Consider the following 49,218-nt stretch of genomic DNA (forward strand, 5'->3'; position numbering starts at 1 on the left):
TACGGATATTGAAACAGCAAATAAGACAAAACAGTTGAAAGTGGTTGTGGATACATCTCAGCCGATCTCAATACAACCGAAGAATCAGACAGACCTTGATGTATTGATAAAACTGGATTTGATAGACAGTGAAGACATGGAAGAAGTGTCAGAATTTCTTGATAAACTGTTGGCACAGGAGAAATATGAGGGACGGAGAGAATCAAACGTTAAATATGTCGTTGAGTAGAAAATGCTTCTCAGCCGACCACTTGCCCAGTCGACCCGCCGCCCTGTTAGGAACCGTCGCACTGGGCATCCTTGCGGAACGTTAGTTTGCGAAAATACGAACAAAAGAATATAAGGAGAGGGAATAGCCGATACTACTTCAAAAGCAGTAATAGAGTGCTATTCCTTTTTATTATATTCAATGGTTACAGTTCGGAACGGCTTGCTATTATTGTGCAAGTAATAAGTTGGATAATAGAGGTTGATTTCCAAGGTGGTAGGTGTACCGTTAATTTTGTTATGTTCGTTTTCAATGTCTTTGATTACTCCATCAATTCCCCAACATTTGTAAACAATTACAGTCAATTCAGTATTTCTGGTATCTGCACTGCTAAAGGACATGCTGTTAGTAATATGGTAGTCCGGCAGTCTGAGATAATTGTAGAGAATGGTCAGTAAACAGAGTATTGTGATTGGTGCTATGATTTTCTTTTTCATGTACATACCTCTTTCGTGTTATTTGTACAGGGATGACTATATAGTACCTCACTATATAGTGAATTACTACATAAAGATTTAATAAATATACTTTATGTAGAGGTGCAGAACATGAACTATGGACATTTAGAATTAAGGATAGAAGAACTGTTACAAGAAAAAGGTATCAGTAAGAATACGATTTGTAAGGAACTTGACATACCGAGGTCAAATTTCAATAGATATTGCAGAAATGAATTTCAAAGACTGGATGCAAATTTAATCTGTAAACTATGCAACTATTTTGAATGTGAAATTGGTGAGTTAATTCGATATGTAAAAGAATAAAGTGATAATGGGTATGCGGAAATAAAAAATATTCGCATACCTTTTTAATTGAATATTTTATAAAATGGAATTATACTGTGTATAACATGAAACAGACAAATCGGTGTTTGAAAGGATGATGATATGATGGATAAATTAAAAAAGAACATGGTTTTCTACCTACTGTTGCTGATAGATTTTTATATCGTTCCTTGGTTTATAAAAAACACAGGAAGTGCAATGATTGTTATGTTAGTAATTATTCCTCTAATATGTTTAATAACCTCTGTTTTTTATGGGATTAGGAATGGTTTTAACTTCTGGTATATTTTGATTGTAGCAATAATGTTTGCGCCATCTATATTTATATTTTATAACTCAAGTGCATGGGTTTATGTAGTTGGATATGCTGTTATTGCATTATTGGGAAATTTAATAGCATTGCCATTAGGAAAAAGATAACTTCCTGTTTGTATGCAACAAACGTTTGAACACTTTTTGAACACCGCAACCGTGATGAAGTCTTCAAAGCCCCTTTCTACCAGTATTTGAGATTAAGTAAAACGGTTCGATTCCGGTCTGCGGCAGTGTTTGAAAAGCAGGAGAAACGTTGAATTTACAGCATTTCTCCTGCTTTTTGTTTAACCGGGATTCTGTTAAATACGCAATTTGCCGGCGTAGAGGCAGAAAAGTAGATACAGAAAGGAATGGAGGCATAAAAATGGGAGCATATCAACTGAAAAATGAAGAACTTACACTGACTGTTATTTCAGCAGGTGCAGAAATGAAATCGCTAAAAGACAATAAGACAGAGCAGGAATATCTGTGGCAGGCAGATCCAAAGTTCTGGGGAAGAACATCACCGGTTCTTTTCCCAATCGTAGGAAATTATGTGCAGAAGCAGTCGGTATACGAAGGAAAAACATATACGCTGTCACAGCATGGTTTTGCAAGAGACATGGAATTTGATCTGGAGAGCCAGACAGAAGAAGAGATTTGGTTTGTACTGAAAGATACAGAAAGTACTTTGGAAAAATATCCATTTCATTTTATTCTGAAAGTAGGATACAGACTCTCCGGACGTCAGGTGGAAGTAATGTGGAAAGTAGAAAATCCAAATGATAAGAAGATGTATTTTTCGATCGGAGGGCATCCGGCATTTAACTGTCCTTTGAAAGAAGGAGAAAAGCAGGAGGATTGTCAGTTGGTATTTGATACAGAAGGACCGCTCACGAGCAGCATCCTGAATGAAGAAGGTGCACTTTGTCCACGGACAAAAATCTTAAATCTTTTCGGAAAATGTCTGAAGCTTGAGGAACATTTATTTGATGAGGATGCACTTATTATTGAAAATCATCAGGCACAGAGGATCGGTCTTGCGGATGCAGATGGAAAGGTTTATCTGGAAGTAGAATTTGATGCACCGCTTTTTGGAATCTGGTCTCCGGCAAAAAAACACGCACCTTTCGTATGCATTGAGCCATGGTATGGAAGAAGTGACAGAGAAGATTTTGACCATATTCTGGAAAACAGGGAGTGGGGGAATGAACTGAAACCGGGCGATATTTTTGAAAAGGATTATAAGATTCTGGTAAAATAGCGCAGAGGGTTGCGTTTCATGGCTCAGACTGATACAATGAAAAAAATACATGGAATATTAAAGGAAGAGGAGAACGTAAGATGAACTTTTTGGAAGAACGTATTGTCAAAGATGGAATCGTGAAAGAGGGAAATGTTCTTAAGGTGGACAGTTTTCTGAATCATCAGATGGATATTGAATTATTTGACCAGATCGGAGCGGAATTCAAGAAGAGATTTGCAGATAAGAATATCAACAAGATCCTGACAATCGAAGCTTCTGGTATTGGGATTGCCTGTATTGTAGCCAAGCATTTTCATGTGCCGGTTGTATTTGCAAAAAAGACACAGAGCATCAATCTGGAAGGGGAGATGTATGTAGCAGAAGTCGAATCATTTACCCACAAATGCAAGAACCAGGTAATTGTAGCAAAGAAATTTCTTTCAGAGGAAGATCATGTGCTCATTATTGATGATTTCCTTGCGAATGGATGTGCGCTGCAGGGGCTGATTCAGCTGGTTACAGAGGCAGGTGCAACGGTAGAGGGAATTGGAATTGTGATCGAAAAAGGATTCCAGTCCGGCGGAAGAATCATCCGCAACCTTGGATATCCGCTGGAATCACTTGCGATTGTAGAAGCTATGGACAGTGAGACGGGTGAGATCACTTTCAGAGAGCAGTAAAAAGTGCAAAAAGACGCATATGCCTGAACAAAAATTTTGTCGGGAATATGCGTCTTTTGCGTATATGATGAACTAAGTGCAGATTTGTATTTTCACAGGGATCTGCACTTTTTGATATACAAAAAGAGAGTGATATTTGTTTTAGCTGGCCCACGAGCGGCTATAGAAAAACATGGAAAGTGAAGAGTCAAAGATAACAATATATCCAATCACGCTGAGCAGGTTTAGTCGTTTTGCTCCATCCATTCATTTAAAAGCCTGCAATAGCGGTCGGTATCTTCAACGAAGCATGCATGACGGCAGTCATCAAAAAGTTCCCAGCGTGAATTCGGGATACTGTCATACATGGTCTTTGCAACCAGTGGAGTGCACAGATCGTTGGTTCCGTTGATGATAAGTGCCGGTTCTTTGATATTTTTCAGTTTGTCACGGTACTCATAGTTGCTGAGATTTCCGATTGGCGTGTATTCATTTGGTCCCCACGCGGTGATATAAGAGTCTGTTCCAATTTTTTTTGGACGGCGCAGGCATTCAGGATCGGTGTCTTTTGGTACGCCGGCGGCATGAAGAAGCATAAAGCGTTCATTGGCTGCGAGATATGCCGGATCGTCAAAATTGCCGGTTGCTTCAGCTTTGGCAATGGCGTCCTGATCTTCCTGGGACATGAATTTGATCATCCGGTGTTGTTCATGGGCCCACAATTTGGAAGATGGGTGGGTGCTGGAAAGAATAACGGATTTGATCCCTTCTGGTTTGTGATCGCATAAGTATTCGATTGAGAGCATTCCGCCCCAGGACTGTCCGAGAAGATGAAGTTCATTAAGTCCGAGATATTTTCTGAGTTCGATCAGTTCATTCATCCATGTTTTAGAACACCAGAGTTCTGAATGTCCTTCTACATAAGAATTACCGCAGCCGAGCTGGTCGTAGGAAATAATTGCACGACCTTCATCAGCAAGCCGGTCAAGTACTTCAAAGTAGTTATGTGTAGAACCAGGTCCTCCGTGAAGCAGAATGAGTGGTTTTTTATTGCCGGAGCATTCGCCTGCAATACGGTAGTAGGTTTTGTATCCAAGATAAGGCATGTAGCCTTCTGTAATTTTCATATTTAATCCCTCCTATCAGTATACTGAGTCTCTTCATTATAACATTAGAATGAAGTAAGGGAAAGAAAAAGTGGAAAAATATAAAAATAAAAAAAACAAAAAAATTGTTGACAAACAGTTGAATGATGAATATAATAATAAGAGTCACGCGGGTGTAGTTCAATGGTAGAGCACCAGCCTTCCAAGCTGGATACGTGGGTTCGATTCCCATCACCCGCTTTTGTTATGTTTTAAATCAGGAGCCCGGTCGCCAAAGTGGTGACCGGGCTCCTGATTTATAGAGAAAAATTTAGTCATTTTTGACTGGTACGTTAAAATGTCGGCTCGATTATAAGGGTGAACATTTCGGTCACCCCTTGCGTCCTGCTGCCAGCAGACAAGGAAGCTGTTGTATCATATTATTTCTGAGACCTAAAATGAATTTTGGACAAATTTTGGACAAATCTTGATTTTTCATTCCCACCATGCTATACTAACACCCGTTACAAAACCCCTAAAAACAAGGTCTTACAAGGGTTTCGCCGATTCCCGGCGTAAGGTCATATACTTACAGTATATGCCTTCCGCGGCATTCGTCAGATGTCCATGCAAGCATGGCCGCCAGACTCATTGTTGCGCGAAAATGAATCGAGTGTTCGTGACCTTCCACTCGTAAAACAAAACTAGAGGAGAGAATTTCATATGAAGAACAAGAATGTAGCATTTATGACTCAGGCAGCGATGATCGCTGCAATCTACGTGGTGCTTACTTATGTATTTGCACCATTTTCATTCGGAGAAGTACAGATACGTATTGCAGAAGCACTTACGATCCTTCCGGTATTTACACCGGCAGCGATTCCTGGACTTTTTGTTGGATGTATTGTTGGAAACATTCTCGGAGGAGCAATCCTGCCGGATATCATTTTCGGAAGCATTGCAACTTTGATCGGAGCATTTTTTACTTATCAGCTTCGTAACAAAAACCGTTTCCTTGCACCGTTACCACCGATTATTGCTAACACAGTAATCGTTCCGTTTGTACTTCGTTACGGATATGGAGTAGCACTTCCGATTCCGTTTATGATGTTGACAGTTGGTGTCGGAGAAGTTGTCGGATGTGGTGTGCTTGGATTAGTCCTTTATACTGCATTGAATCGTTATAAAAATGTAATTTTTAAAACAGCATAAGAAGATGTAAAAAGCGGACAGACTGAAAAGCTATTCAGCCTGTCCGTTTTTTATACTATTGTTGTGTATACAATCGTAGAATTTTACAAATTTAAGTGGAGATATATTTATGGAAAAGTGGATATGAATCTTCTATAATATAAAAAGAGAAACTGTAACCAGATGAAAGTTTGATAGTAAGTGAAAAAGGGAGAAATATGAAATATACAGTTGTTGTTGCTGATGATGAGGAGGAAATCCGCAGAAGTCTTGTTCGCAGGGTAAAGTGGGAAGAGATTGGTTTTGAAGTGGTCGGGGAAGCTGAAAATGGTGCAGACGCGCTGGAACTGGTTGAAAAGCTGGAACCAGATCTGCTCCTTACCGATATCAAGATGCCATTTTTATCGGGGATTGAGCTGGCACGGGCGGTCAGGGAAGTTCGCCCGATGGTACAGATCGCATTTTTAAGTGGATTTGATGATTTTACCTATGCGCAGCAGGCAATTCAATATAATATTGTAAGTTATATGCTGAAGCCGATTTCAGCAAAAGAGATCGAGGCGGAATTGATAAAGATTAAAAAAGCCATGGATCAGCGAGTGGAAGAATTTACAAAAGAAAGAAAAGAGAAGCTGGACATCCGCAAGACGCAATTCCTTATTCCGCTTTTGCTCGACAGCTTTCAGAATGAACGGGTGTCCGAAGAGGCACTTCTTGAGCGGGCAGAGGAATGTGAGCTGATCCGTAATCCAAAGCCGGATAATATGCAGTACGTGGTGCTTGTAACCGGAATCCGTGATGCAAATGGAAAGGATCAGACAAGCTATAGCAGTGTAAATGCAGTTGATATGATCTTGAAAAAATATGTTCATTATGTAAGCTGCCATCTGGAAGGAAGAGTGGTATCGCTGATCGCGACGACTCCGGGAGGTATGGGTAAGTATTTACATATTATTGTAGAAGAAATTGTTCAGAGTGTGGAGCGTATTATGGGATATTGCTGTCAGGTCGGGGTAAGCAGGAGTGTGAATACTCTTGGAAAATGCAGAGAGAGCTATCTGGAGGCAATGAATGCGCTCAGTTATTCCAGAAAGGATAAAAGCAGTGTCTATTTCATTTCCGATGCAGAGCACGGATCGGGATTGGAACAGGGAGAAATACAGGAAATTACAGCAACGATGGAGAATTTTTTACGTGGTGGAATGGCAGAGGATCTGGAGATTTATCTGGATGATCTGGAAAAGAAACTGCGAAATGGAGGCAAGAATACACTGGTACTTAGTACGATACTTTTGACCGAGATCGGGGCGGCAGTATATAAGGTTATTTATATGGCAATCGGGGAATGTGGTGTAGAAGTTCTTCAGAAAAAATATTCCATGCAGCAGATGCGTGAAATGGAACGTATGGCAGAGAATTTTCAGATCATAAAAAGGCTGTGTATGGAGGCTAAAAAAATGCTTATGGATCAGAGAAAGAAGAGCAGCGAGGTGATCTGCGAGCAGGCAGTGCAGATCATACAGGACCGCTATGCCCAACAGGATCTGTCTGTTATGATCATCAGTGAAGAGATCGGGGTGTCGCCGAATTATCTCAGCAGTCTGATAAAAAAGACGACAGGCAGTTCAATGGTTGAGATCCTGACGAAAAAACGAATTGAAAAGGCAATGGAGCTTCTGCAGTGTACCGGTATGAAGATCGGTGAGATTACAGAGCTGTGTGGTTATAAGGATCAGTATTATTTCAGCCACTGCTTCAAAAAGCTGACTGGAGTATCACCGAACAAATACAGGAGGGAACATGAACAGGCGTAAAAAAGAAGCAGATCAGCACAAGGGATGGAATATATCTATTTCCGGTGTGTTTATTGCAATGGTAATGGGAATCGTCCTGATTTCGGTAGTGGCTGCAACGCTTATTTTTGTTCAGATTTACCGGAATGCAATGGAGCAAAGTGCAGTGACAAGCAGTTCCCAGAGCTGTGAACAGGTACAGAATACGGTTGAGAATTATACACAGGATATGCGGATCATACTGGAAGGGATCGTGGCGAGAATGCGTCATGAGAATAATCATTCTGAGGAATATATCCAGAATCTGGTAAATATCCGTTCCGATGTAGTAGCGGTAACAATCTGTGGTGAAGATGGGGAGCTTCTGCGTTACTGGAACAGGGGGCAGAAGCTGAAAGAGAATTATCGCATTGTTCAGAGTATCGAAATGGAAGATGACGATGGCAGGCTGCGTATAACCAAACCATATGTGGAATCTTTGTTTGAGGGATATTATCCATGGGTTGTAACCGTTTACCAGAAGATTCAGAAAGAAGACGGAACCAGTATACAGGTAAATATTGACATCCGTTTTTCTGACATTGCCAATTATGTTGATGATGTAGGGATCGGGCAGCACGGCTATGCCTATATTGCGGACAAAAAAGGCAATCTGATCTATCATCCACAGCAGCAGCTCATTTATTCCGGGTTAAAAGAAGAGAAGGGAATGGATTTAAAAGAAGGGACACATATTCAGGAACAGGCGATCTATACTGTGAAAAATCTGGAGAACTGTGACTGGAAAATTGTAGGTGTCTGCTATGTAGATGAAATGATTACGGAGAAGGTAAGCAGTGCGGTATCCAGACTTCTGATCGTCCTGTGTCTGGTTATGGGAGCAGTCTTTCTTCTCGGATGGGCATTTTCAGAACTGTTCTCAGCACCGGTAAGGCAGCTTGCTGATGACATGCACCGGTTTGAAAAAAATGCTGAAAATTTTGTATTTGAGCCGATGGCGGGAACTACAGAGATCACGACTTTATCCAACTCGTTTGAACACATGGTTGTGAAGATCCAGAAGCTGATGGAGCAGGTCAGACAGGAAGAAATCACACTGCGGAAAACAGAGCTGAAAGCGCTTCAGGCGCAGATCAATCCACATTTCCTGTATAATACACTGGATGCGATTGCATGGATGTGTGAAGACGGGAAAAATGAAGATGCAGAAGAGATGGTTACGGCACTTGCAAGGCTGTTCCGTATCAGTATCAGTAAAGGGCATGAGCTGATTCCGATCGAAAAAGAAGTGGAACATGCAAAGAGTTATCTGAAGATTGAAAATTATCGGTATAAGAACAAATTTACCTATTCATTTGAGGTGGAAGAGTCGTGTCTTTCGTATCTTTGTAACAAAATTACTTTGCAGCCAATTATCGAGAATGCAATTTATCATGGTGTAAAGCAGATGATCGATGAGGGTGAGATCTGGATTCGTATTTTTGAGGACGGAGAAGATATTATTTTCCAGGTGGAGGATAACGGAATCGGTATGACGGAAGAACAGTGCCGGGAGATTCTGCGCAAAGAGCCGGGAGACCGTACCGGAATCGGAATCAAGAATGTAAATGACCGGATCAAGATTTATTTTGGAAGCAATTATGGACTGAATATCACAAGTGAGCTGGATGAAGGAACCTGTGTGACGATCCGTATGCCGAAGGTCAGGGAGGAAGAATATGAGAAAAAGTAGAAGAAAACCATTTATTGCAATTGATGCAGGTGTGATCCTACTTGCAATTCTGTTTTTTGTCCTGACGGGTGACGGACTTGGGGAAGGAAAAGAAGGCAGTACAAATAGCGTCATCGAGAAGAAAAAAGTAGTGTTTCTGACAAAATCCATGGATTCTTCTTTCTGGCAGTCTGCATATGCGGGAGCCGGTGCGGCAAGTGCGGAATATAATCTGGATCTGGTGTGCGAAGGACCGGATGGAGACGGTGAGGAAGATTATGAGGCGCAGAATGAAATGATAGACCGGGCAATCCGGGAACAGGTAGATGCACTTCTGTTCTCTGCCATTGATTTTGAAAAGAATGCGGAAGCAATCGACCGTGCGGCAAAGGCAGGAATCAGAATTGTGGTTGTGGACAGTCCGGTAAACAGTGAGGCTGTGGAATGCTATATTGGTACAGACAATTATGAAGCCGGATGTATGGCAGGAGAAGAAGTGCTTGGTAATCCGGCGGAAAATCTAAATATCGGAATCGTAAATTTTGATAAGAGTACGGAGAACGGGCAGCTTCGTGAAAAGGGATTCCGGGATACGGTTCTTAATGATGACCGGGCAAATATTACGGCGTCCATCAATGTGAAGTCTACGATCACCGACGCAAGAGAGGGCACCGAGAGGATGTTGCTTGACAATCCGCAGATCAATGTGATCGTGACATTTAATGAATGGACAACACTTGGAGTCGGGGATGCGGTAGAAGCACTTGGCGCCGGAGAGCGGACGCAGGTTGTTGCGTTTGACAGTAACGTAAAATCCATTGGAATGCTGGAAAAAGGAAATGTAGATGCGCTGATCGTCCAGAACCCATATGCGATGGGATACCTGGGGATTGAGCAGATCAATACACTACTGAATGGTCAGAAGCCGGAAAAGAAAGAGACGGCAACCAGCAGTATTCTGGTGACAAGAGAAAATATGTATGATGATAAGAGCCAGAAGGCGCTGTTTTCATTTGAAGAAAAGTAACGGGTGGAATGTTTGTAGCTGCTCGGAAGTATAGAAGCTGTAGTCTGAAAAATATTTGGGCTACAGCTTTTTAAAGAATTGGGCATTTGAAACATTTATGGACGAAATTAAGTAAAAATTTATATAAACGTTGAAATTCACAAACTCCTCGTAGTTTTTCACATGGGTGTTTTATTCCCTTCTTGTTATACTCGTATCATCAAGTAAACGTTATACAAGGAGGAACGAAATTATGAAAAGAAGAATTGTAGCAGCGATGCTCGCAGGTGTGATGGCACTTGGAATGCTTGCAGGATGCGGGGGCTCCGGTAAGAGTGACAGTGATGGTGGAAGCAGTGATAAGAAATCATCAGACGCTAATATCGCAGTATTCTACTATACCTATTCTGATACTTATATCGCATCTGTCCGTACAGCACTCGATGCAAAACTTGACGAGATGGGTGTTGAATATCAGGACTATGATGGAAACAGCAACCAGACAACACAGAACGAACAGATTGATACAGCGATCCAGACAGGTGCTACAGCACTGATCGTCAACATCGTTACATCTGGTTCTGTAGATGCTTCTTCTCAGATCGTTGAAAAAGCAGAAGCAGCAGGAATCCCGGTTATTTTCTTTAACCGTGCGATCGAAGATGACAAGACAGAAGGCGATGTACTTGGAAGCTATGACAAGTGTGCATTTGTAGGAACAGACGCTCCGGAAGCAGGACATATGCAGGGCGAAATGATCGGTAACTATGTAGTAGAACATTTTGATGAAATGGATCTCAACGGAGATGGAAAGATCTCTTACGCAATGTTCATGGGACAGCTCGGAAATGCAGAAGCTATTTATCGTACACAGTTTGCTGTAGAAGATGCAGATAAGATCATCACAGACGCCGGCAAACCGGCACTGGAATACTTTGACGCTTCTAACAGTGACAAATATCAGGTTGACCAGGATGGTAACTGGAGTGCAACAGCAGCTAATAACTATATGACAACCAACCTTTCCCAGTACAACGAAGGAAGCAATAACATGATCGAACTTGTTATCTGCAACAATGACGGTATGGCAGAGGGTGCAGTCTCAGCTCTGAATGATAAGGGATACAACCTTGGAACAGGCAAAGACTGCAAGATGATCCCGGTATTTGGTGTTGATGCTACAGACGCAGCAAAACAGCTGATCGCTGATGGCAAGATGACAGCAACTGTTAAACAGGATGCAGATGGTATGGCAGCTTGTATCGCAGACCTTGCTAAGAATGCAGCAGGTGGAAAAGATCTGATGGATGGAACAGATTCTTACAATATTTCCGAAAAAGTAAGCAACAAGATCTTCATTCCTTACCAGGAATACTCAGGAAAATAAAAATGTAAAAAATAAAGGTGGCGGCCAGGTGGTTGGCCAGCCACCTTTTCTAAAGTTGTGACGCAGCCGGATGGAACTGCATAGCGGCAGGTTCGAAAGGTATGCGAGATTAGAAGATGAGAGACAGGAGGACAGCTATGAAACAGGATGTTTTACTGCAGATGACGGATATCTGTAAAGAATTTCCGGGCGTAAAAGCATTAGATCATGTGTCCCTGACAGTTAAAGCAGGCACTGTCCATGCACTGATGGGTGAAAATGGAGCCGGAAAGTCAACACTGATGAAATGCCTTTTCGGAATTTATGACAAAGACAGTGGCAAGATTGAGCTGGAGGGAAAAGAGATTAATTTCAAGAATTCGAAAGAAGCTCTTGAAAATGGAGTTGCAATGGTTCACCAGGAACTGAACCAGGCGCTCAAAAGAAACGTCATGGATAATCTCTGGCTCGGACGTTACCCGAAAGTGGGCGGCGTCATGGTAAATGAGAAAAAAATCTATGACGACACAAAAAAAGTATTTGAAGAATTGAAAATTGATGTAGATCCGAAAAGGATCATGAGTACGATGCCGGTATCACAGAGACAGATGGTAGAGATTGCAAAAGCAGTATCTGTGAATGCAAAAGTCATCGTATTTGATGAGCCGACTTCTTCCCTTACAGAGCAGGAAGTAGAGCATCTGTTTGATATCATTGAGATGCTGAAAAAGAGAGGATGCGGAATCATTTACATTTCACATAAAATGGCAGAGATCAAACGGATTTCAGATGAAATCACGATCATGCGTGACGGAACCTGGGTAGCAACAGAGAAAGCAGATGATCTGGAGATGGATGATATCATCCGCCTGATGGTTGGACGTGAGCTTACCAATCAGTTCCCGCCAAAGACAAATAAACCGGGCGATGTAGCGCTTGAAGTGGAACACCTTTCCGGAATGTATTCGATCCTGAATGATGTTTCCTTCAAAGCAAGAAAAGGAGAAATTCTTGGAATTGCCGGACTTGACGGAAGTGGGCGTACAGAAACTCTGGAGACAATTTTTGGAATTGCAACCAGGAAATCAGGAACGATAAAACTTGACGGAAAACAAGTCAGCAATAAGAATGCACAGGATTCGATCAAGAACGGATTTGCACTTCTGACAGAAGAGAGAAGAGCAACCGGTATCTTCGGCATCCTGAACATTCGTGAAAATACCGTTATCTCCAGCTTAAAGAGACACAAAAAAGGATTTTATCTGAGTGAAAAATCCATGAAAGAAGATACGCAGAAATATATTGATGCGCTGCGGACAAAGACACCGTCGCAGGAGACAAAGATCCGTGCACTTTCCGGTGGAAACCAGCAGAAGGTTATCCTTGGAAGATGGCTTCTTACCGATCCGGAAGTACTGCTTCTGGATGAGCCGACAAGAGGAATCGATGTCGGTGCAAAGTATGAGATTTATCAGCTCATCATCGATCTTGCGAACCGCGGCAAAGTAGTTATCGTAGTTTCTTCAGAAATGCCGGAGCTTCTCGGAATCTGTGACCGTATCATGGTTATGTCCGGTGGAAGACTTGCCGGAGAGATTAACGCTGAAGAGGCGACACAGGAACTGATCATGACTTACGCAGCAAAGTATGTGTAATTTTCAAACAAAAAGAAGGAGGCTTCCCAGATGAAAGCATTTGCAAATATAAAATCACGCTATGCAGAATACAAAGCACTGGATTCCGCAGACAAGGTAAAAGCGTGGAAAGAAGGACTTATCAATAATGCGATTTATCTTCTGATCATTATCGCAGTTATTTACACTTACACACAGAACAGCAGATTCCTGAGCGTGGCATCTATTGTTAACATTATCTCGCTGTCTGCAGCGAACATTCCGATCGCGTGTGGTATTGCAGGAACGATCGTACTTACCGGTACAGACCTTTCAGCCGGACGTGTTGTAGGTCTTACAGCGTGTATTTCTGCATCACTTTTGCAGTCAGTAACTTATGCAACCAAAATTTTCCCGGATCTTCCGGTTCTTCCGATACCACTGGTTATTCTGATCGTAATCGTAGTCGGAGGTATTGTTGGATGGGTAAATGGATTCTTCGTAGCGAAATTCCACTTACATCCATTCATTGTAACACTGGCAACACAGCTGATTGTATACGGAATTCTTCTGATGTACATTATGCTGAACGGTAACAACGGACAGCCACTTTCCGGACTGGACAAATCCTTTAAGAATTTTGTAACAGGAAGTTTCTTAAAGATCCGTGGCGTTCCGATACCGAACTATGTATGGTACGCTTGTGTCGTAGTTGTATTCATGTGGTTCATGTGGAATAAGACAACATTTGGAAAGAATATGTTCGCAGTTGGTTCCAACCCGGAAGCTGCCAATGTATCTGGTGTAAATGTTATGAGAACAACCATTCTGGTACATACACTTGCAGGATGCATGTATGGTATCACTGGATTCATTGAATCTGCACGTATCGGTTCCAACCAGGCAAATACAGGTCTGAACTACGAGTGTGATGCGATTGCTGCCTGTGTAATCGGTGGTGTATCTTTTGTAGGTGGTACCGGTAAGATCAGCGGCGTTGTTTTAGGGGTGTTCATTCTGAGAATCATCTTCGTTGCACTGCAGTTCCTGGCAGTAAGTCAGAATATGCAGTATGTGATCAAAGGTCTGATTATTCTGATCGCATGTGCAATTGATATGAGAAAATATCTGGTAAGAAAATAAAAAGAAAAGGCTGGGAAATGTTATGGACGAGAATAAGATGCCGGAGAATGACGGATGGAAGAAAAATGCAAGACTGGCGATTTATGCAATGGCCGGGTTTTATCTGCTGACACTGGCATACCAGATGTTCAGGGCGATTTCCACAAGTCATGGTAATGAACAGCTTGTTATGATCGTGGCGACGATTCTGTTTCTGATCGTAGGTGTTGGACTGATCGGGTTTGGAACTATAAATGTCTACAAAAATATGAAAAAGAATCAGAGTACAGATAAAGATCGTAATGAGGAATAGCTCATAACGAGGACGAGACCTCAAAACAAAAAGACAGGAGAGTAATAGCACCCCCCTGTCTTTTTGTGTCTATAAAGAGGAATAAAAACATTGGAGGAAAAGATGAAAACAAGAAAAAGGTATGTCCGTGCCGGGGCTGCCTGCCTTGCGGCATTGCTCACGGTACAGGGAATGACATTGCCTGTGGAGGCAGGTGAAGAGGTGAAAGTAAGATCCAATTCACAGACACAGATGAGTTCAGATCCGGAAGCGGTTTACGTAAGCAATTACGGGAAATCGACGGATCAGAGAACGATCAATTTTGACAGTAACTGGAAATTCAATCTGGGAGATGTGGAAAATGCGCAGACAGCAAATTTCGACGACTCGAAATGGCGCCAGGTTTCGCTTCCGCATGACTACAGCATTGAACAGGATTATTCAAAATCTATGGAAGCAGAAAGTGGATATCTTCCAGGGGGAACAGGATGGTACCGGAAAAGTTTTACCATAGATAAAGCTGCGGAAGGAAAAGAGATCCGTGTTGATTTTAGCGGTGTTTATATGAATGCATCTGTATGGGTAAATGGAGAAAAGCTTGGAACACATCCATACGGATATACACCATTTTCATTTGACATAACAGACTATGTGAAATATGGTGAGGAAAATACAATTGCAGTAAAGGTGGAGAACAAGACGCCTTCAAGCAGATGGTATTCCGGAAGTGGTATTTACAGAAGTGTAAATCTGACCATGACAGAAAAGGTTCATGTGGATCTTGAGGGGACGCAGATTACGACTGAGAACCTGAAAGCAGAACAGGGTGGAACTGTCAATATGGATGTCCGCACACAGGTTGTGAATGATTCTGAAGATGAACAGGCTGTAACCTTGACGCACACGGTATTTCCAAAAGGCGCAGATGAAAGTGCAGCAATCGGAACAGTGACAACCGAAGCTAAAACTGTTGCATCCGGAGAAAGTGATGAAATCGAAATAACACTTGAGGCACAAAGTCCGGCGCTCTGGAGTGTGGACAGTCCGACACTTTATACTGTAAGAACAGAAGTAAAGCTTGGAGAAAATACAGTAGATGTTTACGATACAGAATATGGTTTCCGGTATTTTGATTTTGATAACAATACAGGATTTTCGCTGAACGGACAGAATACAAAACTAAAAGGTGTATGTATGCATCATGATCAGGGAGCACTTGGTGCAAAGGCAAATGCCCGCGCAATTGCAAGACAGATTGAGATCCTGAAGCAGATGGGGTGTAACACGATTCGAGTGACACATAACCCTGCAGCTGATGAGCTGATCCAAGCATGCAATGAGCAGGGGATGTTGGTGATCGATGAAGCTTTCGATACCTGGCTTTATGCAAAAAATGGAAACAGTAATGACTATGCAAAATGGTTCAATCAGAAAATCGACGGGGACAATCAGATTTTAGGTGCAGGGGACGGTATGACCTGGGCACAGTTTGACCTGACAGCAATGGTGAAGAGAGGATACAATGCACCATCAATCATTATGTGGTCTCTTGGAAATGAGGTTATGGAAGGAATCAGCGGTGGCGTTTCCAATTATCCGGCAACTGCCCAGAAACTGGTGAACTGGGTAAAAGAGCTGGATGCAACAAGACCGATGACAACCGGAGATAACAAGCTGAAAGCCAACTGGAGTGAAGCAGAAAGTATTGGCAATACATTAAATGCAGCAGGCGGAACCGTTGGATTTAACTATTGCGCAGGCTGGCAGTATGACAACTGGCATAAATTGCATCCAGAATGGCTGATGTACGGTTCTGAGACTGCTTCTGCGATCAACAGCCGTGGAATCTATAATCGGATCAACGGTGGAAGCCAGACTTCCGACAAGCAGCTTACATCCTATGATAATTCTGCTGTAGGCTGGGGCAGTGTAGCAAGTGATGCATGGTATACAACGATTACAAGAGATTACCTTGCAGGAGAATATGTCTGGACCGGATTTGATTATATCGGTGAGCCGACACCTTGGAATGGAACCGGAGCAGGATCAGTAGGAAGCTGGCCGGCACCGAAGAGCTCTTACTTTGGTATCGTGGATACCGCAGGCTTTGCGAAAGACAGCTATTACTTCTATCAGAGCCAGTGGAATGATCAGGTGCACACCTTACATGTACTTCCGGCATGGAATGAAAATGTAGTCTATAAAGACAACAGTGGAAAGGTTCCGGTAGTTGTATATTCGGATGCAGCATCGGTCGAGTTGTTCTTTACGCCGGCAGGTGGAGAAAGACAGTCTCTTGGAAAGAAAGCATTTACACAGAAAACAACAGCTGCAGGTTATACCTATCAGATTTACGAGGGAGAAGATAAGAACGGAACCGAGCATAAGAATCTTTATCTTACCTGGAAGGTTCCGTATGCGGATGGAACACTGGAGGCCGTTGCATATGACGCAGATGGAAATATCATTGAAAATACAGACGGACGTTCCAGCGTGACAACGACTGGCGAAGCTGCAAAATTGCAGATGTCAGCAGACAGAACCGAGATTGCTGCGGATGGAAAAGATTTATCTTATGTGACAGTTGATGTGACAGACCAGAATGGAAATATTGTTCCGGATGCAGAAAACCGCGTTACATTTAACGTAGAAGGTGATGGAGTTCTGGTTGGTGTAGATAACGGAAGCTCTCCGGATCACGATTCTTATCTTGCAGATAACAGAAAAGCATTCAGTGGAAAAGTTCTGGCAATCGTGCAGTCTACGAAAACTGGTGGTTCATTTACTGTGACAGCTACGGCAGATGGACTGGAAAGTGCAGCAGCAACCGTCACAACTTATTCTGTATCAGATGGCACACCAGAAGAAAAAGAGATCGACAGTTTCTGGATGTCAAAGACCTATTATGTCAAGACTGGAAATATCCCGGTACTTCCGACAACGATTGAAACTCGTTATACTGATGGAAGCAAAGAAAGCAAAGCAGTGACATGGGATGCGATCGGAGAGGAGATGGTACAGCAGTCAGGAAACTTTAATGTGCAGGGGCAGATTGAAGGACATCAGGTAACAGTCAATGTAAATGTTATTGATGAAGTTGGAGGACTTCTGAATTACTCAACCTCAACACCAGTTGGAACTGTACCGATTCTTCCAGAATCCAGGCCGGCGGTTCTTACAGACGGAACCATTCTGACCGCTTCATTTGGAGTAAACTGGGATGACATATCGGCTGGTCAGTTTGCAGAAGAAGGAACTGTTACGGTAAATGGGACAGCAGATGTACTCGGTGATGAAATTCCGGTAAGTGCAACAATCCGTGTACAGACAGAGCAGATCACAGTTGGAAGCAGCGTGTCCGGAAAGGTAATGAATCTGACACAGAGCATTCCGGAAGGCGAACAGTCAGATACACTTTCTGCAATTGTGGACGGATCAACAACAATCAGTGATAACACAAGTGGAGGAGCAAACCCGACTGCATGGAGCAACTGGCAGAGTTCCCAGAATGGTAATAGTAAAGCAGAGATCACATTTGAGTATGCAACCCAGCAGAGACTTGGACAGATTGTGATGCATTTTGCAAAGGACAGCGGAAGTATGCGTTATCCGGATGCAGGAACAACAGAGATTCTGGTTTCAGAGGATGGAACCAACTGGAACAAGCTTGCAGTAACGGAGACGATCGGGGAAGAAAGTGGACGGGTAAAACCATATACGTATGATTTCACACCGACGACAGCGACTTTTATCAAATTCAAGCTTACGAACGCAAGTGCATCGACAGGAACCGGATGGAAACCTTGTACTGCACTTACTGAGATCGAGTTGAAGGTGGCACAGGGAAGCTTCGTATCGAATACGACAGCGAAGCTGGAAGAAGTCATTGTAAATGGCAATCCGGTACCGGAAAGTGCACTGGCACAGGGAAGCTATTCTACACCTGCTATTTTTGCAGAGGTAGAGGCAAAAGCAGCCGATAATGCGTCGGTGACTATTCTTCCGACTTTCAACAATATCAAGAAGATCATTGTTGAGTCAGAGGATCACAATACAAGAAATGTATTTGAAATCCGTCTTGGAGAAGAGACAGAAGAGACACCAGAATCCGGTGACAGAGATTATCCGATTAGAAGGCTCACTGCATTTGCAGAAAGTGAGTATAATGGCAGTGGAACAGAAGGACCGGCAGAGTACGTTCTGGATGAAGATGAAGGAACGCACTGGCATACAAACTGGAGTACAAATGATGCACAGGATGTAGAAAAACGCTGGATCGGACTGGAACTGGAAGAACCGGCAGTTCTGGATGCATTTCGCTATTATCCGCGTGGTGGCAATATGAATGGATTTGTAAGTGAGTATAAAGTACAGTACAAACTGAATCAGAAAGATGAATGGACCGATATTGCAGGCGGTACCTGGGACAGGACGCTTGAATGGAAAATAGCAGAATTTGATGAACCGGTAGAAGCAAAATATGTGAGACTGGTGGGAATCCATACCTATGCGAAATCTGAAAATGATGCACACATGGCAGTTGCAGAGCTTCGTGTCCGTGAGGCGGACAAGCGTGTAGATATTTCGGCAGAAGACAGCCAGATCACAGTGTCAGTTCCAGAACAAACAGAGGTTGCGAAAGCAGATGAACAGAATCCGGTATATCCACAGGTAGAAGTCAAGAGAACGGTAAACGGCGCAGAAGAGACTCTGAGATACGGAGTGGATTATCTACTGTCCTATGAAAATAATACAGCTTTTGGAACAGGTAAGGTAATTGTTACCGGAATTGTAAATTACCGCGGAGTTGTAGAGCGTACATTTGAAATTGTAAAGAAAGCTCCGGAGTTAAGTGCTGTGTATATCCAGAGTCAGCCCGGAAAGACTGTTTACAAATCAGGAGAAACCTTCGATCCGACCGGTCTTTCGCTGAAATTGGTATACGATGATGATTCAGAGGAAGAACTGGTATATAGCGAAGAAACCGCAGGACTGTTTGGTTTTGAACCAGGTCTGGATACTGCACTTACAGAAGAAGTAAAAGAAATTACTGTGGCTTATGGCGGAAAATCAGCAGTTGTGTTTATCGGAGTAGAATCGTCGGAAAAACCAGGACCTGAAAAGCCGGATCCGGAGAATCCGACACCGGGAAACCCAAATCCAGAGAAACCAAACCCAGAAGATCCAAAACCAGGAAATGGATCCGGCAGTGAGAACAATGGTGGAACAGGAAGTGGAAGCGGATCAAATTCCAATAACGGAAGCAGTGGTGGTAATAATACAGTAAATAACATCATAAATAATAACAACAATAACAACAGCAATTCTTCCAATAAGAATTCAGGAAAAGTGCAGACAGGAGACAGAAATAATCTGGTATTCCCATTAATCGGAATGACAGCAGCAATTCTGGCAATCGCCACTGTTTTAATAATCAGAAAAAAGAAACGTCTTTAAAAATATAGAAGACATTTAAAGGACTCCCGGCAAGGTAAAATTTGCCGGGAGTATTTATTTTCAAATCTCAAAAAATTCTTAAGAAAATCCCGCCCTATCTCTTAAAAAATCTCTGTTAATCTTGTATAGTATAGAGGAGGTGAAAAAGATGGCAAAAATATTAGTATGTGATGATGATAAAGACATTGTAGAAGCAATAGATATTTACCTGACGCAGGAAGGATACGAAGTCCTGAAGGCGTATGATGGCGACGAAGCGATCAAGGTATTGAAAAGAAATGAAGTTGATCTTCTGATCATGGATGTGATGATGCCGCGGCTGGACGGAATCCGGGCGACACTCAAGATCCGGGAAAACATGAGCCTCCCGATTATTATTTTATCCGCCAAATCAGAGGATGCGGACAAGATTTTAGGACTGAATATCGGTGCAGATGATTACATGACCAAACCGTTCAATCCGTTGGAGCTGGTAGCAAGGGTAAAATCCCAGCTCAGACGTTACACCCAGCTTGGAAGTACGGCGAGATCTGACAACCAGAGTGAGTTCCGGACCGGGGGACTTGTGATCAGGGATGATCTGAAAGAAGTGACTGTGGACGGCGAAAAAGTGAAGCTGACACCGATTGAATACAATATATTACTGTTACTCGTTAAAAATCAGGGAAAGGTGTTCTCTATCAATCAGATTTACGAAAATATCTGGAATGAAGACGCAATCGGAGCGGACAATACCGTTGCCGTACATATCCGCCATATCCGGGAGAAAATCGAAATCAATCCGAAAGAGCCACGTTACCTGAAGGTAGTATGGGGTGTCGGATATAAGGTAGAGAAGATCGGTTAGGAGGTCTTATGAATAACAAATGGTATCAAAGCGCACCATGTAAAGGAATCCTGATCGTACTGGAGCATATTTTAGCGGTGGTGATGATCACATGTCTGGTTTTTACATTCAGTTATCCGGGCGATAATCTGGCAGGAATCCTGTTTGAAAAGCCACATAAGAAGTATGAACAGTCAAAAGGGTTTACCGACAAGCTGATGAGTGCTGCAAATGATATTACGGCTGCGGAAGGATACGACAGCAATTTTGAAACAGAAGGAAAATATGATGAAAACAGAATTGTAGATCTGAAAGAATATGATTCAGATCGTAAGATTTCAAATGAAAATGTAAATGGGCTTGCATACCGTCTTGGTGATCTTGTGAATTACTGGGAAAACGATCAGGAGATGTACTACGCAGACGGGACCAAGATGGCAGATGGAGACAATGATGATGAGATCATCGTCTGCCAGAAGGATGACGGAACCTACCATTATTACTATGAAAAAGAATTTCGTCGAGAATTTAAAAACGGGAACCTTCAGTTTGGTAATATGGATGAGGCAAAAGATGAATATTCACTGGAAAGCACCGGAGAAGTGATCGATTCTCTGATCAATGACTGGATTGAGAGCTCCGCAAGTATTTACCGCAATATTCTGGACAGTGAAAATCGCCAGGTCTACACAAAGTGCTGGCGGTATGACGGAGAAAAAGTTTCCGAAAACTGTGCACCGGTGGGCGCGAAGAATCTTCTGGAAGTTGTGAACAAGGATTCCAGATGGAACGGCAAGTTAAGTGATGCGATGTCCATGCTTGGAAATACTGTGGACAGTGTACGGGATGAATTTTTGACGTGGCAGTATGTAACGGAAGAATATAAAGAAGATAATACCAATCTTGCATATATGATTGTAGATCTGGACAATAAAAAAGTTTATACCAACCGTCTTGCATATCAGAGATTTGATGAATGGGAAAAGAATCTGGAAAGTATGAAAAAGCTGGGAGTATATGCGGTTGCCACACCAAAGCTTACTGAGTACCAGAGTGATATTGGTATGGACGGATCACAGTGGAAATCACTGATCGGTGGCAATATGTGGATGGATAATTACGAATGCGTGTTCGCGGTAGATACTTCCTATCCAATCCAGGATGACTTTTATCAGGAGAGCAAGATTTATCAGGAGTATGCACCGCAGGTAAGATTTACTTTCTGGATTGCGATTGCAACCGGATTTGCAATGCTTGTAATTCTGGCATGGCTGACAATTGTTGCAGGCAGATCAAACCGGGAAGAAGGCATTGTGTTAAATCGGGTCGATAAAATGAAGACAGAAATCTTTATTCTTTTGTCGGTTGCAGTTATGGTGATATGTATTTACGGGGAAATCAGTTTAAGTTACAGTCTGCTGAACGGAGTCTGGTTTAGCGGAGATGGTTTCAATGGCACATCGGTACTGATTTTTGCAGGGATTGTTGCGGTAAGCGTTTGCATGATAGGACTTACTTTCTGGCTTGGAATGGTAAGAAGGATCAAGGCAAAGACCTTGTGGAAGAACAGTATTTTATGTCTGATCATCAAATACGTCCGGATTGGGATCCGGCATCTGGGGGAGGTCTGGAAAGCTGCGATTTTGTTTGGAGTACTGGTTGTAGTTCACTGGATCGCGATCGCCATGTGGGAGCCGGGAATCTGGCTGTTCGTAATGCTTGCGGCAGAGGCGGGGGCATTTTTCTGCCTGATGCGCAGAGCCATCGGAAGAGCGCGGATCATCAAAGGGGTAAAAGCAATCGCAGACGGTCAGGTTGATTATCAGATTCCGTTAAATGGACTCAAAGGCGGACAGCTTGAAGCAGCAGTCAGCATCAATAAGATCGGAGATGGACTGGACCGGGCGGTAGAAGAGAGCGTAAAAAATGAACGCCTCAAAACGGATCTGATCACAAATGTATCCCATGATATCAAAACGCCGCTTACATCAATCATTAATTATGTGGACCTTTTAAAGAGAGAGGATTTTGAGGATCCGAAGATCCGGAATTATCTTCAGGTTCTGGAAGAAAAAGCATATCGTCTGAAGACACTTACCGAGGATGTGGTAGAAGCTTCCAAGGTAAGCAGTGGCAATATCAGCCTGGAAATGATGAATCTGAATCTGGTTGAGCTGGTTAATCAGACCAGTGCAGAGTTTGAAGAAAAATTTGAGGCAAGGAATCTGAAAATGATCATGAATCTTCCGACCGAACCGGCAACAATCTACGCAGACGGCAGACGAATGTGGAGAGTTCTTGCAAATGTATTTAACAATGCGGCAAAATATGCAATGGAGGGAAGCCGGGTCTATGTGGATCTGGTTCAGACAGGTGAGGAAGTACAGCTTACGATCAAGAATGTATCAGAGCAGCCGCTAAATATTTCGGCAGATGAGCTGACAGAAAGATTTATCCGCGGAGATGTATCCAGAAGCACGGAAGGAAGCGGGCTTGGTCTTTCGATTGCACAGAATCTGACAAAGCTTCAAGGGGGAAAATTCGAGTTATATCTCGACGGAGATCTGTTCAAGGTACTGATCCGTTTCCCGGCTCCAAAAGAAACGGAAGATGTCTATCAGGAAGTCGAACAGTAACAGGTAAATATGGGGCGTAAGGGAAATTTCCCTTGCGCTCTATTTTATTTCGCTTTACAATAAAAACTGGATTCGTACATATAACCTAAAATGTAAGGGGAAATTAAAATGGAATCATTGAATAATATCTTAAAAAAGAGTTTAAATAAAGAATTTTTATCAGCAATAATCAGCAATCCACGTGAAAAAGGCGGAATTGTAAAGATTAAGATCCGCCCTGTGGAGCATAAAGACAATATTTTGTACCAGTGCGAAGAACACCGGAACAACCAGGTATTTCACCACAATCTGAATGAAGAAGAAGCAACAGGATATATTGAAAATGCCATGCAGGAATTCAAACAGATGCAGATGGAGACGAGAAAATTCCGCTATCAGGTTCTGGTCAGCAAAAAAGGAAAAATGACGATTCAGAGACGGCTTCAGACCGGGAAGTTCAAAGAGATTGATCTGTCACACAACCGGAAGAAGCATTATATCCTGGAGGAAGGAAAAGCAGTTCCATTTTTACAGGATCTGGGAGTTATGACAAAAGAAGGGGAAATCGTGCGGACAAAGTTTGATAAGTTCCGCCAGATCAACCGTTTCCTGGAGTTTATCGAGGATGTTCTTCCGGAGCTCCCGAAGGACAGGGAAGTAACGATTCTGGATTTTGGATGCGGTAAATCCTATCTGACATTTGCAATTTATTATTATTTGCATGAGTTAAAAGGTTATGATATCCGGATCATCGGACTGGATCTGAAGACGGATGTCATTTATGCATGCAACCAGCTTGCAAAAAAATATGGCTATAGAAAATTGAAGTTTATGGAAGGAAATATTGCAGATTATACCGGCTCTGATGAAGTGGATATGGTCGTGACGCTGCATGCCTGTGATACCGCTACCGATTTTGCACTTGCAAAAGCAGTTGGCTGGAAAGCGAAGGTCATTCTTTCGGTTCCGTGCTGTCAGCATGAAGTGAACCGTCAGATTGCAAATGAAACGCTTGCACCGCTGTTTTCTTACGGACTGATCAAAGAGCGAATGGCAGCTCTTGTCACGGATGCTATGCGTGCAGAATATCTCAAGAGGGATGGATATGACACACAGATCCTGGAGTTTATCGATATGGAGCATACACCGAAGAATATTTTGATACGGGCCATTTACACGGGAAATAAAGGGAAAAATGCAGAGGCAATCCGCACATGTGAAGAAATGCTTCACATCGATCCAATGCTGGGGAGATTATTGGATCAGCAGAATGAAGAGGGAGAAAAAGGAGTATAAATTTAGCAGATTAAGATAAAGGGGACTATAATTACAATGTTTAAAAAGATAGCAATAAAGACAGGAGTACTGACTACTGTATTTATTCTTGCAGTTATCGTATCCAGTTATGTGACGAACAGAGGCAACACTGATATGAGTGCAGATATGGGAGGTGCGACACTGCCAAGAATATCCTTTATGACAGAAGGATATGAAGTGAACTCACTGCCGGGATATAAAAGCGATATGACGCTTACTTCAATGCGTGATACACTGACACCCGTCACAAATAACCAGCTGGATATGAACATTGCAAAATATGATAACCAGATCCAGAAGGTTTACTGGCAGGTATATACACTGAATGGGAAAAAATGTATTCAGGAGGGAACCATTAAAGATGTTCAGGATACAGTAACTTTAAATTTCAAGAATATGAAGATCCTGAAAGAAGAGAGAATTTTGAAAGTAACCTTGTACCTGGATAATCAGAATATTTATTTTTATACCAGGATTAAGAATTCGGCAGATTGCAACTATAAGAAAAGCCTGGATTTCGCAAATGATTTCCACAATGCTGCACTCGAAAATCAGGGTGATAAGGTCGAAAGCTATTTGGAAACAGATTCCAGTGAGGACAGCTCCACCTATCAGGAGGTCACACTTGCATCGACACAGTCACAGGTGACATGGGGTTCGCTTGCACCGCAGGTATCGGGAAATGTATACTGGGAAATTAAGGAATGCAATGAGAATTACACATCACTTGTCCTCAAATACCAGGTAAAGTGCACCGGGGATACTGATTATGCTGATCGGCTTTACAGTGTAAAGGAATTCTTCCGGATCCGCACCGGGGAAGATGCACAACAGTATCTGCTTGATTATGATCGCACGATGAATCAGAGATTTGATGGTAAGACAACTGCGCTGAACCAGAAGGGTGTTCTTGTTGGGATTGCGCCGACGGACCTGGAGTATGAGACTAATACAGATGGAACCATTGTAGCATTTATAGAGGATAACCAGCTCTGGCATTATGATAAAAAAGAGGATGAAATGTCACTGGTATTCGGCTTCGCAGATGCGGAAAACATGGATGTGCGTACATTATGCGACCTGCATGATATCCGCCTGATTTCAGTAGATGAAAAAGGCAATACCACATTTACTGTAGTGGGTTATATGAATCGCGGTGTACATGAAGGGCAGGTAGGTGTAGCAGTCTATTATTTTGACGCAGAAAAAAATTCCGTTACGGAAAAAGCATTTGTCCCTAGCGAAGACGGATATTATCTGATGAAAGAGGATCTGGGTAAATTTGTATATTACAGCAATTCTGATGAAAATCTTTATGTAATGATAGATGGTACATTGTATCTTGTGAATCTGAAGGACAACACCAGAGAGGTGCTGGTGAAAGATCTGGAGGAAGGGCAGTATCAGGTTTCACCAGACGGACATCTGCTTGCTTACCAGAGTGAGGGCGGAAAGATCAATGAGTCGCAGAAAATTATCGTGCTGAATCTGAAGACGGGCAAATCCTTTGATATTACATCCGAAGGAGACGAATATGTCAAACCGATCGGATTTATCCGGAATGATTTTGCCTATGGCATGCTGCGTGGAAGCGATGCAGGAACCAATATATCCGGACAGAGTGTGTACCCGATGTATAAAGTGGATATCATCACGCAGAAACAGGAGATAGCCAAGACCTATGAGGTACAGGATTTTTACATTCTGGATGGCTATGTGGCAGACAATATGATGACACTTAATCGGGTGAACAGAAATGAGAATACCTATATTTCAACAACGGCAGATTATATTACCAACAATCAGGAGAAGGAAGAGAGCAATATCACAGTTGAGACCTACAATGATGATCTGCGGGGAACTCTGGTTCGTCTTACTTATGAAAATGGGATCAAAGACAGCAAAGCAAAAATTTTAAAACCAAAGCAGGTACTGTTTGATAAACCGATGGTTGTCAGCTTTGACAAACCGAAGGTAAAGAATCAGTATTATGTATATGCACTTGGCAGTCTGCAGGGGGTGTATGAAAAAGCATCTTATGCGATCCAGGAAGCGGAGAAGATAAAAGGTGTGGTCATTTCTTCATCACAGGAATATGTATGGGAGTCCGGAAATACGCCGGATATTTATGAAGTAAATAATATGGATGAGTTCCGGACAGGAGAAGGTGAAAGTACACTTGCAGCGTGCCTGAACCGGATCCTGAAGCTGGAAGGCGCAGAAGATATAAATGCATCAACAGAGCTGGAAAACGGAAAGTCGCCGGCAGAAATCCTGACAGAAGCAACCGGTGGAGAAGGTTTTGATCTGACAGGATGTACACCGGAAGAAATTCAATATACCATCAGTCACGAGACACCGGTCGTTGCCATGTTAAGTGCAGATCATGCAGTACTGGTAATCGGCTATACCAGTGAAAAATATGCTTATATTGATCCGGCTGACGGAGAACGTCATTCGGCTACGCCTGAAGAGATGGCGCAAATGGTAAGCGGCAGCGGAAATGTATTTTTTGGTTATGTAAAATAAATTTGGAGGACGCAAATGAGAGACGAGAAATATTTAGAACTTCTGGCAGAAAAATACCCAACTGAGCAGGCGGTCTGCCGAGAGATTATTAACCTTAAAGCAATCCTCAGCCTGCCAAAAGGGACAGAGCACTTTATGAGTGATCTGCATGGAGAATATGAGGCATTTTGCCATATATTAAATAACTGCTCCGGTGTGATTCGGGAAAAAGTAGATCTGTTGTTTGAAGATACTTTATCAGATCTGGATCGGGAAGAAATCTGTACGCTGATCTATTATCCAATTGAAAAGCTTGCAATGATAAAAAAGGAAGGAAAAAATAATGAAGAGTGGTATCGTGTGATCTTAGGAGAACTAATCGATATCGCAAGATTATTTTCATCCAAATACACCCGCTCAAAAGTAAGAAAAGCGATGCCGAAGGAATATGCCTATATTCTGGATGAACTGATCCATGTACAGAAGGATGAAGATGATAATCAGCTGGTGTATCACCGCAATATCCTGAATACGCTCCTTGAACTACAGAATGCAGATGAATTTATCGAGGTGCTTGCCGGATTGATTAAACGGCTGGCAGTCGATCATCTACATATTGTCGGAGATATTTTTGACAGAGGTCCTTGTGCAGACCGGATCATGGATCTCCTGATGACTTATCATTCCATCGATATTGAGTGGGGCAATCATGATATCCTGTGGATGGGGGCAGCGGCAGGAAGCAGAGCCTGCATCGCAACAGTTATCCGTAACAATCTGAAATATGATAATATGAAGATCATGGAGAATAGCTATGGGATCAGTCTGCGAAATCTGACCTTATTTGCAGAAAAGATATACCCGCAGATCGATCCGATGGAAGCGGCACTGAAAGCAATTTCTGTACTTCTTTTTAAACTGGAAGGCCAGGTGATCCTGCGTAATCCGGATTACAAGATGGAAGATAAATTGCTGCTTCATAAAGTGGATGTGAAACGTCAGGTTGTTGAAATTGGCGGAAAAGAATATAAGATCAAGAAGGAAGAATTTCCAACTGTAAGTTTTGCAGCTGAAAGTGTGGAAGAAGTCTATCAGCTGACCGAAGAGGAAGAAAATGTAATGGAAGGTCTTCAGATGGCTTTTGTGAACAGTATCCGCCTGCGACAGCATATAGATTTCCTGTATAAAAAAGGAAGTATGTACCGGATCTTCAACGATAATCTTCTGTATCACGGCTGTGTGCCGCTGGATGAGAGCGGAAACTTTGACGGCGTTGTATTTGGGAAGAGATGCTATCGAGGAAGAGAATATCTGGACTATGCAGAGCATGTTGCCAGAAGAGCCTGGTCGAAGGAGGCGAAAGAAAAAGACAGAGACTTTATGTGGTATCTGTGGTGCGGAAGAAAGTCTCCACTTTCCGGAAGAAATACGAAAACCTTTGAGCGTACTTATGTGCTGGATGAGTCGACATGGTATGAAGAATCAAATCCATATTATAAATTCTACGAAGAAGAAAAGGTCTGCAATATGATTCTGCATGAGTTTGGTCTTTATTCCGAGCGTGCTCATATCATTAATGGGCATACACCGGTCAGAACTTCAAAAGGAGAGCATCCGGTCCGTGCGAATGGAAAATTAATGGTCATTGATGGAGGTTTCTGCAAGAGCTACCATAAGACTACCGGAATTGCCGGGTATACACTGATCTTCAATTCCCATGGTATCCGGATCAAATCCCACCAGCCTTTCCTGAGTGTGTATGCGGCACTTACGGAAAATAAGGATATCGAGTCAAAATCAGAACTGGTCGAGACCGAAAAAGAACGTTTGATGGTGCGGGATACAGATAGCGGAAAGAAGATCAAGGAGGATATTGAGGCACTTAAAATGCTGCTCCGTGCATACCGTGAAGGGGAGTTGGAATAGAGTGAAAAAGATTTTTGCATGCGCTTTATGTGTTGTCATGACAGTTAGTTTATGCAGCTGTGCAGGATGCCGGAAAAAGGAAGAAACAAAAGCGAAAGAGAAAGAAACCATTGAATTATGGCATTACTGGGATATACCGGATAATCAGAGACATCTGGAAGAGCTGGTAGAGCAGTTTAATAAGATGCAGGAGGATATTAAGATAGAGGTATCTTATATTCCGGATGAAGATTTTAAAAAACAGCTTGCCCTGGCGATGTCGGAAGAAAAGATGCCGGATATTGCCGTAGTGGATTCCTCGGACTTTCAATTTCTACATCATATGAAAGCGTTTGCTGATCTTACAGATGCTATTCCGGAATTAAAGGAATATAACGAAAAAGCATTGGAACCATGTACGATAGATGGAAGAATTTATGGGCAGCCTTTTGGTGTGAACTGTACAGGGATGTTCTATAATAAAAAACTCCTGGAAGAAAATGGATGCGAAGTTCCGGAAAGCTGGGAAGAATTTCAAGAGACAGCGGCGAAGATCAGCAATGAAGATGTAAAAGGGTTTGCGATCACTGCTTTACAGACAGAAGAAAGTATGTATGAATTTCTGCCGATCTTATGGTCAATGGGAGGGGACGTGTATAGAATTGCAGAAGAAAACAGTAAAAAGGCATTTCTTCTGCTGGATCAGATGGAAAAAGAAGGAAGTCTGAGTCTGCAGAGCATTTCTCTTACCATGGGAGATCTGACAAATCAGTTTCTAAAAGGAAAAATTGGGATCATGTTCAATTCCTCTATGGCGATTGACAGTATCAGGGAAGGAAACCCGGATCTGGAATTCGGTGTTGCACCGATTCCGGGAGGAGAGACATCGGTTTCGGTAGCCGGAGGAGAAATTCTGGCAGTAGCGGAGAATGAAAAGAAAGAGTATGCAATCCGTTTTTTAAAGTTTCTGGCAGATAAAGACCGAATGAAAGAATATATTGATGCATTTGGTTTTCTTGCACCGCGTCAGGATATTATGGAACAACAATTTGCCGAAGATCCGGAAAAGAGAACATTTATAAAAATGTATAAGGCTGCCGGGATTCGTGAGATTTCTCCGGAATGGCCACGGATTTCCCTGACACTTTCCGATACTCTGAGACAGATACTGGTGGAGGAAGAGGATCCGCAGACAATATTGAATAAAAGTGCAGAAAAGATAGAGAAAATCGGAGCAGAGAAATGAAAAAGAAAAATCTGAGACAGATTCTGATTCCTGCATTTATTATTACGGCATGCATTCCAATCACTATTTTTACAGTGATATCGCAGGCACGTCTGAAAAAAAGCACCCTTGATAATATGAACAATCAGGCAGAGGCAGATCTTCAGAAGTCAAATCAGTGTCTGAATATGACATTGGATAAGTATGAGACGATCCTGTATGATATCACTACGGCTGAAGACTTTTTAAATCTTGCGGTTACCGCGAAAGAATCTGCTGATATTATGGAGACAGATGCCTATAATATGCGAAGTGAATTTTCACATATCTGTAACAGAAATCAGGGTGTGGACGGGATTCAGCTGGTATTGGCAGATAGAAAAAGAATCTTTTATGACAGGCTTTCTTCTTCTTCGGTGAACAGTTCCTGGATTGAAAAGGTTGCAGTTCCGGAGACAGAAGAGATGCTGTCTTATACGATGGATCAAGAGAATGAAAATCCGGAAAGGATGTTTCATATCAGCCGTAAGGTAGTAAATTACTGGGATATCAGTGAAGATCTGGGAGAAGTGATTCTGTCAGTCGATGCAGATGAACTGAGTTCCGTGCTGGATGTTGGAAAAGGATCGGAAATATATCTGATAGATGACGGAAGGATCGTCGGAGCGGAAAATGAAAAATTACTGGGCAGGACGGAAGATATTTTAGAGACGAAAAGGGTCAGTCAAAAATCCATTACAAATACCAGGAGCGGCTGGAAAATCGTATTGTGCCAGTCGCTGAGTGAATATCAGAGAGCAATCAGAGAACAGATCGTATTCTGGCTGCTGCTGGCAGTGGCAGTGCTGCTTGTTTTTGTATTTCTGATCTATAAAGTTACAGAACCGGTCATGGTATCGGTAAATGAGATTGTAGATGCGATGAAAAATCTGGAGAAAGATAATTTCAGGGAGAAGCTTGCAATCAAAGAAAATGACAGTATAGAAATACAGAAGATATCGGAAGGCTTCAATGATATGACTGAGCGGATCTATCATTTGATCGGTCAGGTGAAACAATCTGCATTGGAGCAGAAGAATGCAGAAATCTCAGCGTTGGAGGCACAGATCGATCCTCATTTTCTATATAATATCCTGGATACCATCAACTGGAAAGCCATTGAAAATGAGCAGTATGAAATCAGTGAGATGTTAGTGGCGCTTGCCGAAATCCTGCGTTATGCCATTAATGATGCAGGGGAACTGACAACGATCGAAGCGGAAAAGGTATGGCTGGAAAAGTATATTCTTCTGCAGCAGGAAAAATTAGGAGAAAAAATCGAGCTGATATTTAAAATACCGGAGGAATTGGAAACTTATAAAATTCATAAAATACTGCTTCAGCCTTTTGTGGAAAATGCGATCAAGTACAGTTTCCGCGGATGTAAGGGCGAACACCGGCTTACCATCGAAGCTGTGAAGGCAGAAGAACAATTACATCTGATCATTGTAAATAATGGGCAGTGTATTGAGAAAGTCAGATTAAAAGAACTCAATGAAGGAACGAAGATAAAGAATCATCTCGGAATTTCCAATGTGAGAAAGCGGTTGGAACTCTATTACGGAGAAGATACAGCAGTTTATTTTGAAAATATTCTTTCGGGTGGCGTGAAAGTACATTTATTTATTCCGATACAGGGAGGAAATGACGATGCGGATAGCAGTCATTGAAGACGAGAGACCGATTCGTGAGGGGCTTGTACATATTTTGAATAAAATCAGTCCGGAATACCAGGTGGTAGGAAGCGCGGAAAATGGGCGAGAAGGTTTAATTCTTCTTGAAGAACAGGATCCGGATCTGATCCTGCTTGATATCCAGATGCCGGATATGAACGGTCTGCAGATGTTAAAAGAAGCAAGAGAAAGAGGAAGTATGACTAAGGTTGTGATTCTTACGGCATACTCTGACTTTGATTATGCAAAAAAGGCAATTGCACTCGGAATAGAAAATTATCTGCTAAAGCCGGTTAATCTTACGGAACTGAAGAACACCCTTTCTAAAATCAAGGAAGAGATATTCGTAGAACAGAGAGGGAAAAATTCTCTTTCACTTGAAACGGTCATAAAAGATGCGTTAGAAGGCGAGTATGAAGAGGATTCTAGGTTAGAGGAGACGCTTTTGGAGAAATATGGGTTCTCCGGCAGAAAACAAATTTACTGTATGTATCTTTTTATGGGAAAGTATTATGATTCCGAACAAAAAGAAGCAGAGCTTTTTTTAGAAGAATTCCGGGAACATAATCCGGACAAAAAAATGTGCTGGTTATGGAGAGAGAAGAAGCAGTCTGTTTTTATCTGTTTTTATGATGTGAAAGCAAAAAAAAATTTTATACAGTATTTGAAGCAATCGGTAGTACCGGCTTTTTCTATGAGAATTCATGATCATGGGGCATTTGCGGGAAAAGAGTGTCAAGGGTTGGGAGAACTGGCGGAGATTGAAAATGCGCTGACCGAAGCATGCGGATGGCATTTAATACTTGGCAACCGGGTATTGATCAAGTGCAAAAAAATCGCGCAACTGAGGACAAATCGTTTTACTTATCCGGCAGATCTGGAGAATCAGGCAAGGAGTGCGGTAATCCATCTGGATTATCCTGCGTTTACCCGGTGCTTTCAGCAATTTATGGAGGCAGGATTACGTGAAGTCCACAGCCCGCAGGAAATCAGAGAGGTTTGTATCCGTTTTGCTTACGCTGTGATCAATACGGCAAAAGAGTGTGGAACATTACGAGATGAAGATCTGCTTGTCCAAAAAATATTACATACGATTTTAAATGCTGTTTTCTGGGAAGAAATCATGGATGCAATGCTGGAATTATTTGTCTGCATAGAAAATGATGAAAAAAAACAGACTTCGGCAGAGCTTCTGGTACAGAAAGCTCTTTCTATTATTAAAGAAAGCTACAGTGACGGAATTAATCTGGAGGAAACAGCCAGGAGACTGCATGTTACCGAACAGTATCTGGGTACACAGTTAAAAAAAGAAACAGGCTCTTCTTTTACGGAGATCATAAGGCGATATAAAATCGCACATGTAAAACAATTACTTCTGGATACGGAATTAAAGCTGAATCAGATTGCTTCAATGGCAGGTTTTTCGGATCCCAAGTACATGAGTAAGGTGTTTAAACAGGAAGTAGGGATGCTTCCGAACGAATATCGGAGGATGAATACATAATCAGTTTGTAAAATTCCTCTTTTTATAAAAAATTTTTCCTTTTTAAAAATCTGAATTTGCTATAGTAGGTTCAGAAATTGAGAAGAGGAGGAAGTAAGATGGAAGCAGCCGAAAAAATTTCCGTCGGAGTAATTAAAGAAAAAACAAAAAGTAAAGCAGTCAAAAAAGAAGCAGAAGGTATGCGGGTTTCCACCAGAGAAAAAGTCTGTTACGGAGTTGGTGATATCGGAGCAAACCTTGTGTGGACAACGGTAGCTTCATTCCTGACGATTTACTGTACAGATGTGGCAGGAATTGCAGCAGGAGTAGTCGGAACCCTGATGCTGATCGCAAGATTGTTTGATGGAGTATCCGATCTTTTTATGGGTGTTATTATCGATAAGACAAATACCAGATGGGGAAAGGCTCGTCCGTGGGTATTATGGAGTGCACCTCCGCTTGTTGTCAGTCTGATTATGATTTTTACAGTTCCGAATATCGGAGCAAACGGAAAAGCAATTTATATGCTGCTTGTATATATTTTCCTTGCAGCAGTTTGTTTTACTGCATCAAATCTTTCTTACAATACCATGCTTTCGCTGGTAACAACCGAGCAGCATGACCGAAATGTAATGAATACAATCCGGTTTGAATTTACAATGATCGCACAGCTGGTAATCAATGTGATTACGATTCCGCTGGTACATTTCCTTGGAAACGGCCAGAAGGGATGGACCTGCATGAGTATTATTTATGCGATCGTAGCACTTGGAATGTTTATTACAACATTTGCCGGAACAAAAGAAAGATATAAACCGATCAAACCGGAAGTGACTGAAAAGAAGAAAACACACCCGATTAAGACTATTAAAATTCTTTGCAGCAATAAATACTTTATTCTGATCACATTAGCATTTGCAATTATTTATACATCACTCGGACTTACCGGTGGATCAAGAATTTATTATGCAAAATATGTACTTGGCAATGAGATGATCAACAGTACAATGACATTATTTAACTATATCCCAACGATCCTTACGATCATGCTGATCCCTATTTTTGCAAAAAAATTTGGAAAGATCAAAGCATTATTTGTGGGCTTCCTGTTCTATGGAGCAGGACTTATTCTTGAAATTGCAGGACCGGTCAATCTTCCGATGATTTATGGAGGACTGGTTTTACAGGGAATTGGTCATGCGGCATTGTATTCCTGCCTGTTCGCAATTGTTGGAGACGTAGTGGATTACAGTGAATGGAAAGACGGAATCCGAGAAGAAGGACTTACTTACAGTGTAACCAGCTTTGGACAGAAAATCGGAACAGGTCTTGGGACAGCAGCACTTGGATGGATCCTTGCGGCAGGAAATTATAATGGAACGGCAGCTGTTCAGCCGGACAGTGCGATCTTTGCAATTAAGAGTCTGTTCTTATATCTGCCACTGGCTATCACAGTCGTTGTTTTAATCATCTGGTATTTATTTATGGGAATCGATAAGGTATATCCGACAGTCAGAAAAGAACTGGATGAACGTAGAAAAAACGCAAAACAGAATTAGAAATATAAGATAAATAGTAAAAGGATCGGATGGCAGTTCGCCATCCGGTCCTTTTTGTAATAGAAAATTATTTTGTCATAACGACAGCGCCATCATCCGTAATGCGGACCATGTATTCTACCTGAGCAGAAAGTCCGTCATCTTCGGTATAAACCGTCCAGTCATTGTCTTCATCAACAAAGAATTCCGGACTGCCTTCGTTAATCATCGGTTCGATGGTAAAGATCATACCCGGAACCAGAAGCATTTCGCTTCCCTTTGGTGTAACATAGCTTACCCAAGGTTCTTCGTGGAATTCAAGACCAACACCATGTCCGCCGATTTCCTCTACAACAGAATAACCATTTGCTTTTGCATGTGAATTGATCGCATCTGCAATGTCTCCGAGATGGTTCCATGGTTTTGCCTGCGCAAGTCCAAGTTCGACACATTCCTGTGTGACACGAACCAGTTTTTCGGCACGTTCGCTGACCTTGCCGATCATAAACATACGGGATGCATCTGAGAAATATCCGTCCAGAATGGTAGATACATCCACATTGATGATATCGCCTTCTTCCAGAATAATATTTTCATCCGGAATACCATGGCAGATCTCGTTGTTAATAGAAGTACACACACTCTTTGGGAATCCCTGATAATTAAGCGGTGCCGGGATTCCGCCGTGTTCGGTTGTATAGTCATAAACTAATTTATCAATTTCGGCTGTACTCATGCCTGCGTGGATATGAGCAGCTACATGATCAAGTACGGCAGTATTGAGATCTGCACTTTTCTGGATTCCTTCAATCTGAGGAATGGTCTTGAGCATATCTCTTGTCGGAACGATTTCTCCTTTATCTGCATGATATGCGATCTTTTCTTCGATCATAAGATGGCATTTTTTGTATTTTTTTCCGCTGCCACACCAGCACAATTCATTTCTTTCCATGAGAATACCTGACTTTCTTTTATAAATTTTTACGTGCAGAGTTTGATGTGATCACAAAAAATCAGATGTATGCCTGCACTAACTGTTTCACTTCTATAATATATCCATTCCGGAACAAAAAGTCAATCTGTGCTGTGCATTTCGCCAGATGTGATTCAAAATGCCAGACCAGGATGCGGTATGTATCGGTTTTGCAGCAGAACTATTGCTTGTATAGGACTCGGGAATCGGTTATAATACAAAGGGATTATAACTGAAAATAACAGACTGATCTGGAAAAGATGAACAGGGAAAGGATGGACAATTATGTTTAGAATTGGAATGCTTACCAGTGGTGGGGATTGTCAGGCACTGAATGCAGCCATGCGAGGTGTCGTAAAAGGACTTTGTTCAAAACGAAACGATGTGGAAATTTATGGATTTCAGGATGGATATAAAGGACTTATTTATTCGAACTTTGAGATGCTGACAGCAAAAGATTTTTCGGGAATACTGACGATGGGTGGAACAATCCTCGGAACATCCAGACAGCCGTTTAAACTGATGCGCGTACCTGGACCGGATGGGATCGATAAGGTCGAAGCGATGAAGCATACTTATCACAAGTTGAATCTGAACTGCCTAGTAGTACTGGGAGGAAATGGAACACATAAGACTGCGAATCTGTTAAGAGAAGAAGGACTGAATGTGATTACACTTCCGAAGACGATCGACAACGATCTGTGGGGAACAGATATGACATTTGGCTTTCAGAGTGCGGTAGATATCGCAACGGAAGCAATTGACAGAATCCATACAACTGCAACTTCACACAGCCGTGTATTTATTGTAGAGGTTATGGGGCATAAAGTAGGATGGGTAACACTTCATGCCGGAATCGCAGGCGGAGCAGATATTATTCTTCTCCCGGAGATCCCGTATGATGTGGATAACGTAGTGCGTGCGATCAAGAGCCGTACAGAGGCAGGAAAGCATTTTACGATCATCGCGGTTGCAGAAGGCGCGATCACAAAAGAAGATGCAGCCCTTCCGAAGAAAAAATTAAAAGAAAAACAGGAAAAGAAGGGCTATCCGTCTGTGGCATATGAGCTTGCAGAGAAGATCCAGAACCGTATGGATCAGGAGGTTCGTATCACAGTGCCGGGACATACGCAGAGAGGTGGAAGCCCGTGTCCGTATGACCGTGTGCTTGCAACCAGACTTGGAGCAGCAGCAGCAGACCTGATCTTAAAAGAGGACTACGGATATATGGTAGGAATCAAGAACGGCAACATCCGCAAGGTTCCGCTTGGAGAGGTTGCCGGAAAGCTGAAGATGGTAGATCCGAAAGCGGATATCATCAAAGAAGCCAAGATTGTCGGAATCAGTTTTGGCGATGAGTAAAGGAGTAATTTAACATGTCATATACTGCCCTGTATCGTAAATTCCGTCCTGCGGAATTTGAAGACGTAAAAGGACAAGATCATATTATCACAACGCTGAAGAATCAGATAAAGGCGGACAGGATCGGACATGCATATCTGTTCTGTGGCACAAGAGGAACCGGAAAGACAACAGTAGCGAAGATTTTTGCAAAGGCAGTCAATTGCGAGCATCCGGTAGACGGAAGTCCCTGTGGGGAATGTACCATGTGCAAAAATATTGCAGCCGGTACTTCCATGAACGTCATTGAGATCGATGCGGCTTCCAACAACGGTGTGGACAATATCCGTGAGATCAGGGAAGAGGTATCCTACCGTCCGACGGAAGGAAGATATAAGGTGTATATCATCGATGAGGTGCATATGCTTTCAATAGGTGCATTTAATGCTCTGTTAAAGACTTTGGAAGAACCCCCGGAATATGTAATCTTTATTCTTGCAACGACAGAGGCACATAAGATTCCGATCACGATTTTATCCAGATGCCAGCGCTACGATTTCAAGCGTATTACGATCGATACGATCGCAGCGCGGTTGGATGAACTGATGAAAAAAGAACAAGTTGAGGTAGAAGAAAAAGCAATCCGCTATATTGCGAAAGCGGCGGACGGATCCATGCGAGATGCACTAAGTCTTCTGGATCAGTGCATTGCGTTTTACCTCGGACAGAAGCTGACCTACGATCATGTTCTTGAGGTTCTTGGCGCGGTGGATACGGATGTATTCAGCCGGCTTCTCAGACAGATCATCAGCCAGGATGTGGGAAAGGTACTTGCTACCGTAGAAGAGCTTGTGATGCAGGGAAGAGAACTGACGCAGCTTGCGGCAGATTTTACCTGGTATCTGCGCAACCTTCTTCTGGTGAAGACTTCGGATAATATGGAAGATGTGCTGGATGTATCGACGGAGAATCTGGCGCAGCTGAAAGAGGAAGCACAGATGATCGAATCCGGGGTGCTGCTCCGGTATATTCGTATTTTTTCCGAGCTGACAAATCAGCTCAAATACGCAACACAGAAAAGAGTGCTTCTGGAAGTAACACTGATCAAGCTTTGCAAACCGCAGATGGAGAGTACGAAGGACAGTCTTCTGGACCGGATCCGTGCACTGGAAAAACAGGTAGAAGAAGGAAGTTTTGCAGTTGCGCAGCCGCAGGAGAGGGTTGTTTATGTAAATGGTGAAGCACCGAAGCCACAGCCAAAACCGCAGCTTCCGAAAGCACTGAAGGAAGATGTAAAGCAGGTGACATCCAATTTCCGGAAGATTGCAAACGAAGCATCAGGAATGCTTAGAGGCTATCTGAAACAGGCAAGACTCAGCGTGGACAATCAGGATAGACTTCTGATCGTTCTGCCGGATGAGATCAGCGCCAGCGTGGTAGGAAGCGAAGAACATAAGCAGGAATTAAAAGATCTGATTGAGAAAAAAATCGGCAAGACTGTGGAGATTGATGTGCGTCAGGTGGAGAACGGGCGCCATTTTGAAGACAGTTTTGTGGATATAGAAAAAGTGATCAATATGGAGATCACGATTGAAGATGAATAATAATTAGGAGGATTTATAGTTATGGCAAAAAGAGGAGGATTTCCAGGAGGCGGAATGCCGGGAAATATGGCAAATTTAATGAAGCAGGCTCAGAAGATGCAGAAGCAGATGGAAGAGCAGGCAAAAGAGATGGAAGAGAAAAGTTTTACAGCAACTGCAGGCGGCGGAGCTGTAGAAGTGACCGTAAGTGGTAAAAAAGAAGTCCAGAAAGTAAAACTTCAGGAAGAAGTTGTGGATCCGGATGATGTAGAGATGCTGGAAGACCTGATCATGGCAGCAGTCAATGAAGCACTTCGTCAGGTCGATGAGGCAAATACTTCCGCTATGAGCAAGCTGACTGGCGGACTTGGCGGAATGCCGGGAATGTTCTAGAACGGGAGTGTAAAAGATGGATTATTACAGCAGTCAGATCAGTAAACTGATCGAAGAATTATCAAGACTGCCTGGTATCGGAGCAAAGTCAGCCGGAAGGCTGGCTTTTCATATCATTAATATGCCGAAGGAACAGGTAGAACAGCTTGCAGCGACACTGGTAGATGCAAGAAATAATGTAAGATACTGCAAGCAATGCTGCACGCTTACTGACAAAGAATTATGCCCGATCTGTGCCAGCGAGGAGCGGGATCATAAGACGATTATGGTTGTGGAAAATTCCCGAGATCTTGCAGCTTATGAAAAGACTGGAAAATATAACGGTGTGTACCATGTACTTCATGGCGCAATTTCCCCGATGCTTGGGATCGGACCTGGAGATATCCGGCTAAAAGAGCTGATGGAGCGTCTTCAGGGGGATGTGGATGAAGTGATCATCGCAACCAATTCCAGCCTGGAAGGGGAGACTACTGCGATGTATATCAGCAAACTGATCAAGCCGACAGGAATCAAGGTCAGCCGGATCGCAAGCGGCGTGCCGGTCGGCGGCGATCTGGAATATATTGATGAAGTGACGCTTCTGCGTGCACTGGAAGGACGTACAGCACTTTAGGTGACTTAACGTGACTTAAGGACTGCGAGGAGTGCCGGAAACGTATGCATTTGAAAGAAGTAAAGATATGAGAAAGAAGAAAGTAACCTCTTCGGATATCGCACATGCGGCAGGTGTGTCGCAGGCAACGGTATCCATGATCCTGAATAAAAAATATAATGTATCATTTTCAAAAGAAACGATCCGTAAAGTGGAACAGATCGCAGAAGAGATGGGATACGAAGTACCGAAAAGAAAGACACGCAGAGAAAGCAGGAAAGAAAAACTGATCGTCGTATTTTGTTCCAACCTCACGAACCCTTATTATGTTATGTTGCTTCAGGGGATTGAATCCCGTGCAAAGGAGCAGGGATATGGACTGTTTGTGTGCAATACCCAGAGGGATCTGAAGATGGAGGAGCGGTATCTCAGGATGATGCATGAGCTGAAACCGCTTGGTATTATCTATACCTGCAATCCAAGTCATTGTTTTATGGATACGATAGAAGAGTTGGCAGAAAAAATTCCGATCGTAATTATCAATAACCAGAATGAGCATCTGAATGTAGATGCAGTGGAACTGGATAATTCCAAACTCGGAAGGATGATGGCAAAGCATCTTCTGGATCTGGGGCATCGGAAAGTAGCGTATATTGCACCACCTCTTACAACCAGACAGAAGCAGCGCTCCAAAAGGGTGGAAGGATTTCTGAAAGAATTTGATGCTGTTGGATTAAAAGACAATGTGATCATCAAGGCAGCAAATGAGTCGATCGATATGAGCATCCCGAATATCGATTCGGAGTATAAGATCGGATATGATCTGACGAAAGAGCTTTTGAGAGAACATAATGATATTACTGCGATCGTCGGATTAAATGATATGATCGCATTTGGAATCCTGGATGCACTTCACGAAGAAAAATATAAAGTTCCGGCAGATATTTCCGTAATGGGATGTGATAATACACTGTTTGCAAAGATGCATAAGGTGTCGCTGACAACGATCGAGCATTTTGTCGTTTTCAAAGGGCGGGATGCCTGTGATATCATTATGAAAAAGATTCTTTCTCAGAACAGCCAGTATTCAGAGATCCAGCCGATCAGCACCTACCATGTAGAATATGAACCTCGTCTGATCGTGCGTGGAACGACGTCTTATGCGAAAACAAAAAAAGGGAAAAATTAGTTTAAATTCAAAAAATATTAGTAATATTTCATAGTTTATGTCTCTGAAAACGCTATAAAATAAAGAATTATCCAAAAACGGCATCAAAAAATTACTAATAAAATAGTTAATATTAACGTGAAAAATTACTAATAAAAACATATGGCTATTGACCTGTCAGAGTAAATTGCGATATAATTTAACCAAGTCAGGCAATCAGATAAAAAGAGAGATTCCTGATAACGGGAAATACGAATTTTCATGTTCATAAGGAGGAAAACGAAATGAGATTTTTCATCGACACAGCAAATGTGGAAGACATTAAAAAAGCTAACGATATGGGAGTTATCTGCGGAGTTACAACAAATCCGTCACTGATCGCAAAAGAGGGACGTGATTTTAAAGAAGTTATCGCAGAGATCGCATCTATCGTAGACGGACCGATCAGTGGAGAAGTAAAAGCAACAACTACTGATGCAGAAGGTATGATTGCAGAAGGTAGAGAAATCGCTAAGATCCATCCGAACATGGTAGTTAAAATTCCGATGACTGTAGAAGGACTGAAAGCTTGTAAAGCTCTTACAGCTGAAGGAATCAAGACAAATGTAACACTGGTATTTACAGCAAACCAGGCACTTCTTGCAGCAAGAGCAGGGGCTACATATGTATCGCCGTTCCTTGGGCGTCTGGATGATATTTCTGTACGTGGAACAGAACTGATCGAAGAAATCGCTGAGATGTTTGCAGCGGCCGGAGATATTGATACACAGATCATCTGCGCGAGCGTCCGTAACCCAATGCACGTTACAGAATGTGCACTTGCAGGTGCTGATATTGCAACTGTTCCTTACAAAGTAATTGAACAGATGACACATCATCCGCTTACAGATGCTGGTATCGCAAAATTCCAGGCTGATTACAAAGCAGTATTCGGAGAATAAAATTTACAATCGGAATAATTTACTGTCGGAAGAGCATTAATTTGCGCTTCCGACAAAGTGACTAAAAATAAACTATTTCAGGAGGCATATTTTCATGAACAAGTCAGAACTTATGAAAACTGCAAATGAAATCCGTAAGAGCATCGTGACAGCAGTACACGCTGCCAAATCCGGACATCCGGGCGGATCTCTGTCAGCAGCAGACATCTACACATATTTATATTTTGAAGAGTTAAATATCGATCCTAAGGATCCTAAGAAAGCAGACCGCGACCGTTTCGTTCTTTCCAAAGGACATACAGCTCCGGGATACTATTCTGCACTGGCACACAGAGGATTCTTCCCGGTAGAAGACCTCAAGACACTTCGTCATACAGGATCTTACCTTCAGGGACATCCGGATATGAAGCACATCCCGGGTGTTGATATGTCAAGCGGATCTCTGGGACAGGGAATCTCAGCAGCAGTAGGTATGGCTATTTCTGCAAAACTGAGTAATGATGACTATCGTGTATACACACTTCTCGGAGATGGAGAAATTCAGGAAGGACAGGTTTGGGAAGCTTCTATGTTAGCAGGATTCAGAAAACTGGACAATCTGGTAGTAATTGTAGATAATAACAACCTTCAGATTGACGGACGTATTGATGAAGTTAACTCACCATACCCGATCGACAAGAAATTTGAAGCATTTAACTTCCACGTAATCAATATCGATGGACATGATTTTGATCAGATTGCAGCTGCTTTCAAAGAAGCAAGAGAAACAAAAGGAATGCCGACAGCTATTATTGCCAAGACCATAAAAGGTAAAGGTGTTTCTTTCATGGAAGACCAGGCTGGATGGCATGGAAAAGCTCCGAATGATGAAGAATACAAGATCGCTATGGAAGATTTAGAGAAAGCAGGTGAAGCATTATGTCAGAAGTAAAGAAAATCGCAACAAGAGAAAGCTATGGTAATGCTTTAGTTGAACTTGGAAAACTGCATGATGATGTAGTAGTACTTGATGCTGACCTTGCCGGAGCTACAAAGACAGGAATGTTTAAGAAAGCATTCCCGGAAAGATTTATCGACTGTGGTATCGCAGAAGGCAACATGATCGGAGTTGCAGCTGGTATCGCTACAACAGGCAAAGTTCCGTTTGCAAGTACATTTGCAATGTTCGCAGCAGGACGTGCATTCGAACAGGTTCGTAACTCTGTCGGATATCCGAAGAACAATGTTAAGATCGGTGCTACACATGCAGGTATTTCCGTTGGTGAAGATGGTGCTACCCATCAGTGCAACGAAGATATCGCTCTTATGAGAACAATCCCAGGTATGGTAGTGATCAGCCCGGCAGATGATGTAGAAGCAAGAGCAGCTGTATTTGCAGCATATGAACATCAGGGACCGGTATATATGCGTTTCGGAAGACTTGCAGTGCCGGTAATCAATGATAATCCGGATTATAAGTTCGAGATCGGAAAAGGAATCGTACTTCGCGAAGGTAAAGATGTAACAATCGTTGCAACAGGACTTGAAGTGAGCGAATCTCTTGCAGCAGCTGAAAAGCTTGCAGCAGACGGAATCGATGCGAAAGTAATCAATATCCATACGATCAAACCTATTGATGAAGAACTTATTGTTGCAGCAGCAAAAGAGACAGGAAAAGTTGTTACCGTAGAAGAACATTCTGTTATCGGTGGACTTGGAAGTGCTGTATGTGATGTGCTTTCTGAAAAACTTCCTACACCTGTTCTGAAGATTGGTGTTATGGATACGTTCGGGGAATCTGGTCCGGCAGTTGAACTGATCAAGAAGTACGGACTTGATGCAGACAGCATCTGCGAAAAAGTAAAAGCATTTGTAAAATAATAAAAAAGGATTCTGAGAATCTATAATAAAAATGCCAGAACCGGTGTAAATCGGGACTGGCATTTTTGTTATGGATGAAAGGAAAGTTCTTGATCCGCTGTGGGAGTGAGAAGGATACAGCACCAGACCAGTGGCACTATAACCAGTTATATTTTGAGAGTGGCATATTTCCCGTTCTAGGAAAATATTTTCCGTATAATACAGCTTACAAGTCCAATTCCGCATAATGGAAGAAGGATTCCTTTCAGACTTCCATACAGCTGCAGACCGCCGGCAAGACCGGTCAGTGGTGATGGAGAAGAAGGAATTAGATTCCAGAACATTCCGGCAGCAACTACAGTTATACCGATGAACAGGAAAGAGAAAAGCCCCCGTCCGGTATCGACACGCTTTGTTCCCCTGTCTCCATAAGCACATGGTCCGGTCAGCGCCCACAGGAAGAAAATAATCTCCATAATCAGCAGAAATGCTGCGACGCCAAGGAAGGCACCGAGCGTATAATTCTTGGCATTTACCGCTGTGGCAAGTGAACCATATACCGGATAACAGCTCCAGAAATTCTTGAAAATATTAAATGCAATTATGGCGATCATCAGAAGCGTTACGCCACGGGCTCCGGTCTGCAGGAGTTTGCCGGTTATTTTTGCGCCTGTCTGCACAGTCTTTTTCACCGGAGTGGTGATGATCGAAGCGGATGGAGTGGAACGTTTTTTCCCGGAAGCTTTTGAACTGCCGTTTCCAGAGTTTCCGGAAGTACGTTTCCGGGCTTTTTTAGACCGCTCCTTTCGTGAATCCTCTGAAGGATCTTCGATGGAAGAGTGTTCCTTCTTTTTTACTTCCTCACTTTTGTTAGTTTTATTTACATCTCTTTGAGATTTCTTTTTACGCCTTTTTACGGTATCCCGATCCGGTACGTCAGCCAGATCAATGATATCAAAGTCAGTATCGTCTGACAGGTCTTCATAAATCTGTTTCATGTTACAATCAGCCTCCTCATTTTTGTTCCGCCCTATTTTATACCAGGAATTTGAAAGAAACAATATGAATCACAGAAACATCACAAAATCATAAGGAATTCTTTAGAAAAGAATGAGGTGGAACAAAAGAAATTTTGGTATACTTAAAGTATGCCGGGAAAAGGAACACGGCAGAAAAAAAGAGGGTAACCAGAATGGAAAAATTACAGAAAACGATAACTGAATTAAATGATAAATTAAAAAAGAAAAATAAAACACCGGAGGAGCAGGATGAAGAATTTGAACAGTTTTATGAATGCATCAAAGATATTGCAACCCATCCGGTAGTGCTGAGAATGAAGCTTTATCCGCATCATGGAGTGACAAACTGTTATCAGCACTGTCTTCATGTTTCTTACTATAATTATATCTGGTGTAAGGCACTTGGACTGGATGCAAGGTCAGCAGCGCGTGCGGGAATGCTGCATGATTTGTTTTTGTACGACTGGCATACCCATGCAAAGCGGACAGGGGATCATTTTCATGGGATGACGCATCCGAAAAGAGCGCTCATGAACGCAGAGAAATTTTTTGATCTGAATAGCATCGAACGGGATATTATCATCAACCATATGTGGCCGGTCACACTTTTTTCTGTGCCGCGGACAAAAGAAGGATGGATTACGACACTTGCTGACAAGTATTGCGGCAGTTTTGAGACTACACAGCGGAAAGAGAGCGATCCGGTAAAGAAAAAACGGGGAATGGACAGGATTGTCGAACGATTTTCCTATTTAGTAGACACAAAGCGATAAAAAGTGTGCTTTCCATATGATACGATAGCCTAAACTACAAAATATGCAGAATGAGGTGAGAGTATTATGGAAAACAAATTTCCAAAAAATGTACGTCAGATAGGAAATGTGAGTGATACTCCGAAGATTTACGTGGAAGATTATGTAGATACATTTCTGAATCAGATTTGTGATAAAGCAGATAAGGAACAGGCAGGTGCATTTCTGGTCGGTAAAAAAGAAGTAACAGAAGGACAGGAGTGTCTCTATATTTTTGGCGCGATCTGCATGGAATTTTCCGGTGATGAAAATGAAATCATTTCACAGGAGAATTTTGAAAAAGCAGAGCAGGAGAAAAAGGAATATTTTGAAGATGGTACGATGATTGGCTGGATGCTCTGCAGACCGGGCGTGCGAATGGTGATAGATACGAAGATATTCAATACCCATGAAAAATATTTTTCCGAAAAAAATACTATTTTCATATTAAAAGATAATGCAGAGGTGGAAGAACAGTATTATTGTTACAAATATAAAGAGCTGATGCAGATTGGCGGGCATTATGTTTATTATGAAAAAAATGCTGCAATGCAGAGTTATATGATTACGGCACGGAAAAAGATTGGCGTGACACCCAGCGAAGTTGTGGAAGATAAGGCTGCAAAAGATTTTCGCAACCTTGTAAAAGAAAGATTTGAGGCGCAGGAGCAGAAGAAAACTTCCAGGCTGACATACGTGGCGAGCGTGTTTCTGGTAATTGTGGTTCTGATCATGGGCGTGACAACCCTGAACAATTATGGGAAAATGAAAAGTGTCCAGTCATCCCTGGAATTTATACGTAATTCGATCATGAAGCAGGGCGAGGAAAAAACGCAGAAAACCAGTGGCGCAGTAAAAGCAGCAAATGAGCAACAAAATGAGAATACCGCTCAGTCAGAGCAGACGAATGATTCGCAGACAGAGGAACAGCAGGATCCGATGCCACAGCAGGGAGAGGGCTCTGATTCTGCTTCGACAGAGGAAGAAAAGGTCGATGATTCTTCGATGAGCACAATGCAGGAAATGAGTGAAGATATTTATATTGTAGAAAAAGGCGATACGCTAGCCAAAATCAGCAAGAAAGTATACGGGGACAGTGGACATGTAGATGCGATCTGCAGAATGAACGGGTTGTCGGACGGAAACCTGATTTTTATCGGACAGAAATTGATTCTGCCGTAGTTTTCTGTACATATGAATAAAAACTGTGGTATACTAACAACAAACTAACGACAGGAAAAGGACAGGTTATGGATGTGATAGTAAAGGTACGTGATCCGGACGAAAACCTGGAAGAGAAGATAAAGGCGTACAAAGTAAAAAAGAGAATAAAGACGACGGTAACGATTTTGGCGTTTGCGTTTGCACTGATCAGCAGCTATCTGCTTGTGAAATTGCAGACATATACAAGCTTACGGACTCTGCAAAGCTATAAAAATAAAGAGACAGAATCAAGTGATCTGAAATATTTGCAATATGCAGATGGAATGCTCAAATACGGACGGGATGGAATTGCGTATATCAATAAAAAAGGTGTAGAGCAGTGGAACCAGTCTTATCAGATTAAGGATCCGGTTATCAATGTGTCGGGAAAAGCGATGGCGGTCGCAGAGCGCGGTGGAAATGATATTTATGTTATGGATGAAAAAGGCGCGAAGGGAGAAATCCATACGAATTATCCGATCGAGAAGATAGCTGTTGCGGAAAATGGAATTGTCAGTACGATTTTAAATAACGAAAATTCACCAATGGTTGTGTGCTATGATGCGACAGGAAATGTACTGGTAGAGCACAGAGCTTCACTTACCGGAACCGGATACCCGATTGGAATCGCACTTTCGCCGAACGGAACGAGACTTCAGATTTCATATTTGTGTGTAGCGGATGGTGTCGAGGCAACAAGAGTCGGATACCTGAATTTTGATAATACAGAAGAAGCAAACAAAGAATATCAGGTTGCTGATGATGTTTACAAAAACACAATTGTTCCGACTTCGTTTTTTATAGATGAGAAGAAGTCTGTTCTGGTCGGAGACCAGTCGTTTATGATCTATAAGGAAACGGACAAGCCGAAGCTTTCTAAAACAGTAAAGCTGGATAAGCAGATTAAAAGCTTTTTCCATGACGATGAATATCTTGGGTTCATACTGAAAGAAGAAAGCGGAGAATATGAGCTTCGCCTGTATGATATGGAAGGAAATCAGAAATTATCTAAAACATTTACCGGGGAATATGGAAATGTAAAGATTGCAGATGGAAATGTTATCATGTATGATGGGACTTCCTGCCTGATTTATTCCAAGCTTGGTGTGAAGCAATTTGAAGGAACGACAGAATATGAGATAAAAGAAGTAATTCCGGTTTTCGGAATCAATAAGTACCTGGTGATGAATGCAGACGGACTTGCAGAGGTACGGCTTGTAAAATAGGAGTAGAGTATGGAAGTAAATATTTTATTGGTAATTGTCGGGGGCATTATAGCAATAGGAGCCATTGTAGGATTTGCCAAAGGTGCTGTCAGGATTGCTGTATCGCTTGGGGCGACGATCCTTACACTGGCGGTTGTGTATTTTGCAACGCCGTATGTCAGCAAAGCAATTTATTCGCTTACACCGATTGATGAGATGGTAGAACAGCAGTGTATAAAAACGATGACAAAAGCCTTCACGGGAGAAGCGGATACAAATTCGGGATTTACGGAAGAGCAGGTACGGGGAATCCTCTCAGCGGCAGGTGTATCTGAGCAGACATTGGAAGCAGCAGGAATTACTGTGGAAGATATTGTAAATGGTAATGTGTCAGATGAGATGCTGCAGCAGTATGGAATTTCACCAGATATCTTCGATGGACATGTGTCAACGGAAGAGGCAGAGCAGTCGATCATGGAGGCTGAGGTTCCAAAGCAAATGCAGATAGTGGCAATCGAGGGGGCAGATCTTCCAGATGTATTTAAGAATCTTCTTCTGGAAAATAATAACAGTGAAGTTTATCAGAAGCTTGGGGTAACGACATTTGCGGAGTATGTAAGCAAATATTTTGCAAAGCTGGTTATCGAGATTGTCGCGTTTCTGGTAACATTCCTGTTTGCAACCATTGTGATAAGAGCGGTTGTGTTTGCGCTTGATTTTGTGACAGCACTTCCGGTTCTGGGAATTCTGAACAGGCTGGCAGGAGTTCTGGTAGGGTCGACGATTTCATTTATTATAGTAGGGATCCTGTTTATCGTAATTACGCTTCTGTATACAACAACGATAGGAAAGCAGGCAATGGGAATGATCAGAGAAGATCAGATCCTTAGTTTTTTATATGATAATAATATAATTATGAAAATTGCAACAATGTTGAGATAAAAGACTTGACAATAGAAACTGATAATGGTATTATAAAAATCTGTCACGGAAAAGTGATGGATTTTTATTTATAATAAGGGATGTAAGGTAGCCTTTGAAAATAAAAATAAAAACCTCAAAAAATGTGTTGACAAAACAAAATACACATGATATTATATAGAGGTTGTCGCTGATAAAAATAGAAAGCGACAAAAAATAATTTAAAAAAGTT

At 42.3% G+C, this 49,218-nt stretch carries 38 protein-coding genes, 1 tRNA gene and 1 pseudogene; 36 read left to right on the top strand and 4 right to left on the bottom strand.

The window, feature by feature from the left end:
• Nucleotides 1-229: pseudogene (locus PGR14_RS13425) on the top strand (helix-turn-helix domain-containing protein); the annotation flags it as partial.
• A gap of 158 nt (nt 230-387) precedes the next feature.
• Here the strand turns inward: PGR14_RS13425 and PGR14_RS13430 are convergent.
• Complete coding sequence (locus PGR14_RS13430) at nt 388-705, bottom strand: hypothetical protein (RefSeq protein WP_118178119.1); 318 nt, start codon at nt 703-705, stop codon at nt 388-390.
• A 111-nt stretch (nt 706-816) separates the two neighbouring features.
• Here PGR14_RS13430 and PGR14_RS13435 point away from each other — a divergent pair, with 111 nt between their 5' ends.
• The 4 genes from PGR14_RS13435 to PGR14_RS13450 all read left to right on the top strand — a co-directional run bounded on the left by PGR14_RS13435 (nt 817) and on the right by PGR14_RS13450 (nt 3,273).
• The gene (locus tag PGR14_RS13435) at nt 817-1,032 is read left to right on the top strand and encodes a helix-turn-helix domain-containing protein (protein ID WP_025656187.1); all 216 of its coding nucleotides are present in this window, start codon (nt 817-819) and stop codon (nt 1,030-1,032) included.
• Nucleotides 1,033-1,155: 123 nt separating this feature from the next.
• On the top strand, nt 1,156-1,473 hold the full coding sequence (locus PGR14_RS13440; RefSeq protein WP_081733101.1) for a hypothetical protein: 318 nt from the start codon (nt 1,156-1,158) through the stop codon (nt 1,471-1,473).
• Nucleotides 1,474-1,732: 259 nt separating this feature from the next.
• Nucleotides 1,733-2,611 (top strand): aldose 1-epimerase family protein, encoded by an 879-nt coding sequence (locus PGR14_RS13445; protein ID WP_055247885.1) that lies wholly within the window; start codon nt 1,733-1,735, stop codon nt 2,609-2,611.
• 80 nt (nt 2,612-2,691) lie between these two features.
• Nucleotides 2,692-3,273: a xanthine phosphoribosyltransferase gene (locus tag PGR14_RS13450; protein ID WP_022220300.1), complete on the top strand. Its 582-nt coding sequence runs from the start codon at nt 2,692-2,694 to the stop codon at nt 3,271-3,273.
• Nucleotides 3,274-3,497: 224 nt separating this feature from the next.
• Here the strand turns inward: PGR14_RS13450 and pepI are convergent, their stop codons facing one another.
• Nucleotides 3,498-4,379, bottom strand: a complete 882-nt coding sequence (pepI, locus tag PGR14_RS13455; RefSeq protein WP_055247887.1) for a proline iminopeptidase — start codon at nt 4,377-4,379, stop codon at nt 3,498-3,500.
• A 148-nt stretch (nt 4,380-4,527) separates the two neighbouring features.
• Here pepI and PGR14_RS13460 point away from each other — a divergent pair.
• The 19 genes from PGR14_RS13460 (at nt 4,528) to PGR14_RS13550 (ending at nt 35,038) form a co-directional block, all read left to right on the top strand.
• A tRNA-Gly gene (locus PGR14_RS13460) sits at nt 4,528-4,598 on the top strand.
• Between the two features lie 462 nt (nt 4,599-5,060).
• Nucleotides 5,061-5,549, top strand: a complete 489-nt coding sequence (locus PGR14_RS13465) for a QueT transporter family protein (protein WP_008371036.1) — start codon at nt 5,061-5,063, stop codon at nt 5,547-5,549.
• A 197-nt stretch (nt 5,550-5,746) separates the two neighbouring features.
• The gene (locus PGR14_RS13470) at nt 5,747-7,342 is read left to right on the top strand and encodes a response regulator (RefSeq protein ID WP_055249304.1); all 1,596 of its coding nucleotides are present in this window, start codon (nt 5,747-5,749) and stop codon (nt 7,340-7,342) included.
• Nucleotides 7,329-9,053, top strand: a complete 1,725-nt coding sequence (locus tag PGR14_RS13475) for a sensor histidine kinase (RefSeq protein ID WP_055155995.1) — start codon at nt 7,329-7,331, stop codon at nt 9,051-9,053. The genes PGR14_RS13470 and PGR14_RS13475 overlap by 14 nt, the downstream gene beginning before the upstream one ends.
• Entirely contained in the window at nt 9,040-10,059 is a 1,020-nt protein-coding gene (locus PGR14_RS13480) for a substrate-binding domain-containing protein (RefSeq protein ID WP_022220685.1), read from the top strand. Before PGR14_RS13475 ends, PGR14_RS13480 begins: the two co-directional genes overlap by 14 nt.
• Before the next feature lie 232 nt (nt 10,060-10,291).
• Nucleotides 10,292-11,425, top strand: coding sequence for a galactose ABC transporter substrate-binding protein (locus PGR14_RS13485; RefSeq protein WP_055155997.1), 1,134 nt, complete (start codon nt 10,292-10,294; stop codon nt 11,423-11,425).
• Nucleotides 11,426-11,562: 137 nt separating this feature from the next.
• Nucleotides 11,563-13,059 (top strand): sugar ABC transporter ATP-binding protein, encoded by a 1,497-nt coding sequence (locus PGR14_RS13490; protein ID WP_055249308.1) that lies wholly within the window; start codon nt 11,563-11,565, stop codon nt 13,057-13,059.
• Nucleotides 13,060-13,089: 30 nt separating this feature from the next.
• On the top strand, nt 13,090-14,160 hold the full coding sequence (locus PGR14_RS13495) for a galactose/methyl galactoside ABC transporter permease MglC (RefSeq protein ID WP_008371023.1): 1,071 nt from the start codon (nt 13,090-13,092) through the stop codon (nt 14,158-14,160).
• 22 nt (nt 14,161-14,182) lie between these two features.
• The gene (locus tag PGR14_RS13500; RefSeq protein ID WP_008371021.1) at nt 14,183-14,452 is read left to right on the top strand and encodes a hypothetical protein; all 270 of its coding nucleotides are present in this window, start codon (nt 14,183-14,185) and stop codon (nt 14,450-14,452) included.
• A 102-nt stretch (nt 14,453-14,554) separates the two neighbouring features.
• Entirely contained in the window at nt 14,555-19,888 is a 5,334-nt protein-coding gene (locus PGR14_RS13505) for a sugar-binding domain-containing protein (RefSeq protein ID WP_173692439.1), read from the top strand.
• A 148-nt stretch (nt 19,889-20,036) separates the two neighbouring features.
• A complete protein-coding gene (locus tag PGR14_RS13510; RefSeq protein WP_055297632.1) occupies nt 20,037-20,735 on the top strand; it encodes a response regulator transcription factor in 699 nt (232 codons plus the stop codon).
• Nucleotides 20,736-20,743: 8 nt separating this feature from the next.
• A complete protein-coding gene (locus tag PGR14_RS13515) occupies nt 20,744-23,350 on the top strand; it encodes a histidine kinase dimerization/phospho-acceptor domain-containing protein (protein WP_270223571.1) in 2,607 nt (868 codons plus the stop codon).
• 108 nt (nt 23,351-23,458) lie between these two features.
• Complete coding sequence (locus PGR14_RS13520) at nt 23,459-24,625, top strand: class I SAM-dependent methyltransferase (protein ID WP_270223572.1); 1,167 nt, start codon at nt 23,459-23,461, stop codon at nt 24,623-24,625.
• A gap of 36 nt (nt 24,626-24,661) precedes the next feature.
• The gene (locus tag PGR14_RS13525) at nt 24,662-27,175 is read left to right on the top strand and encodes a hypothetical protein (protein WP_270223574.1); all 2,514 of its coding nucleotides are present in this window, start codon (nt 24,662-24,664) and stop codon (nt 27,173-27,175) included.
• Nucleotides 27,176-27,190: 15 nt separating this feature from the next.
• The gene (locus PGR14_RS13530) at nt 27,191-29,080 is read left to right on the top strand and encodes a fructose-1,6-bisphosphatase (RefSeq protein ID WP_270223576.1); all 1,890 of its coding nucleotides are present in this window, start codon (nt 27,191-27,193) and stop codon (nt 29,078-29,080) included.
• 1 nt (nt 29,081) lies between these two features.
• Nucleotides 29,082-30,305, top strand: a complete 1,224-nt coding sequence (locus tag PGR14_RS13535) for an ABC transporter substrate-binding protein (protein ID WP_242856287.1) — start codon at nt 29,082-29,084, stop codon at nt 30,303-30,305.
• Nucleotides 30,302-31,993 carry a sensor histidine kinase gene (locus PGR14_RS13540; RefSeq protein ID WP_270223578.1) on the top strand — a complete coding sequence of 564 codons (1,692 nt, stop codon included), beginning with the start codon at nt 30,302-30,304 and terminating at the stop codon, nt 31,991-31,993. The genes PGR14_RS13535 and PGR14_RS13540 overlap by 4 nt, the downstream gene beginning before the upstream one ends.
• Entirely contained in the window at nt 31,974-33,500 is a 1,527-nt protein-coding gene (locus PGR14_RS13545; RefSeq protein WP_195255218.1) for a response regulator, read from the top strand. The genes PGR14_RS13540 and PGR14_RS13545 overlap by 20 nt, the downstream gene beginning before the upstream one ends.
• A gap of 98 nt (nt 33,501-33,598) precedes the next feature.
• Nucleotides 33,599-35,038, top strand: a complete 1,440-nt coding sequence (locus PGR14_RS13550; RefSeq protein WP_173685727.1) for an MFS transporter — start codon at nt 33,599-33,601, stop codon at nt 35,036-35,038.
• 67 nt (nt 35,039-35,105) lie between these two features.
• Here the strand turns inward: PGR14_RS13550 and PGR14_RS13555 are convergent, their stop codons facing one another.
• Nucleotides 35,106-35,969, bottom strand: coding sequence for a methionyl aminopeptidase (locus PGR14_RS13555; protein WP_055249318.1), 864 nt, complete (start codon nt 35,967-35,969; stop codon nt 35,106-35,108).
• 306 nt (nt 35,970-36,275) lie between these two features.
• Between PGR14_RS13555 and PGR14_RS13560 the strand changes: the two genes are divergently transcribed.
• The 8 genes from PGR14_RS13560 to PGR14_RS13595 all read left to right on the top strand — a co-directional run bounded on the left by PGR14_RS13560 (nt 36,276) and on the right by PGR14_RS13595 (nt 43,868).
• Nucleotides 36,276-37,352, top strand: coding sequence for a 6-phosphofructokinase (locus PGR14_RS13560; RefSeq protein ID WP_008370976.1), 1,077 nt, complete (start codon nt 36,276-36,278; stop codon nt 37,350-37,352).
• 14 nt (nt 37,353-37,366) lie between these two features.
• Complete coding sequence (gene dnaX / locus PGR14_RS13565) at nt 37,367-38,935, top strand: DNA polymerase III subunit gamma/tau (RefSeq protein WP_008370974.1); 1,569 nt, start codon at nt 37,367-37,369, stop codon at nt 38,933-38,935.
• 21 nt (nt 38,936-38,956) lie between these two features.
• Nucleotides 38,957-39,307, top strand: a complete 351-nt coding sequence (locus tag PGR14_RS13570) for a YbaB/EbfC family nucleoid-associated protein (RefSeq protein ID WP_022220696.1) — start codon at nt 38,957-38,959, stop codon at nt 39,305-39,307.
• A 16-nt stretch (nt 39,308-39,323) separates the two neighbouring features.
• On the top strand, nt 39,324-39,920 hold the full coding sequence (gene recR, locus PGR14_RS13575) for a recombination mediator RecR (protein WP_008370967.1): 597 nt from the start codon (nt 39,324-39,326) through the stop codon (nt 39,918-39,920).
• A gap of 67 nt (nt 39,921-39,987) precedes the next feature.
• The gene (locus PGR14_RS13580) at nt 39,988-41,088 is read left to right on the top strand and encodes a LacI family DNA-binding transcriptional regulator (protein ID WP_044998858.1); all 1,101 of its coding nucleotides are present in this window, start codon (nt 39,988-39,990) and stop codon (nt 41,086-41,088) included.
• A gap of 263 nt (nt 41,089-41,351) precedes the next feature.
• Nucleotides 41,352-42,008 carry a fructose-6-phosphate aldolase gene (fsa, locus tag PGR14_RS13585; RefSeq protein ID WP_008370963.1) on the top strand — a complete coding sequence of 219 codons (657 nt, stop codon included), beginning with the start codon at nt 41,352-41,354 and terminating at the stop codon, nt 42,006-42,008.
• 94 nt (nt 42,009-42,102) lie between these two features.
• The gene (locus PGR14_RS13590; RefSeq protein WP_008370961.1) at nt 42,103-42,939 is read left to right on the top strand and encodes a transketolase; all 837 of its coding nucleotides are present in this window, start codon (nt 42,103-42,105) and stop codon (nt 42,937-42,939) included.
• Nucleotides 42,927-43,868, top strand: a complete 942-nt coding sequence (locus tag PGR14_RS13595; protein WP_022220697.1) for a transketolase family protein — start codon at nt 42,927-42,929, stop codon at nt 43,866-43,868. Before PGR14_RS13590 ends, PGR14_RS13595 begins: the two co-directional genes overlap by 13 nt.
• Nucleotides 43,869-44,044: 176 nt before the next feature.
• On the opposite strand, the gene PGR14_RS13600 is transcribed toward PGR14_RS13595, so the two are convergent.
• A complete protein-coding gene (locus tag PGR14_RS13600; RefSeq protein ID WP_055158466.1) occupies nt 44,045-44,845 on the bottom strand; it encodes a hypothetical protein in 801 nt (266 codons plus the stop codon).
• A gap of 194 nt (nt 44,846-45,039) precedes the next feature.
• On the opposite strand from PGR14_RS13600, the gene PGR14_RS13605 reads away from it, so the two are divergent.
• The 4 genes from PGR14_RS13605 to PGR14_RS13620 all read left to right on the top strand — a co-directional run bounded on the left by PGR14_RS13605 (nt 45,040) and on the right by PGR14_RS13620 (nt 49,007).
• Nucleotides 45,040-45,639 carry an HD domain-containing protein gene (locus PGR14_RS13605; RefSeq protein ID WP_270223583.1) on the top strand — a complete coding sequence of 200 codons (600 nt, stop codon included), beginning with the start codon at nt 45,040-45,042 and terminating at the stop codon, nt 45,637-45,639.
• A gap of 66 nt (nt 45,640-45,705) precedes the next feature.
• On the top strand, nt 45,706-46,839 hold the full coding sequence (locus PGR14_RS13610) for a LysM peptidoglycan-binding domain-containing protein (RefSeq protein WP_256171278.1): 1,134 nt from the start codon (nt 45,706-45,708) through the stop codon (nt 46,837-46,839).
• A gap of 68 nt (nt 46,840-46,907) precedes the next feature.
• On the top strand, nt 46,908-48,086 hold the full coding sequence (locus tag PGR14_RS13615; protein ID WP_256171279.1) for a DUF5711 family protein: 1,179 nt from the start codon (nt 46,908-46,910) through the stop codon (nt 48,084-48,086).
• A gap of 9 nt (nt 48,087-48,095) precedes the next feature.
• Complete coding sequence (locus PGR14_RS13620; RefSeq protein ID WP_008370946.1) at nt 48,096-49,007, top strand: CvpA family protein; 912 nt, start codon at nt 48,096-48,098, stop codon at nt 49,005-49,007.
• Nucleotides 49,008-49,218: the final 211 nt, after the last annotated feature.

The sequence above is a fragment of the Coprococcus sp. AF99-45 genome, assembly GCF_027663865.1.
In the GTDB taxonomy this organism is placed as follows: Bacteria; Bacillota; Clostridia; order Lachnospirales; family Lachnospiraceae; genus Allocoprococcus; species Allocoprococcus comes.

What these genes read in the sequence shown, in the direction of transcription:
- PGR14_RS13445 (WP_055247885.1), top strand. Translation starts at nt 1,733, where the DNA reads ATGGGAGCATATCAACTGAAAAATGAAGAACTTACACTGACTGTTATT.
- PGR14_RS13465 (WP_008371036.1), top strand. Translation starts at nt 5,061, where the DNA reads ATGAAGAACAAGAATGTAGCATTTATGACTCAGGCAGCGATGATCGCT.
- pepI (WP_055247887.1), bottom strand. Translation starts at nt 4,379, where the DNA reads ATGAAAATTACAGAAGGCTACATGCCTTATCTTGGATACAAAACCTAC.
- PGR14_RS13485 (WP_055155997.1), top strand. Translation starts at nt 10,292, where the DNA reads ATGAAAAGAAGAATTGTAGCAGCGATGCTCGCAGGTGTGATGGCACTT.
- PGR14_RS13480 (WP_022220685.1), top strand. Translation starts at nt 9,040, where the DNA reads ATGAGAAAAAGTAGAAGAAAACCATTTATTGCAATTGATGCAGGTGTG.
- PGR14_RS13540 (WP_270223578.1), top strand. Translation starts at nt 30,302, where the DNA reads ATGAAAAAGAAAAATCTGAGACAGATTCTGATTCCTGCATTTATTATT.
- recR (WP_008370967.1), top strand. Translation starts at nt 39,324, where the DNA reads ATGGATTATTACAGCAGTCAGATCAGTAAACTGATCGAAGAATTATCA.
- PGR14_RS13580 (WP_044998858.1), top strand. Translation starts at nt 39,988, where the DNA reads ATGAGAAAGAAGAAAGTAACCTCTTCGGATATCGCACATGCGGCAGGT.
- PGR14_RS13515 (WP_270223571.1), top strand. Translation starts at nt 20,744, where the DNA reads ATGAATAACAAATGGTATCAAAGCGCACCATGTAAAGGAATCCTGATC.
- PGR14_RS13520 (WP_270223572.1), top strand. Translation starts at nt 23,459, where the DNA reads ATGGAATCATTGAATAATATCTTAAAAAAGAGTTTAAATAAAGAATTT.
- PGR14_RS13505 (WP_173692439.1), top strand. Translation starts at nt 14,555, where the DNA reads ATGAAAACAAGAAAAAGGTATGTCCGTGCCGGGGCTGCCTGCCTTGCG.
- PGR14_RS13615 (WP_256171279.1), top strand. Translation starts at nt 46,908, where the DNA reads ATGGATGTGATAGTAAAGGTACGTGATCCGGACGAAAACCTGGAAGAG.
- PGR14_RS13530 (WP_270223576.1), top strand. Translation starts at nt 27,191, where the DNA reads ATGAGAGACGAGAAATATTTAGAACTTCTGGCAGAAAAATACCCAACT.
- fsa (WP_008370963.1), top strand. Translation starts at nt 41,352, where the DNA reads ATGAGATTTTTCATCGACACAGCAAATGTGGAAGACATTAAAAAAGCT.
- PGR14_RS13590 (WP_008370961.1), top strand. Translation starts at nt 42,103, where the DNA reads ATGAACAAGTCAGAACTTATGAAAACTGCAAATGAAATCCGTAAGAGC.
- PGR14_RS13510 (WP_055297632.1), top strand. Translation starts at nt 20,037, where the DNA reads ATGGCAAAAATATTAGTATGTGATGATGATAAAGACATTGTAGAAGCA.
- PGR14_RS13430 (WP_118178119.1), bottom strand. Translation starts at nt 705, where the DNA reads ATGAAAAAGAAAATCATAGCACCAATCACAATACTCTGTTTACTGACC.
- PGR14_RS13600 (WP_055158466.1), bottom strand. Translation starts at nt 44,845, where the DNA reads ATGAAACAGATTTATGAAGACCTGTCAGACGATACTGACTTTGATATC.
- PGR14_RS13525 (WP_270223574.1), top strand. Translation starts at nt 24,662, where the DNA reads ATGTTTAAAAAGATAGCAATAAAGACAGGAGTACTGACTACTGTATTT.
- PGR14_RS13560 (WP_008370976.1), top strand. Translation starts at nt 36,276, where the DNA reads ATGTTTAGAATTGGAATGCTTACCAGTGGTGGGGATTGTCAGGCACTG.
- PGR14_RS13610 (WP_256171278.1), top strand. Translation starts at nt 45,706, where the DNA reads ATGGAAAACAAATTTCCAAAAAATGTACGTCAGATAGGAAATGTGAGT.
- PGR14_RS13435 (WP_025656187.1), top strand. Translation starts at nt 817, where the DNA reads ATGAACTATGGACATTTAGAATTAAGGATAGAAGAACTGTTACAAGAA.
- PGR14_RS13495 (WP_008371023.1), top strand. Translation starts at nt 13,090, where the DNA reads ATGAAAGCATTTGCAAATATAAAATCACGCTATGCAGAATACAAAGCA.
- PGR14_RS13475 (WP_055155995.1), top strand. Translation starts at nt 7,329, where the DNA reads ATGAACAGGCGTAAAAAAGAAGCAGATCAGCACAAGGGATGGAATATA.
- PGR14_RS13550 (WP_173685727.1), top strand. Translation starts at nt 33,599, where the DNA reads ATGGAAGCAGCCGAAAAAATTTCCGTCGGAGTAATTAAAGAAAAAACA.
- PGR14_RS13470 (WP_055249304.1), top strand. Translation starts at nt 5,747, where the DNA reads ATGAAATATACAGTTGTTGTTGCTGATGATGAGGAGGAAATCCGCAGA.
- PGR14_RS13450 (WP_022220300.1), top strand. Translation starts at nt 2,692, where the DNA reads ATGAACTTTTTGGAAGAACGTATTGTCAAAGATGGAATCGTGAAAGAG.
- PGR14_RS13620 (WP_008370946.1), top strand. Translation starts at nt 48,096, where the DNA reads ATGGAAGTAAATATTTTATTGGTAATTGTCGGGGGCATTATAGCAATA.
- PGR14_RS13440 (WP_081733101.1), top strand. Translation starts at nt 1,156, where the DNA reads ATGATGGATAAATTAAAAAAGAACATGGTTTTCTACCTACTGTTGCTG.
- PGR14_RS13570 (WP_022220696.1), top strand. Translation starts at nt 38,957, where the DNA reads ATGGCAAAAAGAGGAGGATTTCCAGGAGGCGGAATGCCGGGAAATATG.
- dnaX (WP_008370974.1), top strand. Translation starts at nt 37,367, where the DNA reads ATGTCATATACTGCCCTGTATCGTAAATTCCGTCCTGCGGAATTTGAA.
- PGR14_RS13595 (WP_022220697.1), top strand. Translation starts at nt 42,927, where the DNA reads ATGTCAGAAGTAAAGAAAATCGCAACAAGAGAAAGCTATGGTAATGCT.
- PGR14_RS13500 (WP_008371021.1), top strand. Translation starts at nt 14,183, where the DNA reads ATGGACGAGAATAAGATGCCGGAGAATGACGGATGGAAGAAAAATGCA.
- PGR14_RS13555 (WP_055249318.1), bottom strand. Translation starts at nt 35,969, where the DNA reads ATGGAAAGAAATGAATTGTGCTGGTGTGGCAGCGGAAAAAAATACAAA.
- PGR14_RS13545 (WP_195255218.1), top strand. Translation starts at nt 31,974, where the DNA reads ATGCGGATAGCAGTCATTGAAGACGAGAGACCGATTCGTGAGGGGCTT.
- PGR14_RS13490 (WP_055249308.1), top strand. Translation starts at nt 11,563, where the DNA reads ATGAAACAGGATGTTTTACTGCAGATGACGGATATCTGTAAAGAATTT.
- PGR14_RS13605 (WP_270223583.1), top strand. Translation starts at nt 45,040, where the DNA reads ATGGAAAAATTACAGAAAACGATAACTGAATTAAATGATAAATTAAAA.